We start from the raw sequence: 57671 nt of genomic DNA, 5'->3' as shown, positions 1-57671 counted from the left end.
GCCGCCATAACCGACTTCAAGGCCATACCGGGGCATGGGGTGCAGGCGCGGGCCAGCGGGGAGGACGTGCATCTTGGCTCCCTTGCCTACATGCTCCAGCTTGGTTGCCCGGTTGATACGGCTTTGACCGATGGCTGGCAGGCGCGGGGGCAGAGTATTGTGGCGCTGGCCCGCGCGGGTGCCGTGGTGGCCTATTTTGGGCTGGCTGATCAGGTGCGCCCGGAGGCCCAGCTTGCCATAGCCGCGCTGCGTAGCGAGGGCCTGCGTGTGGTCATGCTGAGTGGGGATAACGAACGCGCTGCTCAGGCCGTGGCCCGGCAGGTGGGGATAGACGAGGTCGTGGCCGGAGTGCTGCCTGATGGCAAGGCCACCCAGATCGCCCGGCTCCGTGCTGGTGGCCAGCACTGCGTGGGCATGGTGGGTGATGGCATAAACGATGCTCCGGCGCTGGCTCTGGCCGATGTCAGCTTTGCCATTGGGGCGGGGGCGGATATTGCGCTCGAAACAGCGGATGTTGTGCTTGTGCGCAGCCAGTTGACAGCCTTGGTTGATGCGGTCTCACTCTCGCGCGCAACGGTAGCTAAAATCCGGCAGAACCTGTTTTTTGCCTTCATTTACAACATACTGGGGTTGCCGCTGGCGGCTTTTGGCCTGTTGGACCCGGTGCTGGCCGGGGCCGCCATGGCCATGAGTTCCGTCAGTGTTGTCAGCAATTCCCTGCTGCTGAACCGCTGGAAGGCGCGCAGGCGCTGGTCCGCGTGACCCGCGCGCGTGGGCCTCTGTCGTGCTGCCCACGCTCTCGGGCGCGGCTGGCGAGTGGCGGAGGTCAACGGGGCTTTTTTACGTGGGTAGAGTAGGCGTGGTGCTGCCGAGCAGCAGGCTGGTGGCATGGGGTCGCCACTCGCCCGTGTTTTCGTCGCGCCCTTGCAGGTAAAGCCTGCGGGGAGTGCTGGCTCCGGTAGGCTTTGCGGCCTCGCGCAGGAAGACCTCCATATCATCGGACTGTTTGCGGTTGATCAGGCAGCAAAGAGACGTATCGGGGAAGGATCTGAGCAGATCGGCAGAACTGCTTTCTCCCGCAAAGATCATGAGCGGGGGCTGTTTTCTTTTCTGTTCAAAATGAACGCGGATCAACTCGGTTTTGCCAGCGCCCGCGGGGAACGGATAGTGCGGAGCCTCGGTCGGCTCCATAACGCCCTTATGCTCCACAAGTCGTGCGCCAAACACATGCTCGTGCCGCAGATTATAGCCATATTCAGCCGACGTGGCGAACAGGGCCACCAGATCCTCCAGTGCGGAGGAGCAGATAATGGGGTCTATGCCATGTTCTTGCAAAATCTGGAGCAGGTTGCCCATTTCAGGCGTAAGCCGCAGCATCTGGGTCATATCCGCCTGCACCGGACCAGCCTTGCCGGGGCGGGAGGAGGGGCAGACCCACTTCTGATTGGTAATGGAGGCTCCAAGGCACCATTCGTTGGCGGCGCGGCTCAGGGCGATCACATCGGTCTGGGTCTGCTCGGCTACCAGCCGGATCATCCATTGCTGTGCGGCATCGGGGCCATGCAGGGCGGCCACCGCCTGATGGCAGAACGCCATACGTGCCCTGAACGCCAGCATGGCGGGGTTGTCCTGTAATTCCTCCCGCGCAATGGGGTGGGGCATATGCCCGTAGCGGGCTGCCAGCGCGCTGTAATCTTCGACAATATCGGTCACCAGATCGGGAAAAGTAACCGGCTGGCCAGCCATGTTTGCAAAAGGTGCGGGCAGGGGGTGGGTGGACGCATGAACATGGATCAGTTTGCGGAACTTCTGCGCAGGCATAAGGAAGCAGAAATGTTCGAGCATGAACACAAACAGCGTCTGCTGCACATCGCCCACAATAGCTGTGTTGTTCCAGTCCATAACAACATAGGGGGGGGCATTGCCGTTATACGTGTCGGAATAATGGCCATGCGCATTGATCAGCGCCTGAATGGCCTCGCGTAGCGGAGGGTGCCACTTCAGTTCCTCCAGTTCAGGAGGGGGGCGGTCCATCAGGTCGGGCAGACCGGTCGCCCGCCCGATTGTGGGGGTGGCTAAAAGCGCGGTCAGACCCAAACCAAATGTACGGCGGTGCAGAACGGGGCGCATACAAAATCCAGACTGACAGAAGATGCAGTGTAAACCCTATTGAAAGGCGAGAACACGCACGGTCAAGTCATGTTATGCGAACAGGCAGCAAAAGGTGTTTCACAAATCCGCCACGTGGGGTGTGCCCCATGGCCCCGGCACCTAACCCGATGGGACCATGGGGCAGGTGCCGGTTGTGGTTCAGATGAGGGAGGGCAGCAGGCGGCCCAGTGCGCGTTTGCGGCCAATAAGCGGGAGCAGGTCGCGCAGTTCAGGCCCATGCTCTTCCCCCGTTAGGGCAACACGGAGCGGGTGGAACAGCGCTTTGCCACTACGACCGGTTTGGTCCTTGATGGCGGCGGTCCATGCCTTCCAGGTGCCTTCATCCCATGGTTCGGGCGGGAGCAGGGCTGCGGCATCCTTAAGGAACGCTTCATCTTCCTCCTGCACGGGGGGGATGATGTCTCCCTCCACCACACTCAGCCACAGCTTGGCCTCGGACAGCAGGTCGATATTGCTGCGGATGGCCAGCCAGAAGGCTTCTGTTGCACCCTTGGGCAGTTTTTCCGCTACTGCGGCAAAGGGGAGTTGGGCAAGGTGGCGGTGGTTCATGGCCAGTAGCTGGCGTGTATCAAACCGTGCGGCCGAGCGCGAAATGTGAGACAGGTCATAGCTCTGGGCAAGGGCGTCAAACGGCATCAACGCCGGATCGTCCGAGCTGCCAAGCCGGGCAAGGTAGGAGATCAGGGCTTCCCCCTCCACCCCATCCTGCCGCAGGGTGCGCAGGGAACATGCATCAAAGCGTTTGGAGAGCTTGCCCCCGTTTTCGTCCAGCAGCAGGGGCAGGTGGGCAAAGCGGAAGTGGTCGGGGCGAGCGCCCAGTGCTTCTGCAATGTCAATCTGCACGCCGGTGTTGGTCACGTGGTCTTCCCCACGGATAATGTGGCTGATCCCTGTTTCCAGATCATCCACAACCGAGGCCAGCGTATACAGAACCGTACCATCGGTGCGGACCAGCACCGGGTCGGAGACGGAGGGCAGCTTGACGTGGCAATCCCCCATCACCAGATCGCGCCAGCGCACAATGCGGCCCGAGAGCTTGAAGCGCCAGTAAGGCACCTTGCCATTGGCCTCGGCCTGTGCGCGCTGCTGTTCGGTCATGCGCAGCATGGCGCGGTCATACACCGGGGCGCGGCGCTGGCGGATCTGGGTTTCGCGCTTGGCGGCCAGTTCCTGTTCGCTTTCAAAGCAGGGGTACAGGTGGCCGGATGCCTTGAGTTTTTCAATGGCGGCGGCGTAGCGGTCCAGCCGTTCGGTCTGGCGGAAGGTCTCGTCCCATGTAATGCCCATCCATTCCAGATCCTGCTGGATGGCGCCTACCAGTTCCTCGCGCGAGCGAGCGGTATCCGTATCATCTATACGCAGTTGGAACTTACCCTTGTTGCGGCGGGCAAACAGGGCGTTGGCAAGGGCAAGGCGGGCATTGCCCACATGGAGCAGGCCGGTAGGGCTGGGCGCAAAGCGGAGTTTCATAACAGAGGCTTATGCCGTGAATGGGCTGGAAAGACCAGCACGAAGGAAACAGAAAACAGGGGAGGGGCAGCCATGCCGCGCGCGGTTTGCTGCTGCCCCTGCCTGCGGGTGGGGCTTAGTGCAGGTTATGCAGGCCGGGGTCGAACGGTTCGGTATCGTCCTCTTCCGTTTCTGCGTCATCTTCTTCAAGAATGATTTCCTCCCCATCCACCAGTCGGCGGGGGTCCAGCATGCGCCAGTCGCGTTCCATGGAGGTTGCGGGGGTTGCGGTAAAATCATCCAGTTCGTTGGCTGAGCGCCAGCCGTCTTCTTCGGCGTCGATCACCACGGCGTCTTCACCAAAGCTGGTCCATGTGTCCAGCACGTCCTTGGCGGAGGCGCCGGGCATGCGGCAGCGTTCTACGCTGTCACGCACATAGGCGCGGGCAAAGGCGTTGGCGTGGGCAAGGTCATGAAAAATGCCAACATCTTCCACAATATTGTCTTCAGCACCGCCGGACAGGTCCAGAATACGGACTTTCCAGCCTTGCTCCTGCGGGGGGGCTGTTTCGTTCATGGATTTTCCTTAGCTGTCTTTTTTGTTGCGGGCGGAGGCGAACAGGAATTCGCGCCCGATTTTAACCCGCTCAACACCGTTGTACGAAATAATATCGGCTGTTGCGTAGGTTTCGTTCCATGTTTCGGGAATGAACGAGCCTGTGCCAACAACATCTATGGGGGCATGGGCGTCGGCCATGCAGGCGCATTTGGTTACGCCAAACCCGGAGGAGGCAATAATCCGCACCTGCTCAAACCCCGCCCCATCCAGTGCCTCACGCATTTTCCAGATAGACGCGGCGGAAACGCCGGTGCCGATCAGGTAACGCAGTTCCCGGTCGGAGCGGTAGCGGCGCAGGGCCTCGGGGGCATGGCGGTTGACCACGGTATAGGATTCCTGCGGGTTCAGCCCTTCCATAAACCGTCCGCCATGTGTGTCCAGCCGCACGGCAATACGGCCTGCTTTGGCCAGTTCCTCAAACCGGTGGCACACGGCCAGCGCGTCCGTTATTTCCTGCCCAAAATAGTCCACCAGCACCACAAGGTCGGAATTGGGAAAAGTTTCGTGGAACATTTCCGCCGCGCGCACGGTGGAACCCGCGTAGCCGATAAGGGCGTGGGGCATGGTGCCCGCCCCGTGCGTTGTGCCAAAAAAGGCGGAGACAGCATCGTTGGCGGTGCCAACAAAGCCCACGGCCCCGTCCTTTTGCGCGGCCCGTCCACCAATGGAGGCGGCATAGGCCATGAGTTCCTGCATCTCATACCCAGCGCAGTGCCGGGCATCCATGGCCAGAAAACGGGCCTGTGGCAGGGAGAGCGCCATCTGGTAGGCACGCAGGGCCGCAACACAGGAACTGCCAAGCTTTTGGAGCAGAAGTGTTTCCAGATCAGCCAGATGCAGGAACGAGCCGGTAATATAAACCAGTGGCTCGCCCGCCCCCACCCATTCGCCTTCGGGGTGGAGCAGGTCGACCGAGTAGTCACTATTGCGTTCGGCCATAACGTTTTTCAGCCATTCCAGCATAATGCCGGGGGCGGAAATAACAGGGCAGCGCAGGAAAAAGGCGTAAGTGACCTCGCAATCCCCAAAGTGGCCTACTATCTGGCGGGTCCGGTTGAAGTAGGAGTCCGTGCGGCCGCGGATTTCGGCATCCGTCAGGGCGGTGGTCGCCTGAGCGGTGGAAATGCCGGGGGCTGCCACACCAGTAGGGGATTGCGTCATTGCTGAAATGCTCTTTTCTGCCAAATACACTGCACAGATGATGGGTGTGATGGAGGGTGGCGTAAAGACCACCCCCCGCTTCTGTGATCAGGCAAAGAGCGGCGCGGCCTTAGTTGCGGCCGGTCAACTCCTCCGCAATCAGGAATGCCAGTTCAAGTGACTGTTCGGCATTGAGGCGCGGATCGCAGAAGGTTTCGTACCGTGCGCCAAGGTCCTCTTCGGTCAGGCGCTGGGCACCGCCTACGCATTCGGTCACGTTCTGGCCGGTCATTTCCAGGTGAACACCGCCAGCGGGAACGCCCTCTGCCGCGCATACGGCAAAAAAGCCTTTCACTTCCTTCATGACCGCATCGAACGAGCGGGTCTTGACCTTGCTGCCGGTGGAAATGGTGTTGCCATGCATCGGGTCACTGATCCATGTGACCGGCTGCCCCGTTTCCTTGACCGCGCGCATGAGCGGGGGCAGGAACTGCTCGATCTTTTCCGCCCCCATGCGTGAGATCAGGGTAATGCGCCCGGCCTCGTTGCGTGGGTTGAGGATGCTGGTCAGGCTTTTAATGTCTTCCACGCTGGTGGTGGGGCCAACCTTGATGCCAATGGGGTTGCGCACCCCACGCAGGAACTCCACATGCGCGCCATCGGGCTGGCGGGTGCGGTCCCCGATCCAGACAAAATGGGCCGAGCAGTCATACCATTCGCCCGATGTGGAATCGACACGGGTCAGAGCCTGCTCGTAAGGCAGCAACAGGGCCTCGTGCGAGGTGTAGAACTCGGTTTCATCCACCTGTGCGGAGGAGGCTGCGTCAATCCCGCAGGCTTGCATGAAGGCAAGGGTCTCGCCAATGCGTTCGGCCATGGTGCGGTAGCGGTTGGCCAGCGGGGAACGCTCAACAAACCCAAGGTTCCAGCGGTGGACCTCATGCAGGTTGGCGTACCCCCCGCGGGAGAAGGCGCGCAGCAGGTTCTGGATTCCGGTGGACTGGAAGTAGCCCGTTTCCATCCGCGTGGGGTCGGGAATGCGCGCCTCAGACGTGAATTCCGGCCCGTTGATGATGTCGCCGCGGTAGGAGGGCAGGCTTACGCCATCCACTGTTTCCATGTCGGAGGAGCGGGGCTTGGCAAACTGCCCGGCCATGCGACCGAGCTTGATGACCGGCACCTTGGCACCAAAGGTCAGCACAACAGCCATTTGCAGCAGCACGCGGAACGTGTCGCGCACGATGTCTGCCTTGAACTCGCCAAAGCTTTCCGCACACGGGCCACCTTGCAGCACAAAGGCCTTGCCCTGTGCGGCCTGAGCCAGATGGTTGCGCAGGCGGCGTACTTCGCCCGCAAAAACCAGTGGCGGGTAGGCGCTCAGCCGGTCTTCCACGGTCTTGAGTGCGGTGGCGTCCGGATAGGTGGGAATCTGCTTGAACGGAAACGAACGCCAGCTATCCGGCATCCAGGTCTCAGACGTCGGGTTGGGCTGGGTGAGCGTGGCACTCATAACGCGTTCCTGTTCGGTTGGGCTGATTACACACAGATGGTAAGCAGAATGGTAAAAACAATCTCTCTTGGGCATGAATTTGCCAAAGGCGGGTGCCTTTATGTCCAATATGCACGGATTACGCAAATAGCGTTTGCTGGCTCAAGCCATGTTCTGGTCAATGGTGTGGCATCTGCTCCACTCTTGGCCAGAGAATTTGGTTTTTTGCACTTTTGGTGTGATAAGGGTTGCCAGTACGGAACCCGCGCGGCCATTGGTTTATGGCCCGAGTGGGGTGTTTTTTCTTTTTTCTTGCGGGGTAACGCGCAATGGCGCAGCTGCGTAGACCGTTTGTAAACGTAATGTCCGGCCTTCTCATGGGCGCAAGCCTTGTGGGGGCGGTAAGTGTTGCCCACGCGGACCCCCTGATGACCCCTGATGGTGATGTTTCCTTCTCCGAAGGGAGCGGCAACATGGATACGGGGGCTGGTGCAGGTAAATCGACCGAATCAAAAACCGTACATGGGCACCGTAGCCTGCCCCCCGGTTATCAGGATGCTCCATCCATGGAGTTCCAGCATGGTGATGACCCGGACCATCTGGCCAAGGTGCACAGGGATTCGGTTACGGGTTCGGACCTGTCGCGTTATGGTTCGGCCTACCAGAATTCCGGGCCGTTCGGCTCCGGGCAGGTGGGGGATTCCACAGGCAACGGGTGGGTTACCCCCCGCTAGGTGGCTGTTGGTTCGTCCTCTATAAGACGGATATCGGCCTGACCACTAGTCAGGTCGGTCAGCTTTGCACACACGTCGTGTTGCAGAGCCAGGGGGAGCAAAAGCTGGAACCAGGCGCCGTTTTCATCAAAAACGGGCGGTTCGGCTTCAACACCCCATTCAGGCAGGCGCGCCTGAACAATCCCCAGCAAAGAAAACGGGCAGTGGAATCCAAGCCTGACCCGCTCGATCAGTTCTTCCTTCGGGGCTTCGCGCAGGCATTCGGCGGCTGTGCCAGCATAAGCGCGGACCAGACCGCCCGCACCAAGCTTGATCCCCCCAAACCAGCGTGACACCACAATAGCGACCCGGTCCAGCTTCTGGGCCACAACCACCTGCAAGATAGGCCGACCTGCCGTGCCAGAGGGTTCTCCCGCATCGTGGCAGCGGCAATGGGGGCCAAACTGCCACGCCCAGCAATGGTGGGTCGCGTCTGGCTCGGCTGCGGCAATGCTGGCAATAAAGGCATCGGCTTCGGCAATGCTGGCAATGGGTGTGGCGCGCGCAAGGAAGCGGCTTTTTTTAATATCCCGTTCCAGCAAAAAAGGACCGACCAGCGTTTGTGTCATGCGGCCTTCTTATCCCTTCCGCTCCGGTTCGGGCAAGTCAGGTGGCGTGGGTCGGCAGTGATGGGTGATTGCCCATGCAAAACTGGGGGCTGACAGTCTTTTGTAACAGGAGTAACGCGGTAACAGGCGTTAACCTGTGATACGGTAAGCCCACAACTGGCAAGCCTTGCCATCAGAGGTCTGGATAAAGGAGGAAGCACCGACATGATGCCGGTATTCCGTAAAAAATGGAAAGTCATGTTCGGTCTGTGTGCGGTTGCACTGCCCTTGGTGGCCGGTGTTCCCGCATATGCCGATGGCGACCCGCTGAATGGTGGGGATGATGATGATTCGGACGCCCATCGTGCGTCCAGCATGCATAATCTGGCGGGCAAGTTACCTTTGCCGCGTGCACACAAGGACTTTAGCAAATACCACTTTGTCCCGCAGGGGGACAGAATAGTGGAGCAGCCCGATACAAACCGCCTGCTGTTCTGGACCAAGGACGGTCAGCCTGATGGGTATGCTCAACGCCGTGGTAGCAGCGTGATTTATTATAACGCACAGGGGCAGGCTATCCGGGTGCAAAGACTGACAGCTCAGGAAATGGCCGACTAGGCCACCTTAAAGCTTACTCAGAAAAAAGCATGGCTCTGGTTTACTAACGCCAGAGCCAGAAGGCCGGGAGCAGGCTCCCATACCTCCACTCTTGCCACGTTCAGGGGCAGAATGGAGGGCGTAGGGGTATTCAGGTGGTTGTGGCAATCAGTTCCAGTATGGAGGCAGAGGACTCCTCAATGGAACGGCGTGTCACATCAATGACCGGCCAGTTATGGCGGCGGCATAAGCGCCTTGCCCAGTGCAGTTCTTCCTGCACTTTTTCCAGATCAATATACGCGTAATCCGTTATGGCTTCCGGGCGGGACTTGCCCGGTATCATCTGGTTCAGGCGGTTGCGGCGGATTTCAATCAGGCGTTCGGGGTCTATGGTCAGGCCAATAACCGGCTTGGTCGTGGTAAACAGGGCTTCGGGTGGTTCTATGCCCATAACCAGCGGCACGTTGGCAGCCTTTATGCCCCTGTTGGCCAGATAGAAGCAGGTCGGTGTTTTGGACACGCGGGACACACCAACCAGAATAACGTCAGCCTTGTTCAGGCCGCGCGTTTCCTGCCCATCATCATGGGCCAGCACGTAATGCATGGCCTCAATGCGCTGGTAGTAGTTTTCGTCCATAATGTACTGGCCGCCGGGGTGGCGGGTTGCCTCTTCCCCTGTTTCCTCGGCCAGAAAGTGCAGGGCGTTGTCCAGTACGTCCAACAGCCTGATCTGAAGGCTCGCACAGCCTGCTTCCATATCCGCCTGAAGGATCGGGTCCGTCAGGGTGGACATGACCGGCCCACGGTTATTGGCAATATGCCGCAAAACCCGCCGGAGCTGGATCTGGGTACGGATCAGGTTCCAGTGCCGTAGCCGGACTTCCGTATTGGGGAACTGCGCTATGCAGGCCCGCGCCACGGAATCGAGCGTCTGCCCCGTCGCCTCGGATACGAGGTGGAGAGTAAGAATTTTTTGCATGATATCAGATTGAAAAATGGCCGCCCCGGTTGGGGGCGGCCATTCTTTCCTTAGGCTTTAACAGCCTTGTTATTGCGTGTGGCAAGGGCTGCCTGTGCTGCGGCCAGTCGGGCCACGGGCACACGGAAGGGGGAGCAGGAGACGTAATCCAGCCCGACTTCCTCAAAGAACGCGATGGAGAGCGGGTCGCCGCCGTGCTCGCCGCAAATGCCCAGCTTGAGGTCAGGCTTGGAGGCACGGCCTTTTTCCACACCCATGCGCACCAGTGCGCCCACGCCTTCACGGTCGATGGATACAAAGGGGTCCTGCGGCAGCAGACCTTTTTCCACATACTCAGGCAGGAACGAGCCAGCATCATCACGCGACAGGCCAAGAGCTGTCTGGGTCAGATCGTTGGTGCCGAAGGAGAAGAAGTCAGCACTCTGGGCAATCTGGTCAGCAGTCAGGGCTGCACGGGGCAGTTCGATCATGGTGCCGATCTTGTAGGACAACTGCGCACCACGTTCGCTCAGCACATCGGCAATCACGCTTTCGCAGGATTTGCGGACCAGATCCAGTTCGGCCTTGGTGCCGATCAGCGGGATCATGATTTCCGGGTCCACGGCCTTACCGGTTTCCTTTGCAATGTCCAGTGCGGCCTCAGCAATGGCACGCACCTGCATGGCGTAGATTTCGGGGTAGGTAATGCCAAGGCGGCAGCCACGGTGGCCCAGCATGGGGTTGGATTCGGAAAGGGCCGAGCGGCGTGCGCGCAGGCTTTCCACATCCTTGCCCAGTGCCTTGGCAACATCGGCCAGTTCGGCCTCACCATGCGGCAGGAACTCGTGCAGCGGCGGGTCGAGCAGGCGGATGGTCACCGGCAGGCCCGCCATAATGCGGAACAGTTCGGTAAAGTCGCTCCGTTGGAATGGCAGCAGGGCCTCAATGGCGCGGGCGCGTGTTGAGGCATCATCCGCCATGATCATCTGGCGCACATGGCCAATGCGGTCGGGGCCGAAGAACATGTGTTCGGTCCGGCACAGGCCAATACCTTCCGCGCCAAAGCGGCGTGCGGTTTCCGCATCCTCGGGGGTTTCGGCGTTGGCGCGCACGCCCAGACGGCGCACACCGTCTGCCCAGCCCATAAGGGTTGCAAAATCGCCCGAAAGGGTGGGCGGAATGGTGGGAACGCGGCCCTTGTACACTGCACCGGTGCCGCCATCGAGCGTAATCCAGTCACCCGCCTTAAGCGTATGGCCGTCCACGGTCATGGTCTGGGCCTTGTAGTCCACAGCAATGCTGCCAGCACCAGCCACGCACACGCGGCCCATGCCACGGGCCACAACGGCTGCGTGGGAGGTCATGCCGCCGCGTGTGGTCAGTACGCCACGGGCTGCGTGCATGCCGTGCACGTCTTCGGGTGAGGTTTCAATACGCACCAGAATAACGTCGTCACCCTTGGCGGCGCGGTCTTCCACATCCTCGGCGGAGAAAGCGATAATACCGGTTGCCGCGCCGGGGGATGCGGGCAGGCCGCGGGTCAGCAACTGCCGTTCGGCCTTGGGGTCCAGTACCGGGTGGAGCAACTGGTCAAGGGATGCGGGAGGAACGCGGGTCACCGCTTCTTCCTGCGTGATCAGGCCTTCCTTGGCCATATCAATGGCCACGCGCAGGGCTGCGGCTGCGGTGCGTTTGCCCGAGCGGGTCTGGAGCAGGTAAAGCTTGTTGGCCTGAACCGTAAACTCGATGTCCTGCATATCGCGGTAGTGGCGTTCAAGCAGGTCACGGACCTTGAGCAGTTCGCCATAAGCGTTGGGCAGCGCTTTTTCCATCGAGGTCTGACCCGCGACCGAGCGGCTTTCCGCCATGGGCTGCGGGGTGCGGATACCGGCAACAACGTCCTCACCCTGCGCGTTGATCAGGTATTCACCGTAAAAGATGTTTTCGCCCGTGGACGGGTCGCGGGTGAAGCACACGCCCGTTGCACAGTCGTTCCCCATGTTGCCGAACACCATGGACTGGACATTCACAGCCGTACCCCAGCTTGCGGGAATGTCATGCAGCTTGCGGTAGGTGTTGGCGCGCGGGTTCATCCATGAGCCAAACACGGCTCCAATGGCGCCCCAGAGCTGGTCCTTGGGATTTTCGGGGAAGGGGGTGCCTGTTTCGGACTGCACGATCTGCTTGTAGCTTTTCACAACGTCCTGCCATTCTTCGGCGGTCAGGGCGGTGTCATCCAGCTTGCCAGCGGCGCGCTTGGCCTGTTCGAGCAGGTCTTCAAATTCGTGGTGCGGCACACCGAGCACAACGGAGCCGTACATCTGAATGAAGCGGCGGTAGCTGTCCCATGCAAAACGGGCATCGCCGGAGGAGCGGACAAGGCCTTCAACCGTCGTGTCGTTCAGACCGAGGTTGAGCACTGTGTCCATCATGCCGGGCATGGAAACGCGCGCGCCAGAACGGACGGAGACCAGAAGCGGGTTTTCGGCGTCGCCAAAGCGCAGGCCCATGGCCTTTTCCACCAGACCCATTGCGGCTTCAAGCTGGGCTTCCAGCTCGGCCGGGTACTTCCGTCCGTTATCGTAAAAGGCGGTGCAGACTTCAGTGGTAATGGTAAATCCGGGGGGCACGGGCAGGCCAATATTGGCCATTTCCGCCAGATTGGCGCCCTTGCCGCCGAGGAGATTGCGCATCCCGGCGTTGCCTTCGCTTTGGCCAGCACCGAAACTGTAGATCCACTTGGTCATTTTGCCGTTCACTTCATTCTTTTGTGCCAGACGAGCTGAAGTTCCGACCGAGGGGATGGGAACAGGGGATACCGGAACAGCAGCCGGACTGGGCACGGAATTTTTATTTTTGGTTTGGACGACGAACTCCACCCCTTCGTTGCTCGCCAGCATGGCGCAGATTTGGCCGTCGGGCAATCTCTCTTTTACAGGTAAATGGTAAAAAACTGCGGGTGTGGCGCTTCTATCCGTTTGTTGTGCAAAAGGCGTTCCATTCTGCTTCATCCATGGTCTGGATGTTCAGTTCGGCGGCTTTTTTGGCCTTGGACCCGGCTTTTTCCCCCAGCACGACCAGATCGGTCTTTTTGGACACGGAGTCGGATACCTTGCCCCCCATGCGTTCAGCTGTGGCCTTGGCCTCTGGCCGTGTCATGGTCAGTAGCGTGCCGGTAAAGACAATGGTCTTGCCCGCAAGCAGGCCACCACTGGGGGCCGTCTCTTCCGTAATGTGCAACTCGGCGCTCAGTTCGGCCAGCGTGCTCTGGTTGTGGGGTTCGGCCACAAAGGCCACCACGTCCGTTGCAATGGCGTTGCCAATGCCGGTAATGGAGCCAAGCTCCAGCCGGGCATCGGAGCCAATGATGGTGGCGGCCTCCATCTGGCGTAGCCAGTTGGCGTATGTGCCATAATGCCGGGCCAGCAGGCGGGCGTTGCTCCCCCCGATCCGGCGGATACCCAGCGCGTAAATAAAGCGCGAGAGTGAGATCGTGCGCCGTTCCTCTATGGCCTGAAGCAGATTGCGCACGGACTGTTCGCCCCAGCCATCGCGCTGTTCCAGTGCTGGCGCATGGGTTTTAAGCCGAAAAATATCCGTTGGGGTGCGGATCAGCCCGGCCTCATAAAACTCGCGGATACTGCGGTCCCCAAGTCCATCAATGTCAAACGCAAGGCGGGAGACAAAATGGATCAGCCGCTCCACGGCCTGGGCGGGACAGGTCAGCCCGCCAGTGCAGCGGCGCACGACCTCGCCTTCGGGGCGGACAGCCAGCGCTCCACATACCGGACAATGGTCGGGAAAATGGAATAGCGGTTTGCGCTCGGTCGTATCCGTGCCCGATGGCGCAACGCCAAGGACTTGCGGAATAACATCCCCCGCACGCTGGACGAACACCAGATCTCCCTCGCGCACGTCCTTGCGGTTGATCTCATCCTCATTATGCAAGGTGGCGCGGGTCACAAGTACGCCGCCAACATTAACGGGTTCCAGATGGGCAACAGGGGTTAGCGCTCCTGTGCGGCCTACCTGAATTTCTATGGCGTTCAGGCGTGTAATGGCCTGCTCGGCAGGGAACTTCCACGCTGTGGCCCAGCGTGGGGCACGGCCAGCAAAGCCCAGACGCTCTTGCAAACTCAGGTCGTCTATTTTGTAGACAACACCGTCAATATCATAAGCGAGTTCGGCGCGTGCGCGGCTGATCTCATCAAAAAAGGCTTCGGCCTGAGCCACCCCCTCAATCTGGCGCGAGAGCGGGTTGACCACAAACCCCCATGCCCTGAGCTGCTCCAGATAGTCCCCGTGGCTGCGGGTTGCCTTGTCCGAGCAATACCCCTGCGCATAGGCAAAAAGCGAGAGCGGGCGTTGGGCCGTAATGCTCGGGTCCAACTGCCGCAAGGAGCCAGCCGCCGCGTTGCGCGGGTTGGCGAACAGGCGTTTGCCGGCCTCCTCCTGTGCAGTGTTGAGCGCGATAAAATCAGCTTTGGAGAGGAAGACCTCGCCCCGGATTTCAATCAGGTCCGGGTACGGAGCGGGCAATGCCATAGGTAGGCCGCGCAGGGTGCGCAGGTTGGCGGTTACGTCCTCGCCTTCGGTGCCATCGCCTCGGGTGGTTCCGCGTGTAAATAAGCCATGTTCATAGGTCAGGCTGATGGAAAGACCATCAATCTTGGGTTCGCCGGTCAGGCGTAGGGTGGAGGCTTCGGTCTGTTCCAGCCCTAGAAAGCGGGACGCACGGGTTATGAAGTTTTCAAAGTCCTCGCGGTCAAACACATTGTCGAGCGAGAGCATGGGAACAAGGTGGATATGCTTGCCAAAAGCGCTATCGGGGGTGGCCCCTACCGTATTGGCGGCACTGTTCTCGGGTTCTGCGTCAGGGTAGTGCGCAACAAGCTCATTGTAGCGCCTGCGTAGGTCGTCGTAGTCTGCATCACTTATTTCTGGTGCGTCATGCCCATGGTAAGCGGTGTTGTGGTGGGCAATCCGGGTGGCCAGTTCAGCCAGCTCCGCGCGGGCCTGCTGGAGGTCCATCTCCGCGACCGGGGTGGGCTTGGTTGTCATTTTCTGGGTTCCAGCAGACTGGCGGCGGCGGCGCGGGCCGCGTCGGTAATGGTGTCTCCTGCCAGCATACGTGCGATTTCTTCCCTACGTTCTGTTTCGGCCAGAGCTATGGCGTGGGTTGCTGTTTGCCCGTTGCGGGTCTGTTTGCCAATACGCAGGTGGGCATCCGCACTGGCAGCGACCTGTGGGCTGTGGGTGACGGCCAGCACCTGCACGGTCATGGCCAGTCGGTGCAGGCGCTCACCAATGGCGGCAGCAGTTGCCCCGCCAACCCCTGCATCAATTTCGTCAAAAATGAGCGTGCCAATGCCAGATTGCCCGGCCAGCACCAGCTTGAGTGCCAGCATCAGGCGTGACAGTTCCCCACCGGAGGCCACCTTGGCAATGGGGCCGGGGGGCTGGCCGGGGTTGGCTGCAATAAGGAATGTGACCTGCTCCATGCCGTAGCGGCTCCACTGCTCTGGAGGTAGGGGCTGCAACTCTGCCAGAAAGCGGGCTTTTTCCAGCTTGATCGGCTTAAGTTCGGCAGTTACGGCCTGCTCCATTTTTTTGGCGGCATGGGTGCGGGCATCGGTTAGTTCCCGTGCCGCAGTCATGTAGGCAAGGCGGGCTTCTTCTGTTGCCTGTCGCAGGCTCTCCAGTTCGGTAGCGCCATTGTCCAGCGCATGCAGGCGGGCTGTGAGTTGGGCGAGCAGGGCGGCCAGTTCATCCACCAGAACATTGTGTTTGCGGGCAACGGTGCGCAGTGCAAACAGCCGTTCCTCGGTTTCCTCCAGTTCACGCGGGTTGGCTTCCGTATCCGCCATAAGGCGGGAGAGCAGGCTTTCGGCCTCGGCCAGTGCGTTTTCCGCATTTTCCAGCGCACTCAGGGCTTCAGTTGTGCGGTTGGTCAGTGCGTCGGTTTCTGGTGTTGCGTTGTCCGAGGCAGAGGACGGAACCAGACGTAAAAGAGCACGGCTGGCCGCGCGCAGGGCTGCTGCTGGTCCGGTGGAGCGGCGGTCGCGCGGGGTGAGTTCGGACAGGGCGGCAGCAACGGCCTCGCCCCGGCGTTCGGCTTGCTGGAGCGCATGGCGCTGCTGTGCCAGTTGGCTTTCCTCCCCCGGTTGGGGGGCGAGTGTGGATAGTTCGTCCACCGTATGACGCAGCCATTCTTCCTCACGCGCGGCGTCTTCGAGTGCCTGTTGGGCGGCGGCAAGGTTCTGGCGCAGTTCCTGCCAATGGGCAAAGGTCTGTGCTATTTTTTTGAGAAGGGTCGGTTTAATGCCATAGGCATCGAGCAGGCCACGATGGGTGGAGGCATCTGCCAGCCCCATCTGCTCATGCTGGCCCTGAATTTCAATTAAGGCGGAGGCGATCTTGCGCAGCAGGGTCAGCCCCACAGGCTGATCGTTGATCCATGCGCGTGAACGCCCCTCGCGCGAGATAACGCGGCGCAGAACCAGCGGTTCGCCCTTGTCGGCGGGAATGCCCTGTTCTTCAAGCTGTGTGTAAACCGTATGACTGGCCGGTGTTTCAAAACACGCGGTTACGCGGGCCTCTTCCGCACCGGAGCGGACCAGACCCGCATTGGCGCGTTCGCCCATGGCCAGACCCAGACTGTCCAGCAGAATGGATTTACCGGCCCCGGTCTCCCCCGTTAAGGCGGTAAAGCCGGGGTGGAGGGCAAGGTCAAGTGCTTCGATCAGCACAACGTCTCTGATGGAAAGATGTGTCAGCATGGCGACATCCGGCTTTTAGGTTCACACCTTAAATGACTGGAGTCTGCGGAACAGACCAAAGAATTGCGCCTGTTCCCGCTTGAGCCTGAACAGGCATATCCTAGCTCCGGGCGGGAAGGCCTGTTCTGTATGTTCCTGTTGTGTTCTTAATTCAAGAGGGAAAGTGAGAAAGCTGCATTACTTTTTGGCGACAGGGGCAGGGGGGGCGGCAGGCTGGGTTTTGGCAGGAATCGCCGGTGCACTCTGCGCCGGGGTGGCCTGTGGGGCTGAGGCGTTCGGCTGCATGGCTGCGGGTGCTGCCATACGCTCATCCCGCGTATCGGACGCCTGAGATTTAACAATGTCCTGCTTTGCGGGTGTCGTAACAGCCACACCGGGAAGCGGAAGCTTGTCATCCAGCAGGTGGTAGTTTTTCAGCTTGTTGTAGGCGTAGTGGTACCACTGGCTACTGGGGTAGTTGTAACCCAGAACAATGGCGGATTTGCGGGCCTGATCGGTCAGCCCCAGATCAAGGTACACTTCCACCATGCGTTCGAGTGCTTCTGGCACATGGTTGGTGGTCTGGAAGTCCTGCACAACGCGCTGGTAGCGGTTGATCGCGCCTTCATAATTGCGTTCGCGCTGGTAATAGCGGCCAACCAGCATTTCCTTACCTGCCAGATGGTCACGGCACAGGTCGATTTTAAGCTGGGCGTCGCGGGCATATTTGCTCTGGGGGAAGCGGGTTACCACTTCTTCCAGCGCATCCATGGCTTCCGCCGTACCCTGCTGGTCACGCTGCACATCCGCAATCTGCTCATAAAAGCAGAGCGAGCGCAGGTAATAGGCATAGGCGGAATCGGTGCTGGTGGGGTGCAGGCTGATAAAACGGTTCAACTGCTGCACGGCTTCGGGGTATTTTCCTTTAAGGTAGTAGGAATACCCTTCCATCAACTGCGAATTGGGAATGTAGCCCGAATAGGGATAATTCTGCTGGAGCGTTTCAAACTCGGCGGCAGCCAGTTCGTAACGGCGGGTGCGCAGGGCATCAATGCCGTTGTTATAGAGCGTCTCCGGGGGCGCAATCTTGGGAGCAATCGGGGCTTTTTTGCTACCAGTCAGCAGACTGCACCCAGTCAGCCCGGTCAGCACAAAAGCTGAGAGCACGAACGGCAGACAACGACGGACTGACTGTGTTTTTATAGAAATATCAAACATACCGGCTCTTCAGATCGAGACAAAATCTTATAGCATGTCAGCGGGTCAAGAAAAGCACAGAAACGCCGATTATTGAAAGCTCCGTGCAAAAAGCTGGTCAGGCCGCAGCGGACGTGGATTGCAGGTTTGTCATGTCCTGCCAGGCCGTGCTTTGGGCAAACAGAGCATTGAGCGCCAGGTTGTTCAGCGTATGGCCAGAACGATGGCCCCTAAAGCTGGCGTTCAGCACGCAACCGGCCAGATAAAGGTCGCCTACCGCATCCATGATCTTGTGGCGGATGAACTCGTCCGGACAGCGCAGACCCGCAGGGTTAAGCACAACGTCATTATCCACAACAATGGCGTTGTCCAAAGATCCACCAAGTGCCAGCCCGGCCTGATGCAGGGCTTCAATTTCCTGCCGCATGGCAAAGGTGCGGTTGCGCGCAAGCTCGTTACGGAAGGATGTGGGGGTCAGGTCCAGTGCGTAATTCTGCACGCCAATGGCGCGGGCGGAAAAGTCGATGCTCATGGACAGATGCGGGGTTGAGCTATTGTGGGGGAGCAGTTCCACCCATGCATTCTGGTGTTCAACCCGAATGGGCTCCACAACCTGCACCATACGGCGGGGCAGGTCCTGCGCCTTGCGCCCGGCGCAGTCGAGCAGAAAAACAAAATCCGTGGCCGAACCATCAAACACCGGCGTTTCTGGCCCATCGACCAGAACAAGCGCGTTATCAATGGCGCAGCCACAAAAAGCGGCCATCAGATGCTCAACCGTGGCGACCCGGTTTTCGGGGCGTGTTTTTTCACCCAGCACGGTGCTCAGGTGCGTTTCTACCACATAGTCATACCGAGCGGGCAAGGGGGCTGCATTGGGCAGGTCCGTGCGCTGGAAAACAATGCCATGTCCTGCCGGTGCGGGGGCAATGGTCATGTTGATGGAGCGGCCCGTATGCAGGCCAATGCCCACTGCGGAAATAGCGTGGTGCAGGGTATGTTGGGCGGGTGCGGCTTTAGGGCGTATCTGTCGCATGGTGATCGGGAGGGTCTCCACAGATTTGGAATATGGGGTCAACTCCCCAGACAGATTATCCATGATCCCGACCGCCCCATGTTCGTGTGGAAAATTACGTCACACTAACGCTAGGGCCTGTTTGGAGCAGATGCGAGTCAATGATTATTGCTATCTGTTTCATCCCCCACCCTGCGGCTGGCGGCCATAGGGTGGGGTGTGCCGTAATCAGGTTTAGCGGCGCAGAAAGGTTGGAATTTCCAACCCGTTATCCCCTTCGCCGTGGCGCGTGCTGCCCTGTTCGGCCTGACTGATGGTGGGCTGGGACTGCGCTACGGGTTCCTGCCGTGTTTCGGGCGTGGTGGCACGGCGGAATGCGCCGGTCACACGGCCAAACAGGCTGCGTGCATTAGGGTCCTGCGCAGGGTAGGCCGAAGGACGCGGCGGCTCGCTGAACAGGTTGGCGTGCTTGGATGCAGCCGGTGCGGGAGCGGGGGCCGGTGCAGGCTGGCGTGGCTGTGCCGCAGCGGCTGCAACCTGACCGGGTACGGTGTGCGCGGGCGGGGCTGCATGGCCGGGTGGGGGCGCATAAGCCTGCGGCTGCGGTGCGGCTGCGGGCTGTTGCGCTACGGGGGGCTGCATCTGCTGTGCGGCTGGTGCGGCAGAAGGCTGCGCGCTTGGGGCCGCGTAAGGCTGTTCTGGCTGTGCTTCGGTTTCCACCGCTGCCAGATGGGGGCGCTCGGCTCCGCCGGAGGGGACGTCAATGCCGGTTGCTACGACGGACACACGCAAGCGCCCGCTCATTTTTTCTTCAATGACCGTGCCAAAGATCATGTTCGCATCTTCGGGCACTTCGCGGCAGATGCGGTTGAAGGCTTCTTCCGCTTCGAAGAAAGTCATGTCCTCGCCGCCGGTTACATTGACCAGCAGACCCTTGGCGGTGGCCATGCAGGTGTCTTCCAGCAGCGGGTTGGAAATGGCGGCTTCCGCTGCCTCAACCGCGCGGTTGTCGCCCTCGGCCTCGCCCGTACCCATCATGGCCTTGCCCATTTCGGCCATAACACTGCGGATGTCGGCAAAATCGAGGTTGACGTAGCCGCGTTCCATCATCAGGTCGGTTACGCCGCGCACGCCCATGTTCAAAACTTCGTCAGCCAGCTTGTAGGCTTCACGCAAGGTGGTGCGTTCGTTGGCAATGCGGAAAAGATTCTGGTTGGGAATCACGATCAGCGTATCAACATACTGCTGAAGTTCCTGAATCCCTTCATCCGCCACGCGCGCCCGGCGCTTGCCCTCATAGGCAAAGGGCTTGCTGACCACGCCAATGGTCAGAATGTTCCGCTCGCGCGCCATGCGGGCAATAACAGGTGCCGCCCCTGTGCCCGTGCCGCCACCCATGCCGGTGGTGATGAAAACCATGTGCGCGCCGTCCAGATACCGCGCAATTTCGTCCGCGGCTTCTTCTGCCGCGGCGCGGCCGACCTCGGGTTTGGCGCCTGCACCCAGACCGTGGGTCAGGTGCGGGCCAAGCTGAATGCGGCTGTCGGCCAGACTTTTGGCCAGACTCTGCGCATCGGTGTTGGCAACAACAAACTCCACGCCTTCAAGGTTGGAGGCAATCATGTTGTCAACCGCGTTCGTCCCCCCGCCGCCAACGCCTATAACGGTGATCTTGGGCGAAAAATCAGCATGAGTCTGGGGTGGAACGGTTAGGTTGAGTGTCATGTGTCTCTCCCGGACTGCGGCGGGTTAACGGGGGCGGGGCGGATAAGATTGCGAATAGTTTACCAACCTTTTGAGGGGCAAATCAAACCCTCTCACGAATAAAAGCAACCAGTTTTTGAAAAAAGCCACTTGGCGCTGCTTCACGGAATTCCACATCGCTGAACGGACGCTCCGCACTGGCCGCCCAGAACAGCAGTCCCGCTGCCGTGGCAAAGCCTGCCGCAGCGGCTGTATCTTCTGGCAGACCTGCAATATTTTTGGGGCGGCCAAGTCGGACCGAGCGCGTAAAGCCGGGGCCGGAATGGCGGCCAACACTGACCGGCACCCCCAGAATACGCTCGGCCAGCGGGCGGATTCCATCCAGTAGGGAGCCGCCACCAGTGAGCACAATGCGACCACTGGCCGCCATGCCAAGGCCCGCGCCATCCAGTTTTTCGCGCACCAGTTCCAGCGTTTCCTCCATACGGGGGCGGATGATGCGGCCAAGCTGGGCGCGGGATATCTGCTCAAAATGCGGCACATCATTGCCCAGCAGTTCCACGGTCAGGATTTCGTCCTCCACATCGGAGGCCAGATCGGCGCTGCCGTACACGGTTTTCAAGCGCTCGGCGTTGTCGAGCGATGTGCCAAGGCCACGGGCAATGTCGCGCGTAACATGCAGCCCCCCCACGCCAATCTGGGCCGTGTGCAGGATCTGCCCTTCACCAAACACCGCGAGCGACGTGGTGCCCCCGCCCATGTCCACAACCGTTGTGCCAAGGTCGCGCTCATCCCTGTCCAGCACGGACAGGCCGGAGGCGAGGGGGGAGGAGACAAGGGCTTCCATGCGTAGTTCCGCACGGCTGAGAACGGTCTCAAGGTTCAGCAGGGCAGTGGTGGCGGCGTCAATGATGTGCAGGCGGGCTTTGAGCGTTTCGCACAGATGCCCCCTTGGGTCAGACACGCCCTCGGTATCATCCACCGTAAAGTCTATGGGCAGGGTGTGAATGACCTCGCGCCCCTGCACGGTGGCCTGTACGCGGCCCTCTGTGACCACACGGCGGATATCCGCCTCTGTTACCACGCGCCCGCCAATGGGCCAGCGGACATTGAACAGGCGGCTGGCCGGATGCCCGCAGGACAGGTTGACTACTACCTTGTCTATGGTGCGTTCGGCCATGTTCTCGGCCTGCGCCACGGTTGCGCGTATGGCGGCCTCGGCCTCCTGCAACTCGGTAATGGCGCCGTTGCGGACACCAGCGGAGCGGCGCCAGCCATAGCCTGCCACGCGTAGCATGCCGTTGGCCTCGCCCTTGCCGATCAGGCAGGTAATTTTGGTCGAACCAATATCCAGCACGGCGCTGTAGCCGTTGCGCCATGTGTGCGGGCGCTTGTTGCGCTCACTGGGCGGGAGAGGGAGTGACCCGTCCCCCCCGCTCATGCGCAGTGTGGAACTGGCCGGGCTATTGGTCCGTTTTTTGTGCAGGCGGTCCGCCAGACTAAGCTCGGGGGAAGCTGGGGAGTGCGCGGTGTCATTCATCTCGGCTTTCCTCCGGTGGGGGGCTGGGGTTGTTTCTGGTCCGGTGTGGGGGGAGGCTCAGGGGGGCGCTCCCTTATGGTCAGCCGGTCTGGCAGGCGCATGTCAATCAGCACCACCGGGCGCTCAAGGAGCTGTGTTGCGGCGTTGATCCGGGCCAGCCGATGAATGGCCGGGGCTTCCTCCCCTTCAGGCAGGAGCACGGTGGCGCCATCCTTCAGGCTCAGGTTCCAGCGGCGGTCGCTCACACGCACGGCAGCGGTAACGTGGGATTTTACGTCCGGTTCCTGCGCCAGTACATCAATCAGGGTTGCGGCGTTTTCGTTCGCGCCATCGCCCACAACAAGGGGCAGTTTGGCAAAGGCTGTGGCGTCCTTGTCGTTCGCGCCCTGATCGGGCACTTTTTGCCCCTGCCGGTCGATCAGAATAAAATGGCCCTGATGCTGCCACACTGCATAGGGGGGGCGTTCGGTAATATGGACGTCAATCTCGCCCGACAGGTGGCGTTCAACGCTCACATGGTCAATGAACGGCAGGGCAGTCAGGTTCTCCCGCGCGCGGGAGACGTTGAAGTTCAGGACCGGGTCGCCCACGGCAATGTTCAGGGCCGCGCGAATGGCGTCCTCACTGGTCAGATTGGCCCCTTCAATCCGGATATTGGTCACGCGCAGGGCGGATGTGCCCAGTATCTTGTCCCGCAAAGGGGCGATCTGCTTTTGCAGGGCAGGCAGTGGCACCGCCAGATAAACCGCAACTCCCGAGCCTGCCAGCAGCACAAGCCCTATGGCGGGCCGCAGCAGGCGTTTTTGGCGCTTAAGGAATAATCCCGTGCGGGAGGGGCGGCTGGCGGGGCGCTTCATTGGCGGCAGGTGGCCTGCTCAACCAGCCAGTGGCACAGTTCGGGGTAGCTTATGCCGCAATAGGCAGCCTGCTCGGGCAGGAGCGATGTTGCGGTCATGCCCGGCTGGGTGTTGACCTCCAGCAGGATCAGGCGCGGAGCAGTAGGGTCTGTATCATCCAGCCGGAAATCCGAGCGTGATGCCCCCGAGCACCCAAGTGCGCCATGGGCGGCCACGGCCACGTCCAGCGCCTGTTGCGCCACATCCGGGGCAATACGGGCTGGCAGTTCGTGGCGTGAGCCACCGGCGTTGTATTTGGCGTCGTAGTCGTAAAAATCGTGCGTAGTGCCGGTGGGGGTAATGTCCGTTACCGTCAGGGCGCGCTCGCCCATTACACCTACGGTAATTTCACGGCCGGGAATAAATTCCTCCACCAGCGCCTGTGGGCCAAAGGTCCATTCGCGCACAATGCGCGCACGGACATTGGTGCCGGGCCGTACGATGGACACCCCAACCGATGACCCCTCGCTAACGGGTTTGACCACATAGGGCGTGGGCAGGGGGTCACCGGCCTCAAGCTCGGCAATATCAATCACCCGGCCTTCGGCCACCGGCAGATCGGCGGATATAAAAGCAGCACGGGCGGCGGCCTTGTTCATGGCGGTGGCGGAGGCCCGCACGCCCGAATGGGTGTAGGTAAGGCCCATCCAGTCCAGAATGCCCTGAATACAGCCATCCTCGCCAAAGCGGCCATGGAGTGCGTTGAACACCACATCGGGCTTTTGCGCGCCCAGTTGGGCTACCAGCGCGCCAAGGTCCGCCCCCGCGTCCAGCGTGCTGACCGTATGGCCCAGACTGCGCAGGGCCTCAGCCACTCCCTGCCCGGAGGACAGGCTGACCGTACGCTCGGAGGACATGCCGCCCATAAGCACGGTTATCCGTTTGGGAGTGCTCATGCGGGGGTTCCTTGTGTGCGGCCCAGACGTTTGATCTCCCAGTGCAGGTGGACACCGGAATGCTGGGCAACGCGGTGGCGTACGTCGTCCCCCAGTGCTTCCAGATCATGGGCGGTGGCGTGACCGAGGTTGATCAGGAAGTTACAGTGTTTTTCGCTCACCTGCGCATCGCCCCGGCGCAGGCCACGGCAGCCCGCCTGATCGATCAGTTCCCACGCCTTGCGGGTGGAAACCTCGGGCTCGGGGTTGCAGAAGGTGGAGCCCCCCGTGCGTGCGCGCACAGGCTGGGACTGCTCGCGCGCTGTGCGGATGTCGGCAATGCGCGCGGCAATTTCCGCCGGGCTGGCCGGGCTGGCTCGCAGGCGCGCACGCACGACCATGGCCCCTTCGGGCAGGCCGGAACGGCGGTAGCCAAAACGCAGGGCGGCGTTGCCAAGGCGCAGCATGTTGCCATCACGCGTTACAATGTCCGCCCAGTCCAGCACACTGGCAATGTCGGCCCCATAAGCGCCCGCGTTCATGCGCACAGCGCCTCCAATGGAGCCGGGAATGCCAGCTAAAAACTCCAACCCGGCAAGCCCCGCCTGTGCGGCGTTTTCGGCCACGGTTGCGTCCAGGCAGGCGCTGCCAACAACCACGCCATCGGTTTCTACCGCAATATCGGCAAAGCCACGGGCCATGCGCACGACAATGCCGTCCAGCCCGCCATCACGGATGATCACGTTGGAGCATGCTCCCAGCGCGATAACCGGGAGTTCGGGCGAGAGTTGGGCCAGCATACCCGCCAGATCATCCGCATCTTTGGGCTGGAACAGCCATTCCGCCGGGCCACCCACGCGGAACCACGTGCGCGCACCCAACGGCGCCTGCGCGGTAACGCGCCCGCGCGTGCCAGCAAAGGCATGGCGCACCATATCGTCCAGCGTGGTTGCAGGGGTGGGGCTCATGCCGCGCTTCCACCTTTCTGTTCAGCCTGTAAGGCGGCAAGCTGGGCGGGCAGGGTCTGCGCCCAGTTGGTAATGGTGCCAGCCCCCAGACACACAACATAGTCGCCCGGTTTGGCAATGGCGTTGATCATTTCCGCCAGATGGTCAGGGCTGGAGAGCGGGACCACCGAGCGGTGCCCGCGTTCGCGCAGGCCCTCAATCAGTTTGTCGCGGCTGGCGTCGGGCAGGGGGTCTTCGCCCGCGGCATACACGTCGGAGACAATCACGGTGTCCGCATCGTTCATGCAGGTGCAAAAATCGGCAAACAGTGTTCTCAGGCGCGAGTAACGGTGCGGCTGCATGACCGCAATAACCCGGCTGGCCCCGGCCTGCCTTGCTGCTTTGAGCACGGCGGCAATTTCCACCGGGTGGTGCCCGTAATCATCAATCACGGTAATACCGCCAGCCTCCCCCGTGCGGGTAAAGCGGCGTTTGACCCCACGGAAGCTGGCAAGACCGGAGCGGATCACATCGTCACTAATGTCCATCTCGGTCGCCACGGCAATGGCGGCAAGGGAGTTCTGCACATTATGCGCGCCCAGCATGGGCAGGCGGAACGGCCCTGCCTTGCGCGTGCGGCGGCTCACACGGTCCGTTAGCGTGACCTCAAACGTAGCGCCCAGCTTGTCAGTTATCACCTTTTCGGCCCGCACATCCGCCTGCGGCGAAAAACCGTAGGTGACAATCCGGTGGTCGGACAGGCGCGGGATCATCTGCTGCACGGCGGGGTGGTCTATGCACAGCACCGCAAAGCCATAGAACGGCACGTTGGAGACAAACTGGTCATAGGCAGCCTCCATGGCCTCGGCCGAACCCCAGTGGTCCAGATGCTCAGGGTCCATGTTGGTCACGACCGAAATGACGGAAGGCAGGCGCAGGAAAGACCCATCGCTCTCATCTGCTTCCACCACCATCCAGTCGCCCTTACCCATGCGGGTATTGGTGCCGTAGGCCTCGATAATGCCGCCGTTGATAACGGTGGGGTCCAGCTTGGCCGCTTCCAGCACGGCGGCCACAAGGCTTGTGGTCGTGGTTTTGCCGTGTGTGCCGCCAATGGCGACCGACCAGCGCAGGCGCATGAGTTCGGCCAGCATTTCCGCCCGGCGCACAACGGGGATCAGCTTGGCGCGCGCGGCCACAACCTCGGGGTTGTCACGCTTGACAGCGGTGGAAATCACCACAACCTGCGCATTGCCCAGATTGGCGGCATCATGCCCGATCGTCACCGGAATGCCCGCGGCCCGCAGGCGTTTGACATTGGCGTTTTCCGCTATGTCCGACCCCTGCACGGAATAGCCCAGCAGGCACAGCACCTCCGCAATGCCGGACATGCCAATGCCGCCAATGCCGACAAAATGGATGGTTCCGATGGAAAGGGGCAGGGCTCTCATGTGCGTGTCTCCGTCTCGTGTGAGGGCGGATGGGCGGGTGAAGGAGAAAGTTGGAGGCATTCTTCTACTATATCAGCCAGACGGAGGGCGGCGTCCGGGCGGGCCAGTGTTGCCGCGGCAGCAGCAGCGCGGGCCAGATCGTCCGGGGCGGTGAAAAGGTCTTGCAGGCGTGCTGCAAGCGTTTGCGCGGTAAAGTCGGGCTGGCGGATCATCCAGCCTGCTCCCACGTCGGTTATGGCGCGGGCGTTTTCGGTCTGCTCATCAGAGGCGGCAATGGGCAAAGGGACCAGCACGGAAGGGCGGCCAGCCGTGGTAATTTCCGCAACAGAGGAGCCACCCGCACGACCAATAACCAGATGGGCCGCGCGCAACAGGTCGGGCACATCGTTAAGGAACGGCTCCACACGGGCTTTGACCCCGATGTTGGCATAGGCCTGACGCACGGTGTCCACATCATCCGCGCGGGCCTGCTGGGTTATGGTCATGCGCGCGCGCAGTTCGGCGGGCAGGCGGGCAATGGCTGCGGGCACCACCTGCGAAAAAATACGCGCCCCCAGCGAGCCACCCCAGACCAGCAGGTTGATGTGTTCTTGCGGAGCAGGCCACGGTTCCCCCGCCAGTGCGGCAATGGCGGGGCGCACGGGCATGCCGGTCAGCACGGTTCTGGCCCCCATGGGCAGCTTGGCAACGGTGGGGAAGGATGTGGCGATCACATCTGCAAAGCGGGAGAGCACGGCATTGGCCTTGCCCAGCACGGCGTTACCTTCGTGAATAATCAGGGCGGGGTGCCTGCGGCCCAGCAGGCGTGCGCCCAGCAGGGGCGGAATGGACGGGTAACCCCCAAAGCCAATCACCGCATCGGGCTGGATGGTGTGCAGGATGCTCCGCGCCTTCCATGCGCTGGCCAGTAGTGTGGCGCCAGCGCGCAGGGCGCGTATGGGACCACGCCCGGCCACACCCGCGCCACGCAGCACAAACTGCGGAGCATTGGCGAACACACCACTCGAACGCTTGCCCGCGCGGGCATCGGTCATCAGCACAATCTGGTGGCCACGTGCGACCAGTGCATCGGCCAGTGCTTCGGCGGGAAAGAAATGACCGCCTGTGCCCCCGGCCGCGATCACAATAGTACGGGACTTCATGCTGACCGCCATTGTCTGAGAGTGGTGATAAAGCCGTTGCCGGGGCGCAGGCCCCCCGGCTGCTGCCGTGTCAGGGCCACCACCATGCCAATAGCCAGAGCAACAGACATGGCCGAAGACCCCCCGTAGGAAATGAATGGCAGCGTCATGCCCTTGGTGGGGATAAGATGCAAGGTCGAAGCCATGTTAACAAACGCCTGAAGCCCAAAACCAGTGAGCAGGCCGGTGGTGGCAATAACCACAAACGGATCATCTTCTCGGATCAGGCGCAGCAGGGTCCGCACCACAATGGCGGCAAAGACGCAGATAATCAGCAGGCAGATGATCAGCCCGTATTCCTCCCCCGCCACGGCAAACACAAAGTCCGCATGGGCATCGGGCAGGAGGTCCTTCACCCGGCCCTCGCCGGGACCACGGCCCATCAATCCGCCATTGCCAAAGGCGCGCAGGGCCGTATCAATCTGGTAATGGTCCCCCACATTGGGGTGCATGAACCGCTCCACGCGGGAGCGCACATGCGGAAAAATAAAGAACGCGGCAATGCCCGCGGCCACCATGCAGGCAAAGCCAAAACCGACAAAGATCAGGTTCAGCCCGTCCACAAATAACTGGACCAGAAAAACGGCGGTAATGACTGTAAGCATGCCAATATCGGGCTGGGACTTGAGTAGTAGCAGAATAAGCCCATACAGCCCGAAGGCTATGAGCATGCCCGGAAAATAGCGCGAAATCCGGCGCTCGGTCAGCAGCCAGCCCGTAACCACGGCAAAGCAGGGTTTAAGGAATTCCGATGGCTGGAGGGACATGAGCGGCAGCGCAATCCAGCGCCGTGCCCCTTTAATTTCGATCCCATGCACCAGCGTGAGCATGGTGGCCCCCAGCATGATTGCCCCCCCCACAAGCGAGAGGCGGAGCACCGTACGGCGCGAGAGCATGGAAACTCCGGTAACAATGCCCCCCGCAACGCTGAGGAACATGACCTGCTTGAAAATGAACATGTTGCGCGATGCGCCAATACGCACAGCAACCGCAGGGCTGGCCGCGAGCATGAGAATGTAGCCAAAGCCGATCAGGATAAAGGTGCAGACCAGCGTTGTCCGGTCCACATTCCGCCACCAGCGGCCAAAAGGCGAATCATCAGTGCGGGAATAACCGGCCATGCGTGTCCTATTGCCCCGTTGTGCTCGTCTGTTGCGCACGTACCGCGTGGGCCAATGCCTGAAAATGCTGCCCGCGTGCCTCAAACCCGGCGTACTGGTCAAAACTCGCACAGGCGGGTGAGAGCAGAATAACGGGTGTTTGGGTCTGTAGCGCAAGACTGTACGCTTGGGGGACCGCTTTTTCCAGTGTGTCCACCACGGTATGGGGCACGTTATGGCGGGCAAGGGTTGCGGCAAGTTCGGCGGCGTCCCGCCCGATTAAAAAGGCATGTTCAATCCGGCCAAAGTAGGGGGCAAGGCTTTCTATCCCGCCTTCCTTGGCCATGCCGCCTGCAATCCACACCAGCCGGTCGTAGCAGCCCAGTGCGCGGGACGTGGCGTCTGCATTGGTGGCTTTGCTGTCATCCACAAAGGCAATGCCGTTGCAGGTTTCCACCAGTTTCTGCCGGTGTGGCAGACCGGCAAAGGAGGCTACAGCCCGTGCCGCCACAGTGTCCGCCACGCCAAGGTGGCGGGCCATGGCCAGTGCGGCTGCCGCGTTCTGGGCATTATGCGCACCGGGCAGGGCTGGCCCCAGTGTGGCCAGCATGGTGCCATTGTGCCAGATCGCGCCGCCCTTGCCGTAATAGCTCGCAGCAGGGTTGGCACCCGAGACGGTGACACAGGGTGTTACGGCTTTGGCTAGTTCTGCCGCAATGGTGGTGCAGTCTGTGTCATCAATGCCAATAACGGCCACATCCTGCGCTGTTTGCCCCCAGAAGATCCGCTGCTTGGCCTGCGCGTATCCCGTCATGCCCGCGTGGCGGTCGAGGTGGTCGGGCGTAAGGTTGAGCAGGCAGGCGGCATCAAACCGCAAGGTGTCCAGGCGTTCGAGCATGTAGGATGACATTTCCAGCACATACACGCCGTTATCGGGGAGCAGGGGCAGGGCAAGGGCTGCTGGGCCAAGGTTGCCGCCTGCGGCTACCGGCAGACCCGCCTGCTCCAGAATATGGGCTAGCAGGGTGGTGGTGGTGGATTTGCCGTTGGTGCCGGTAATGCCCGCAAAGCGCGCCTTGCTGCCCGCAGCCCGGACCGCACAATAAAGCAGTTCCGCATCGGACAGAATGGGCACACCCGCGCTAATGGCCAGTGCGGCAACTGGGTGAACACGGGGCAGGTGGTGCGGAATGCCGGGGGAGAGCACAAGGGCGTCAAACCCCGCCAGATTGTCCAGCGGGGCACAGGTTACGCGGGCGGCTTGGCCGGGGGGCATGTGGCTTAGGGCTTCGGTCAGGCCGAGGCGGCCTGCCTCTCCATCATCCCATGCCTGAACGTGCGCGCCACAGGCGGCCAGAGCCTGCACGGCGCGCAGACCGTTGCGGCCCAAGCCCAGAACGGCAAAACGTTTCACGGTAAACAAGGTGGGGGGGAATGTGCTCATCGTAGTTTCAGCGTGGCCAGACCACACATGCCCAGCACGATGGAGACAATCCAGAACCGGATGACAATTTTTGGCTCGGCCCAGCCTTTCTTTTCAAAGTGGTGGTGAATGGGGGCCATAAGGAACACACGTCGGCCCGTGCGCTTGTACCAGAACACCTGAATAATGACCGAGAGCGTTTCCACCACAAACAGCCCGCCCACAATGCACAGGACCAGTTCGTGCTTGATGGCAACAGCCAGCGAGCCAAGTGCTCCACCAAGGGAGAGGGAACCCGTATCCCCCATGAACACGGCGGCCGGGGGGGCGTTAAACCACAAAAAGCCAAGCCCCGCCCCCACAAGGGCTGCGCAGAACACCGCCAGTTCCCCCGTGCCGGGCACGGCATGCACTTGCAGATAATCGGCAAAAACATGGTTGCCCACAACGTAGGACAGAATGGCAAACACAAGGGCTGCCACCACCACCGGACCAATGGCCAGCCCGTCCAGCCCGTCCGTAAAGTTGACCGCATTGCCAAAGCCCGTAATCACGATCATGGCGAACACGGGGTACAGCAGGCCAAGGGGGAGCAACAGTTCCTTGGCAAAGGGGAAGGCCAGATGGTTGGCCAGTTCAGGCGGCATTAAATACTGCAACCACCCCCCACATATGAGCGATATGGCAAATTCCGACCCCAGCCGGGCGCGTTTGGAAAGCCCGTCCGTATTGCGCCGTGCGAGCTTGCGGTAGTCATCGGCAAAGCCAATAACGCCAAAGCCCAGCGTGGTCAGCAGTACCGCCCATACAAACCCGTTTTCCAGATTACCCCACAGCAGCGTTGCAACCGTGAGCGAAATCAGGATCAGCATGCCCCCCATTGTGGGGGTTCCGGCTTTTTCAATAATATGCCGCTCCGGCCCCACCGCGCGAATGGGCTGGCCGTAGCGCTGGATGCGGCGCAGCATGGTAATGAGCGGCCTGCCCAGCAGCAGGCTTATGCCCAGTGCGGTCATGCACGCACACCCCGCCCGGAAGGAAATATAGCGCAGCAGGTTGAGCAGCGTGATGTGCCCGTCATGCACAGCGTGGGAGACCAGCAGATACAACATTCAGGAAGGCTCCACGGCATTAAGGGTTTGTAGGGCTGTCATCACATCACGCATGCGGCTGCCCAGACTGCCCTTGACCAGCACGGCATCTCCCCCGCGCAGGGCCGCGCAGGCCAGAGGAGCAAGGGAGGCGGCGTTATCCGCCCATGCGCCCTGTCTGGCGGGAGGCAGGGCGTCAAAAAGGGTTTTCATGTAAGGTCCGCAGCAAAAAACAAGGTCGGCCGAGGCGGCTGCCGGTTGGGCAAGGGCCGCATGTTCAACCGTGGAGAATTCCCCCAGTTCGCGCATATCGCCCAGAATGGCAATGCGGCGGGTGGCGGGCAGGTGGTGCAGAACGTCCAGTGCCGCGCGGATGGAGGCGGAGGACGCATTATAACTTTCGTCGAGCAAGGTTATGGTCCCGCCCGCAATGTGGCTGAGTGCGCCACGCCCTTTGCCGGGGGCAAAGTCTTCCAGTGCCGCGGCGGCTCTGGGCAGGTCGGCCCCAAGGGCTGCGCAGGCGGCAAGGGCAGCCAGTGCATTGCGGGCCAGATGCATGCCCGGTGCAGGCACATGGACGTGCAGCGTTGCCCCCGCAATATGGGCCGTAAAATGTGTGCCATCGGCCCCGCTGCGCATGTTGGTCATATGCGCGGTGCTGGCCGGGTTTGCGCCGGTCGTCCACAAGGTGGCGTGGGCCTGTTGTGCTGCGAGGGCAAAAAAAGCCGCGCCATGGGCATCATCAGGGACCACTGCCACGCCATGTGCTGGCAGGGTGGAGATGATGGAGGCTTTTTCCGCAGCAATGGCGTCCAGACTACCCATATGGCCCAGATGGGCTGAGCCTATGGTGGTAATGACCGCCACATCAGGGCGGACCATGCGCGCAAGGGGCAGGATTTCGCCGGGGTGGTTCATGCCAATTTCGCTAATGCAAAAGGCGGCATGACGCGGCAGGCGGGCAAGGGTAAGGGGCACCCCCCAATGGTTGTTGTAGGAGGCCTCGGCCGCATGGGTGGCCCCATTGGCTCCAAGGCACAGGCGGAGCATTTCCTTGGTTGTGGTTTTGCCAACGCTGCCGGTTACGGCCACAACCTTGCCGGTAAACCGTGCCCGTGCGGCCCGTGCAAGCTGTTGCAGGCCCACCATTGTGTCCGCCACCACCAGAACGCGCGGGTCGGATAGCCCGCCAGCCGCATGGACCATGGCGCAGGCTGCCCCTTTGTCCAGTGCTGCCTGCACATGGGTGTGGCCATCGCTCGTATCACCCTTGAGGGCAATAAACAGGTCACCGGGCTGGAGTGTGCGCGTGTCGATGGAAATACCGCTTACCCCGGCATGGGGCGCAGGGCTTTCTGGCGTGTGTTTATCAAATACAGCCTTACCGGGTGTTGTGTGGGCAGCCGTATGCTCTGCGCCAGAGAGGAAGTGGCCAGATGTTGCCTCCGCCAGTTCCGTGCGGGTCCATAAGGTGCTCATGCCTGACCTGCCACGGCGCGAATAACCGCTGCATCATCAAACGGCAGCACGGTTGTGCCTATAATCTGCCCCTGTTCATGGCCTTTGCCTGCCACCACCAGCACATCCTTTGCTCCAAGCATGGACAGGGCCTCTGTTATGGCCTGCCTGCGGTCCCCGATTTCCAGCGCGTCGGGCGCACCCGCGCGGACCTCTGCACGGATTTGCGCGGGGTCTTCCGAGCGGGGGTTATCATCCGTGATTATGGCAATATCAGCGCCATTGGCCGCTGCCTGCGCCATTAAGGGGCGTTTGCCTTTATCCCTGTCGCCGCCAGCACCAAAAACAACCACCAATCGCCCGCTGGCGTGCGGGCGCAGGGAGGACAGCAGCCGGGTCAGCGCATCCGGCGTATGGGCGTAGTCCACATACGCACTGGCCCCATTGGGCAGCACCACGGCCCGTTCCATGCGCCCGCGCACGCCGATCAGGGCGGGCAGCAGGCCCAGCGCGGCAGGTAATGCGGCCTCATCCTGCACGGCAAGGGCCAAGGCCAGCAACGCGTTATCGGCCTGAAAGCGACCGGGCAGGGGGAGCATGACGGTTCTGGTCTGCCCGTTGCAGCTTAGGCTGAGTTCCTGCCCGGCGGGTAAGGCGCGGCAGGCCAGCAGGCGCAATGTGGTGCCGTTGGTGCCTGTTAGCCGTAGGTGCAGGTTACGCGTGCGGGCAATGGCATGCAAGGCGTTCAGGGTTGTTGCGTCCATGTCCGCGTTGGCGGCGGCAATGGCTCCTTTTGGCAAAAGTGTATCAAACAGCCGTAGTTTGGCTGTGCGATAGGCCTCCATGGTGCCGTGGTAGTCCAGATGGTCGCGGGTGAGGTTGGTAAACCCGGCTCCCTGTAAGTGCAGTCCATCCAGCCGCCCCTGCTCCAGCCCGTGGGAGGATGCCTCGAGTGCTGCGTAATGCACGCCCGCGCGCTCAAGGGCTGCCAGACCATTGGCCAATGCAACCGGGTCTGGCGTTGTGAGGGGGGGGAAAGTAACCCCCGTGCCGTCGGCCCCGGTCAACCCCAGCGTGCCAATGCCTGCGGCCCTATGGCCCTGCAAGGCCCATATCTGGCGCATGAAATCGGTTGTGCTGGTCTTGCCGTTTGTGCCGGTCACCGCAACCAGATGAGCCGGTTGCGGGCCAGCCAGCAGGGCGGCCCAAAGGGCCAGCACGTGGCGCGGGTCCGGGCATGTTACAAGGGGGCACTCGGGCACATCTTGCGGCCATGGGGTGCCGGTGGGGGCCAGAATGGCCGCAGCCCCCTGTTGCACGGCTGCTGCAATATAGGCCCGGCCATCAACCCGCGAGCCGGGGAGGGCTGCAAACACAACACCCGGCCCCACCTGCCTGCTATCGGCTGTAATGGCGGTTACATGCGGGTCGGTGCCGATATGGGCATTCAGCTTTAGTGTGTGCAGCAAGGAGGAAAGGGGGGTGCTCATTCGTCCATATTCTCCCCTGCTGTTTTTTTGCGAATAGCCAGTGTATGCGGTCCCGGCTCCAGTGCCTGCCTTGCCGCCTGCTTGGTGGCGCGGTGTTCGGCTTCGAGCTTGCGGGGGTCTCCGGGGTCGTTCCCCGGCCCCAATGGCCGAACCCCACGTGGCACGGCCGGATGCATGGGAATGGCAAGCTGCGCGTCAATCTGGGCGGCATGTTCCACATCAGGAAAAACCTGCAACATGGGACCAATGCGCGAGATCACGCGGGAGACCGTGGGCGCTGCGTTCCACCCTGCCGTGGTCCAGCCGTGGGTCTGGGGTGTGGGCTGGGGGCTGTCGAGCATGATGTACACGGCGTAGCGCGGCGCATTCATGGGGAAAATGCTGGTAAAGGCGGAAATATTGACGTGTTTGAGGTAGCCGCCATGCGGGCCGATTTTTTCCGCCGTCCCGGTTTTGCCTCCCACAAAATACCCTGCCGATTCTGCCGTGCGCCCGGTGCCCTGTGTGACGTCCAGCCGCAAAAGCCTGCGCAGCAGGGCCGAATTGCTTTCGGAAAGAACACGCACACCTTGGGGAGTAATCGGGGCTTCGGGCATGGGTGCTCCCGTTCCCATGCCTGTTGGTGGGGGGGGGAGTGTCTGGCTCAGGGCTGCGTTTTGCACCCCTTGCTGGAACTGCTCTGCGGGGGAGGTATCTGGTTCTGGCGGGTCCGGGTCTTCCTGGTCCAGCAGGGTTGGCGTGACCAGAATGCCGCCGTTAACCGTGGCCGCCGTGCCGCGTACAATGGCGAGTGGCGGTTCGGCCACGCCATGGCCAAAGCCAACCGTCATGGTTGTGGCAAGGCCCCACTGGCGGGGTACAAGCGGACGGGCGGCCTCGGGCAGTTCCACCGGCACGGGGGCAAAAAAGCCCATGCTCCGCAGCCAGTCCGCCTGCCGCTTGCCGCCCACATCAAGCGCAATATGGGCCGCGGCGGGGTTGGAGGAATAGGCCATGACCTCTGGCAGGGACAGCCACGGTGCAAAGTGGTCATTCTTCATGTCCCGTATGGTAAAGCGGCCGATTTTGAGCGGAACGGAGGAAAAACTGTCCCATATATGGATGGTTCCCGTTTCCAGCCCCATGGCGGTGGTTTGCAGCTTGAAGGTTGAACCCGGTTCGTACAGCCCCGTAACCGAGCGGTTGAACCGTTCGTCGTTCGTTGCGTGGGAAAACTCGTTGGCGTCAAAGTCGGGCAGGCTGACCATGGCAATAATTTCGCCGGTGCGCACGTCCATAACAATGCCGCAGGCCCCAATGGCCTGAAATGTGTCCTTGGCGGCGGCCAGTTCGTCCCGCACAGCGGACTGTACCCTAATGTCGAGCGAAAGGCGTAGGGGCTTGCGGTCCACCAGCAGACGTTTGTTAAAAAAACGCTCCACACCGGCAATGCCGTTATCGTCAATATCCACCGCCCCCATAATCTGGGCGGCCATGCGGCCCAGCGGGTAGTGGCGCTGCTCGCCCGGTTCAAAATAAATACCGGGAATGCCAAGGTTGTTAATGGCCAGTTCCTGCTGGGGGGTAATGTTGCGCGCGACGTACACAAACTGCTTGTGGCGGGCCAGCCGCTCGGCGGTTTCTGGCTCGTTCAGGTCATGCAGGACGGATTTGAGCTTCTGCGCAACATCCGCCGGGTCGATCAGTTCCTGCGGGTTGGCGTAAACCTGCGCCACAGGTAGCGACAGGGCGAGTGTCTGCCCGTTGCGGTCCACAATAGAGGCGCGGTGGACCTGCGGCAGGGCGTAGTCCCCCGCCAGACTACCTTTGGGGTCTATTTTGGGAATTTTTGGTACTTGCGGCGCAATCTGGCGCTGCTCGGGCACCATGGGGTGCAGGACCGTGGCAATTGTCAGCTTGATCGCAACGCAGGTAAATAATGCGCAAAACCCGGCGGATACCCACAAAAGCCGCACATGCATCTGTTCCCTGTGCGCACGGGCGCGCAGGTCGTCCCCCGTTACACCGATTGTGCGTGTTGTTTCGGAATCATGGCGTGGCGGGACGACCATATCGTATCAGGAGGACTTTCAGCCAAAACGATCAGTTGGTTACAGGAACGGGCGCGGGCAGGGCATCGGTGCCGCGACTCAGCAGGGACCCGTTCGTATAACCGGAAGTCGCGCGGGCTTCCATATAACCCTCGGTCATTGGGGTTCTGTGCTGGCGAACGGGGTGCCAGCTTGCCGCGGCCACCGGCAGGGGGTGGCGCACAGGGGTTATGTCATCACTGTTCTGGGCCAGACGGCGCGGGGCCATGGCTTCTGCCCGGCTGGCTGCGGCAAGGGTTGCGTGCCGGGTGGTGGCGGTGTCCGCATCATCCGTGCTGGCGGTCGTGGCAAGGCTCTGGCGCACAGCGGGGCGGGAGGCATCGGCCACCTGCACGGGCTGGCGGTGGGTTGCAATGGCTGCGTGCGTAACGGGTGTATCACGCAGGGCAACCGGGGGCTGTAGAGTTGCGGGCGCGACCAGAACACGCGCCGCCGGTGCCGGGCTTTCCATCGCCACAACAGTTGGGTGGGGGCGCACGGTCCGTACGGGCATCGGGCGGGCAACCGCAGGCGTGGCATCTGCCAGAGCAACAGCGCGTTCACGCTCGGGCTGCGGAGGGGGCAGGTGCTGTACGGTATTGGTGGCAACCGCCACGGGGGGCAGTGCGGCGGGTACGGCTTTGCCAGCCTGCGCCACCTGTGCCGGTGCGCTGGACTGGGCCACGGGCACAGGCTCCCTGACCACATCTGGCAGGTGCTGCACCAGATCGGCCATGCGCACGAACTGTGACGGGTCCATGGACTGGAGGTAAGCCGCGTGCTTGACAACAAGAGCCGCCAGCCGTTCGGGCTGGTTTTCCAGCGCCCATTCCGTGCGCAGCATGGCGGTCTGGCCGCGCACGTGCTCGGTTTCGGTCACAATGGCGGAAATCTGCTGGTCCAGCAGGGTTGTCTGGTGCTTCTTTGTATAAAGGAAGAACCCCGATGCAATCGCCAGAACAGCGCAGCAGCATGTGAATGGGCGGGGGATCATGCACTCAATCCTTTAGTCAAGGAAGCGGACGGAGAAGGGCGTTTCATCATGGCGCGCAGGCGGGCACTGCGCGCGCGTGGGTTGGCCCGGCATTCGGTATCGGTCGGACGGATGGCCTTGCTGGTCAGGCCCACAAAAGCAGCCGGTGCGGCAGGTGCGAGTGAGGCACGCGGGTCATGGCGGGAAAAGCTGACATCCTTACCCAGAGCGCGCTGTATGGCGCGCTTGACCAACCGGTCCTCCAGCGAGTGGAAGGACACAACAACAAGCCGCCCACCATCGTTGAGCAAGGTTACGGCCTGTTCCAGCCCGCGTTCGATCTCACCCAGTTCATCATTCACGGCAATGCGCAGGCCCTGAAAGCTGCGGGTGGCGGAATCAATACCCGAGCGGTCCTGTGGCACCACGGCGCGAATGGCCTCTGCCAGTTGCAGTGTGGTGTGGAACGGGGTTTCCGCCCGTGCGGCAACAAGGGTGCGGGCCAGACGGCGGGCGTGCCGTTCCTCGCCATAAAAATGGAAAATATCGGCCAGTTCCGCCTCGGGCGCGGTGTTGATGATATCCGCAGCACTGCGGCCCTGCCGCGCCATGCGCATATCCAGCGGCCCGTCAAAACGGAAAGAGAAGCCACGCTCGGCCTCATCAATCTGGAAGGAGGACACGCCAAGGTCCATGACAATACCGTCAAAACGGGGAGCGTTGGCCTGTGTGGCCAGTTCGGCCATGTGGCCAAAGCTGCCCGCCAGCATGTGCAGGCGTGAGCGGCCTTCCGTTTTTTCCTGTTCCGCGCACAGGGCCTGCCCACGGGCAATGGCGTCGGGGTCGCGGTCTATGGCCCACACGTTGCACGGTGCGGTGTTCAGGATTGCGCAGCTATAGCTGCCGCCCCCAAAGGTGCAGTCCAGAATGGCCTCGCCACTTGCGGGGGCCAGATAATGCAGCACCTCGGCCAGCATAACGGGCACATGCCCGCTGGTGGGGGGTGTTAGGGCGGAGGGAAGTGGGAGCGCGTTCATGGCCTAGTCTTCCCTCTGGCTGTTCTGCGGGGCCGCGGGAATGGTGACACGGCGGGACTTCTGGCGGGCCTCGGCCCGGCGCAGGCGCGCGGCTTCTGGCTCCCAGATCTGAAAAATACGGCCAACACCCATAAATGCGGCCGTTGCGCCATCCTGTAGGCCTGCATGGTCACGCAGGAAGTCGGGCAACATCAGTCGGCCTTCGCGGTCGGGGTCCATGGGGTAGGCATCGGCGTAAATGGCGGCGGCAAGGTCGTCATGCTCGTCGGAAAACATGTCCAGACGGTCCAGTGGCTCGGTCAGGCGGGCAAAGGCCACAGCTGGCCATGCCTCGATGCAGGGCAGCGTATGGGAGGGGCGGAGAATCACCAGCGCGTCGCCTTCCTTTTGCTGTGACTTAAGAACGGAGCGGAACCCAGCAGGAATCGAGACGCGTCCTTTTGCGTCGAATCGATTTTCATGCGTGCCGAGGAAAACACTCACGAAGTTCAGAAGTCCTTTTGAGCCAATGGTTTCTGTTCCGTGGGGAGCGGGGAACATGGGACCGCAACCATTTTTATGGTCTGCCGTGGGATAGCATGGGATAGCATGGGACGCAAATTAAAAGAGAAGAAAAAACAGCAGAAAACCGCCGTTTATAAAGTATTCATACTTCGCTCGAGAGTCGCTGCTATGTATTGATCGAACAGAATCGAACAAGGGAAAGACATTATCTGTTCTTGTTATGTTCTTTTGCAGTAAAAAGGGCATGCAAACGCCCCCACGCGGGATGGGAATAAAGGGGGAATGGGGGAAAATGCCAGACGGTCTGTAAGCCGGGTTCTGTCTAGCCCAAAAGGGCCTGGACGATCATTCCTCTGGGACATGTCTTGCAACATGCCTCACGCGACCAACCCGAACGACGGGGCGGGAGAACCCCCGAAACCCGAAAGTTTCTGCCGTTCCTATTCGGTCTTGCTCCCGGTGGGGTTTGCCGTGCCTCCCCTGTTACCAGCGGAGCGGTGCGCTCTTACCGCACCGTTTCACCCTTACCTTCAGCCCGTCCCATGGTTTCCCATGGCAGGAACCCGGAAGGCGGTCTGTTTTCTGTGGCACTTTCCCTGAGGTCGCCCTCGCCGGCCGTTAACCGGCACCGTTCTTCCCGTGGAGCCCGGACTTTCCTCCATCATGCACAAAAGCGCATAACAGCGACCGTCCGACCGTCTGGCCCGCGCACCCTGCGTTGGCGGCAGGCACAGGTCAAGGGCTTTGTGGTGGAAAAGCGCTCTTGGCAGGAGCAGATAAGAATGCACATCATACGCACATGTCAGATTTTTTGGTTCCCACCTCCGTTTCCACCCCACTTCGGCCTAATCTGCCATCGCGGTTGCTGCTAAGGGGTATTCGCTGGCAGGAGCAGCGCAAAAAGCGCCACGCCAGCCGTCATACGGCCCGGACTGATGAGCACACGGGGGCTGATGAGGTCCGGCCCGCAAGGCAGGCTCCCCCCCATGCGCCTACGCAGCCTGACCCGCAGCAGCATTTTTTGCGCGTGCTGCGTAAGGCCATGGACACTCCATCCTTTCCGCAGCGCCTGTCTTCCCTGCCGTTGCGCAAGGTCGTTACTGTGGAAGTGCCGAGGGCTACGGGGCCGTTAGCCGCGCGACTGTACATTCCGCATGGGCGCGTGCGTGGGGCCGTGCTGTACCTGCATGGGGGTGGCTTTGTGCATTGCGGCCTGAACTCCCACCACGGCATATGCTGCCGCCTTGCGCGGGCAGCGGGGGCTGCGGTGCTCCTGCCCGATTACGCTTTGGCACCCGAAAACCCTTTTCCCGCCGCCGTGGAGGATGCCCACGCGGCATTGGGCTGGCTGGCTGGTGCATCCGTCCGTTACTGGGGTGGGCAGGTGGCGGTTGCGGGGGATAGTGCGGGGGGGAATCTGGCGGCCGTGCTGGCGCAGGATGGGCGGGCGGGCCACTGCCCCAACCCGGCTTTGCAACTGCTGTATTATCCATCACTTTATGGCCGCAATAACCTGCCATCGCAGACCACGTACGAGGAGGGGTATTTTCTCTCCCGCCGGTCCATGGAGTGGTATGCCGCCCAGTATATCCAGCGTGAGGAGGACTGGACGCACCCCCGCTTTGTGCCCGGGCATACGGTTGATCTGGGTGGACTGGCTCCGGCGGTTATTGTTACGGCGGAATGTGACCCCATGCGGGATGAGGGGCAGGCCTATGCATCAGCCCTTAAGGACGCTGGAGTGCCAGTGCTGTACCACTGCTACCCCGGCACCTTGCATGCGTTCCTCAACTTTTATGCACTCATGCCCCACGGCAAGTCGGCATTGCGCCTTGGCGGGCGTGCCCTGCGCAGGGCTTTTGCCACCCGCGCGTAAACAGAGCGCGCGGCGGGTGGCGTGGTGTGGTCAGGGAATGGGGTGGAACAGGCCGGGCGAGCCCTGATCGGAGAGGACAATCCGGTTCATGCGGTCTACCTTGAGGGTGAACAGTTTGTTCAGTTCTCCCTTGGGGGCGGGGCAGGAGCCAGTGCTTTTTTCCATCACGTCAATGCGTGATGCGGTGGGCTGGTCGTTACCGTTCACCACAAACAGCAGGCATTCGGGCTTGTCGTGCGTCATGCCGTTCTGTGTCACCTTCAGGCGCAGGTGCTGGATCAGGGCCGTATCCTCGTACCAGCTCTGGGCCGAAAACGTGTACCGGTCCACCATGCGTTCCAGTATGCCACTTTTTGCCAATACGATCATAAGCAGCGTAAGCGGCAGCACCATGGCCAGCCTGCGCAGCACATGCTGGCGCAGGGTCCGCTGGGCAAACGGGCCGCGCTTTGGCCCCGTGGCGGAGGGCTTGGGGGCAGGGGTTTTGTTGGTATCTGTCATGTCAGCATATCTTCGTGCCACAGGGCGCCGTCACGGGCCAGCAGGGACCGGGTGGAGGCAGGGCCCCAGCTCCCGGCGGGGTAGGGTTCAAGCGGGGTCATGGCATGCCGCCATGAATTAAGGATGGGTTCGATCCACTGCCACGAGGCTTCAACCTCATCGCGGCGGATGAACAGGGCGGGGTCGCCGCGGACCGCGTCCAGCAAAAGCCGTTCGTATGAGTCCTGATACGTGACCGAAAACGCGTTTTCGTACGACATGCCAAGGGTCGCATTGCGCACGCGAAAACCCCCGGCTCCCGGATCACGCACCGCCATGACAAACGAGAGTTCCTCATGCGGGGCAATCCGGATGACCAGCCGCCCCGGGGAGGGCATGTTGGTAAAGATCGGCCAGACCTGCGGGCGGAACTGAATAACAATTTCGGTGGTTTTGGTGGCCAGCCGCTTGCCGGTGCGCAGGTAGAACGGAGTGTGCCCCCAGCGCGCGGTGCGGATTTTGGTGCGGATGGCCACAAAGGTTTCCGTGTTGCTGGCCCGGCCCGTGCCAAGGTCCTCGTTATAGCCGGGCACGTCCTTGCGCTTCATCTCGCCTGCCACGTACTGCCCGCGAATAACGTTGCGGCGTACCATGTCCGGCGTCATGGGGCGCAGGGCGTTCAGCACTTTCAGCTTTTCGTTGCGCAGGTCATCGGAGCCGAGGGAGGCCGGGGCATCCATGGCTACCATGCACAGGACCTGCAACAGGTGGTTCTGCACCATGTCACGCAGAGCACCCGATTCATCGTAGTAGGACCCTCGGCTGCCAACGCCCACGGTTTCGGCCGCCGTGATCTGCACATGGGCTATGGCCTCGGACGACCACAGTTTTTCCAGTGCCGGGTTGGCAAAGCGCAGGGCCAGAATGTTCTGCACCCCTTCTTTTCCCAGATAATGGTCAATACGGTAGATGGACTCTTCGGGGAAAAACTTCCCCACGCCGTGGTTGATGGCGCGTGCGGTTTCCAGATTGATGCCAATGGGTTTTTCCAGCACCACGCGGGAGTGCTGGTTAATCAGGTCATGGTGGGCCAGTGCCTCGCAGAGCGGGGAGTATAGTGCGGGAGCCGTGGCAAGGTAAAACACACGGGGGCGGTCGTTGGCGGCCAGCAGGGTGCGCAGTATCTGCCAGTCCCCGCCGGGTTTGAGCGCATCAAGCGTGATGTAGGTCAGCAGGCCCAGAAAATGGTGCAGGGTCTGCTCGTCCTGCGCGGTCTCGGGCGCGAATTCACGCAGGGCGGCCTCGATCTGTTCACGGAACTGCTCCGTATTCAGCTCAGTGCGGGCAACGCAGATAATCTGGGCGTCATCGCTGAATTCCTGCGCATGGAAGCGGCGCAAAAAAGCAGGGAGCAGCTTGCGGCGCGACAGGTCGCCCGTTGCGCCAAAAATAACAAAATCAAAAGGTCCCGTGTGATTGACAAGAGCCATGGAAAAAACATTCCCGCAGGGGTGGTTGGCAGGGCCGCCGTCAATAAAGGCGTTTGCAGGCGCAGGCACGCCACAACGCACAAAGGCTGCTCCGCTTATGGAAGGCTCAGGACGTGTTTGCAAGGGCTAGAATGGTGTGTGATCATTGACCACATGCACGCGGCACGATAAGCCCGCGCCTTTGGCTAGCAGCAGGATACGGGTTTTGTTCGCCCGGATTCATGGGCCTGAGATACGATGCGCAACTAAAGGGAGCCGAACATGGATGGCGAACAAGAAGACGCAGCAGTAGGCGGCATTGCCGCAGACCGTCTGAGAAGCATTATCGAACGGGTTGAACGGCTCGAGGAAGAGCGCAAGGCGCTAGCTGGCGATATCAAGGACATTTTTACCGAGGCCAAATCGGCCGGGTTTGATGTTAAGGTCATCCGCCAGATTATTCGCCTGCGCAAACAGGAGCCTTCGGAAGTGGAAGAGCAGGAAACCCTGCTGGACATCTACCGCCGTGCTCTGGGCATGTAAGATCATCCGCGCAGGCGCAACACAAGGTCGGGACGGCTTTTGATGATGACATTGTCTTTTCCCGAATGGGTACCGCTATGGGGCCAGTTGCTGGTTTTGGCGGTTGGCATTGTGTTCGGGCTTGCGTTTATGATGATGCCTTTTGCTGTTTTTGGCGTCAAAAGCAGGCTGGCTGAACTCTCCCTCCAGTTGGAGGAACTTCAGGCGGAAATGCGCTCGCGCGCCATGCAGGGCAGTGCGGCCCCCGCCGGGTACGCACAGAGTGCAGCGGAAGCCCCGCTCCCCTTTGCCCGCCGTGCAGCGAGCGAGGACAGGCCCGTGGTGGAGGAGGTACGCCCCCCCGTGGTGGAAAAACCATCCACCCCACGGAGCATGCCCGTTTTTGCCGAACTGCGGGCCCCAAGGGTGTCGGATGCATACGAGGCAAGGCAGGAAGCCCCCCCCGCTCCACATATGGATGCCGACCCCTACAAGCCCCCCCCGGCCAAACGCATGCCCTGGCATGAGGAAGAGGACGAACAGCCCGTAACCGGGGCTGAAATCCTGCGCCGCCAAAGAGCGCCAGACGCTAATCAGGAGGCCTACAGGCCCGATTTTTCACGCGATGGGGGTGGACAACCCCGCTCACCCGTATCCGATGCGCGGTATGATGATCATACTGGCCGTTCGGAGCCGGTGTTGCATTTTCCCTCCCGCAACAAGCCATAACGTTAGGTGTTGCGGGGGTAGCCCATGGGTGCCTGAGCCTGCTGGCTCAGAGCATCACAAGGTCATCACGATGGATGATCTCGTCGCGGCCCTGCCAGCCCAGAATGCTGGCTGTCTCGCTGGAATGGTGCCCGGCTATGCGGCGTGCGTCATCCGCATCGTAGGATGCAAGGCCGTGGGCGAGTATGCGCCCGCTGGAATCCACCACCTCCACCAGATCACCCTGCGTAAAGCTGCCCTGCACATGCAGAACGCCTGCGGGCAGTAACGAGCCGCCCTTGCGCAGGGCTTCTACGGCCCCGGCATCCACCGTGATTTCACCCGTGGGGTTCAGGCTGCCAGCAATCCATTGCTTGCGGCCCGTATGCCCATTGCTCTGGGGCAAAAACCACGAGCAGCGTGCCCCATCCATAAGGGCTTGCAGCGGGTGCATGGTTTTGCCAATGGCAATGGCCATGGCACAGCCCGAGCGTGTGGCAATATTGGCCGCCAGCAGCTTGGTGCGCATGCCGCCCGAGGAATAACCCGGTGGGGGTTCACCCCCCATGGCTTCAACCTCGGGTGTCAGGCTCTCAATTATCGGCAGGTGTTGTGCGTTGGGGTTGGTGCGTGGGTCGGCGGTGTATAACCCGTCAATATCGGACAGCAGCACAAGCTGGTCCGCGTCGGTCATCTGCGCAACGCGGGCGGCAAGGCGGTCGTTATCCCCAAAGCGGATCTCGGCCGTGGCAATGGTGTCGTTCTCGTTAATAACCGGAACACACCCCAGTTCCAGCAGGGTGTTCAGGGTGGCGCGGGCGTTCAGGTAGCGCTTGCGGTCTTCCGTATCCTCGGGGGTGAGCAGCAGTTGGGCCGCAGTCAGCCCGTGGGCGGACAGGGCATGGCTCCATGCCTGTGCAAGGCTGATCTGGCCCACAGCGGCCGCAGCCTGCTTTTCTGCCAGCCGTAGGGGGCCACCTGTCAGGCCCAGCGTGTGCCGTGCAAGTGCAATGGCCCCGGAGGAGACAACGCTGACCGCCACACCCTGTTTGCGCAAAACGGCTATATCCGCCGCAACGCTTGCCAGCCACTCCTGCCGTGGGGCGGCTTTTTGCGGGTCCACAACCAGAGCGCTGCCGATTTTGATAACCAGCCTTTTTGCACGCAGGAGAGAAGGGTGGGGACTGTCTGTGGTCATGGGCTCATCCGTTGGGGGGATGCTCCCCCCTCCAGCTATGGCATTGCGGAATGATGGATCAGGATTTGGCCTGCGCGTCCTTGCGGGCGGCTGTTACCGTGTCCTGCAAAAGGCGTAGCAGTTCGGGCACGCCCTGTCTTGTTACAGCCGAGATCAGGAGTACAGGAGCGCCGCTGGCTTTCTGTAGGGCCGCACGGCGGGCCGATGCCTCACGCGGGGTCATGGCATCGGTTTTGTTCAGGGCAATAATTTCCGGCTTTTCGGCCAGACCGCCACCATAGGCTGCCAGTTCGTGGCGGATGGTGCGCCATGTATCCACCACGCTGCCTGCCGCGCCATCAATCAGGTGCAGCAGCACGGCGCAACGTTCCACATGGCCCAAAAAGCGGTCGCCCAGCCCCGTCCCCTCATGCGCGCCTTCAATCAGCCCCGGAATGTCTGCCACCACAAACTCTTCAGTCATGGACAGGCGTACAACCCCCAACTGGGGATGCAGGGTGGTAAAGGGGTAGTCGGCAATTTTGGGGCGGGCGGCAGAGACAACGGACAAAAAGGTGGATTTGCCAGCATTGGGCAGGCCCACAAGTCCCACATCCGCAATTAGTTTAAGGCGCAACCATACCCAGCGTTCCTCGCCCGGCCAGCCTTTGTCCGAGCGGCGGGGGGCGCGGTTGGTGCTGCTTTTGTAATTGGCGTTGCCGTAGCCGCCATCGCCACCACGGCACAGGGTTACGCGCTTGCCTGCCTCGTCCAGATCGGCCAGCAGGGTCTCGCGGTCATCATCCATGATCTGGGTGCCAATAGGCACCTTGATGACAACGGCGGGGGAGGCGGCCCCCGTACGGTCGGAGCCTGCGCCATTGCCGCCCTTGCGGGCGCGAAAATGCTGCGTGTAACGAAAATCGATCAGCGTGTTCAGGTTGGGAACAGCCTCGAAAATAATGTCGCCCCCACGCCCGCCATTGCCGCCATCGGGGCCGCCGAATTCGATGTATTTTTCCCGACGGAAGGCTGTCACACCATCTCCACCGTCGCCTGAGCGAACGTAGATTTTAGCCTGGTCTAGAAACTTCATGACATACCTTCCGCCCCGGAACACGAAAAAGGGCCGAACCTTCCGGCCCGGCCCTGTTTTGCGTTCCAGCTACGCTAAAACATAGACTGGAAAAAACCAGCCTGCTTATTCGGCTGCGAGGGGCAGCGCGTCAACAGAAACGTGGACGCGGCCTTCCGCACGGCGTTCAAAACGCACATTGCCCGGGATCAGGGCAAACAGCGTGTGGTCGCGGCCAACGCCAACGCCAACGCCAGCCTTTACCTTTGTGCCACGCTGGCGAATGATGATGTTGCCAGCAATAACCTGCTCGCCACCAAACTTTTTTACACCAAGGCGGCGTCCGGCGCTATCGCGCCCGTTACGGGATGAACCGCCAGCTTTTTTTTGTGCCATGACCTAAGTCCTCCGTGGTCTGACCAACCTGTTATTCCCCTTGGGGGGAAAATCAGGCGGCGTTAATTTCCTGAATGCGCAGAACGGTAACCGGCTGACGGTGGCCGTTTTTGCGGCGGCTGTTCTGCCGACGGCGCTTCTTGAAGATAATGACCTTCTTGAGGCGGTCCTGAGCGATAACGGTAGCCGTTACCTTTGCGCCAGCTACTGTGGGAGCGCCAATGGTTGTGCCGCTCTCGCCACCAACGGCCAGAACGTCATCAAAGGTGATGGTGGAGCCGGCTTCGACTTCCAGCTTTTCAACCTTCAGCACCATGTTGGGCTCAACCCGGTACTGTTTGCCGCCAGTGCGGATAACTGCGAACATAAACTGTCTCTCTTTCCGATCTCTTGACCCTCGCGGCACCTTGGGCACAGGCGAAAGATCAGCTCGCTTTTTGTTCTTTGGCCGCAACTTTGCACGGCATGCTTCCATCTGCGTGGATCAGCGGAGCTTTTACTGGCAGACTCGCAGCCGCGTCAACAAAGAACTTGCACTCTGGCACAATTTTGGCGGCACCCGGCCGTTTGTATCAGGTGGTGTGCCCTTATTGCCGCTTGTTGTGGAAGAAGAGTCTGGATGAAAACTGCCTGACCTCCCGCCATGCCTGTAGCCCGATCCCATAGGCCGAGAGGTCCGTATATTTAGCGTCAATCAGTGTGACGGGGCCAACACCTGCGAGCGTATGCATTCCCTCTGTATAGGGGGCATAGCTGGCGGGTCTGCCAATGGGTGCGCCTGCGTGGGTAACAACCCTGTCTGGCGTGAGTGTGTCAAAGGTCAGGGGGCGGATGGCGCCACCATATGTCTGTGTGCAGTCCTGCACCGGGAGCACGACTTTGCCGTCCAGCACGCAGGGGGTGCCGCCGGGGCGGGTGCTGGCGCTATCCAACCGGACGGGGTTGGCATGGTGGCGCTGCCATGGGCCAGACAGGCTGGGCGCATAGGCCAGATGTAACTCCCCCACGGGGGCGGCGCGGCATCGGGCGGGCACGTAGAACAGCCACCACAACCCGTCATGGAAAAAAGGTGTGGCGTCTATGGCAATGTCATCACCCAGATCAATAACGCTTGCTTCCTCCCACTGGTCGGGGAAGTGCTTGCAGCGATAGAGCGTGAGCCTGCCAGAGCGAAAAGCCTCTGGCAGCATCCATGTCTGGCCTTCGGCCTCAAAAACATAAGGGTAGGAGAGGTGCCACGGTGTCTGGAGCACCTTGCGCTGTTCCAGCAGGCGTAGGGCCTCATCATAGATAAAAACGTCTATGGAGCCTATGCGTACGCGGTAGTCGTAATCCTCGACAAAAACATGGAGCCTGCCATCCCGCCACAGGCCGAACGGGTCGGCCCGAAAGCAGAAGCGGCGCATGGGCGGGGTCCACACAACCGGCAGTCCTTCAAGCGTGCCTTGCGTCAGAATATGCTGGAGCGGGCTGCTTACAATGCCCACACGCCAGATGTCTTTGCGCAGTCCCATGGTGAATGTCCCTGATCTTGTGGCAAAGGGGTAAAGCCGTTGCGCCTGCTTGTTTATCGGGTTCTGAAATCAGACCTGAAAAGCCATATCCCCACAAAGCGCGAGAGCAGAACAGCCGCACTGGACAGCACGGTGGCAATGCACGCGCCGTAAAGCCCCATTTGGCTGGTGAATACATAGAGAAGTGGAAAATACAGCAGCGTAATAATGGTTCTGTTGATGGTTAAAAAGCGCACACGGTTCATAACCGTCAACAAAGGGTCCAGTGGCACCAGAAGCAGGTTACAGGCTGTGGCAACCAGCATCATGGAAATATACAGCGATGAATTGGAAACGGTCTCATGGAACATAAAGGAGAATATTTTCCCTCCTGAAAAAAAGGAGAGAATAATCAGGAGTGAGGACAGAAACAGGAGGGAAGAAAACATGATAAATGTCAGTTTTTTCAAGCCTCTCCAGTTGTTCTGATCCCGCATTTTAATCAGCTCGGGGTACAGAACCGGGGTCAGGAGCTGTGCCGGTGTGGCCATGCCATCCGCAATCTGGCGGGAGACCCTGAAAATGGCGGCATCGGCTGGTCCCAGATGCCCCCCGATGATCAGGGTTGCAACCTGACCGGAGATAGACCCCAGTGTCTGGTTCAAGGTGACATTGCGGGTAAAGGCCCACATTCCCGGCAGGTGCCACTTACGGGTCTGGAAGGCATGAACATAGATTTTGATAATGTTCATTTTCATGGAAGACAGGGCAAAGCAGACAGATGCCGTGTAGTCGATAACCCGTGTTAAGCCCCAGATAAGCAGGAAGTAACCCAAAGTATAGTGGAGTTTGTAGCCAACAAAGGTTGCGGATGTCTGAAAAGCTGAGGCAAGGAAATCCATAATAGGGGCCGCGTGGAATTTTCCAGACAGACGTAATATGCCGTTTGACCATCCGGTGTACATGAACGGACTACAAAAAGCATAGAGTAGGGCTAGCATTATAATATGTTGTGACCAGCCCGCGATGGCGCCATAGATCAGGGCCAGCGCTATTCCCAGAGTTAAGGCAATGGTGGCGGACAGCGTATCCAGCCGGATTGAAAAACCAATAATCTTCCTGAGCAGCGGCATGTCCTTGCTAGCGAAGGCCTCGCTTCCAAAGTGGATCAGCGTCTGCCAAGACTGCATGCGGGACACCATGGAGGAAGCGGAGGCAAGCGAATGAATAAGTATAAGGAGCCCAAAGTCCGCCAGCCCCAGCGTTCGCACTGCAAGAGAAATGTATATGAAGCTGCATAAGGCGTTGCCAATGCGCCCTGCGGTAAGAAAACCCACATTGCGGAAGATGCTGCTAAAGATTGATTTGTCGCTGGCCATCAGGGTGTCGACCACAAACCTGCAAATTTGTCCATGACTGAACCTCTGATGTTGGGGACGTGCGTTGAGGTCTGATTCATACAGGGCGTAAAAGAGCTACCGCGTGGTGCATACGCGCACGGTGGCGCAAAGCGTGCTCAGGAGGCGGTCAGATACTGCATGATGGCTTTAGCCCCGCGCTGCGATGCGCCAAGGAGTGAAGTGCCAAATGCCTCCTGAAAGAACTTTTCCTGAGCCGGGCGGTATAAGGCGTGGCGCTTTGCCGCATTGGCTATGGTGGGCATAAGGTCGTGAATATTGTCCACGACATCCCCCAAGGTCCAGTACACAAAATGCGGATCATTCTTCCACGGAATTTTGCGGGGGTTTAAAAACACACAGGGGCGGGGAATGGCGAGAAACTCGTAAATCTGGCTGCTGACATCCCCAATATAGAGTGCTGCTTGGGATGTATATGTCATGTCCAGCATGGCGGGCGAGCCGGTATCCACCAGAATGCCCGGCCCTTGCTGGCGTTTGAGCGCGCGCTCTTTGAACCCAAAGCCTTTGTGAAACATTTTGATGTGGGGTGCGACGACCAGATTATACCCATCGGGCTTGTTTATCTGCGCCCGAAAGCCCTGAATAAGCGGCATCATCCATTTTGAGGCGGAGGTAAGCGCGCGCTGGCAATGGGGGTTGTAGAGCGCAAAGAGGTGGCCATTTTCAAAATGAATGGTGTTGTCGTGACGCATGGCGGCAAAAACGTCGAACTTTGGATAGCCGATAATTCTTCCGCTATTGTGCGCCAGTAATCCCCGACTTTCAAAAAAAGCTTCTTCTTTGGCGCCAGAGAGCAGTACCAGATCAAACTCGGGCACAAGATACTGGTCTTTGACGTAGCGCCCCGCAGCCCCATGCATAAGCAGAATGAGCTTTGGTTTGGTCAGCCCCATTTTTTTTAAAATACCGGCTGAGTACTCTGTCGCAATAACCGCATCATACCTGTTCAGTTCCTCAATATTTTCCTTCAGAACAAGCGTTCTCTCCTGGTCATGGCGTCTGGCATGCTTGAGCGCTTTTGTTTTCCATGATTTGGGGAAGGGTTTTTGGGGGAGGTCGGGCAGGTTCAGGGAATGCCTGATCCGGCGGAGGTGTAATGGTGTTTCGGGGAAGCTATAATATTCAACAACCTGCGTGTTGGGGATTGAGGCCAGAGCACTTGCCACGGTTGCCGTATGGTAACACTGGTATGGTTCGGCAATGTATATAAAGGCAATTTTCACGGCTATTCTTTCTGGCTCAATCCAAAAGGCGTTATAATTCTGTTTTCCAATAAAGGGTGGGCTTTATGGCATAAGGTGCATGCTTTGGGGGAGAAGGTTTTGTTTTAATGGTTTTTCGCCACAATCTGCTCAACACGGGCCAGAATGTTTTGACCGATCTGGTCAAACTGCTGGGCACCAAAGCGGGCCAGCACGCTGGCGCGCGCGCGTTGGCCCATGGCCGCCAGATGTTCGGGCTGTTTGAGCAGGTCCTCCAGCGCATCCGCTAGCGCCGTGATGTTTTGAGGAGGCACGATGCGCCCGGTCTGGGGGGTAATGGAAGACGGTATTTCCCCTGCATCAGAGGCAACAACGGGCAGGGCTGCCAGCATGGCCTCATGTGCTGCAAGGCAGAAGCCTTCCCAGAGCGAGGGCTGGGTGTAGAGGTGCAGTTGGGTCAGGAAAATCGAAGGGTCCTTGATGTGCCCAAGGATCTGTATGGGTAGCCCGTCGCGCGCAATCAGGTCTTCTAGGTGGGGGCGCTCTTCTCCCTCCCCACCGATCAGTACCTCAAAGGGGGGGAGGCCGGGCCGGGTCTGGAGCAGGGCAATGGCCGCGCACAGCGTATCGTACCCCTTGACCGGGTGCAGTCGGCCCAGCGTGCCAATGCGCACGGGCGTGCCGGGCTGCCATGGTGCTGCCGTGGGCATGTGCGGGTCCGCCCGAAAAATAGGCCATTCCACAAGATGGTCCGGGGTAACGCCAAGGGTGAGGCGTGTCTGTTCCGCCACGCAGGAGGAATCTGCCACCCACAGGGCGCTTCTGTTTTTGAAGTGTCGGAGCAGGGCGGCGTTAAAAGGCTTGAGCCGTGCGGAATGCTGCCAGCTTACTACAGGAATATGCTGCCATTTACCCACCATCTGGCCCAGAAGCGTGGCCCTGCTAAGGGATGTCCACAGCACATCGGGTTTGTAGGATCGCATTTGCCGGTTCAGCCAGCGCAGGGCGGCAAGGTGGTCCTTGCGTGTGCCGGGGCGGATATGGAGCGTCAGACCCGCATCCTGCAAAGGCTCAATGGCCAGACCGTTGCGCCGTGTGAGGGCAAAAACCTCAACATGGTGTCCGGCGTCACGCATGACTTTTGTAATTGCCGGAACGGGCAGCGCCGCACCACCGCTTTCCACGGAGTTTATAATATATGCGATTTTCATCGGCGCGAGTTTTGCACGGATCTGACCAATAGGCGAGGGAGAAGCATGCTTGGCATGCCTGAAGAGAAACGAGAGCTTAGGTCATTTTTTGTAAAAAACGGACAATGGCATCCGCAGCACCAGGGGATGTTGGTCCTTTGTCCTGATGCTCAAAGGTCTCTGCAACATAGGCGCGTTGTTTGTCCGCAAACTCGTCCTGACGGGTAAAGGCGGCGGAAAGCGCTTTGCCCAACTCGCTTGGACTATCAATGACCTGCCCCAGCGTCCAGAACCGGTAGTCCTTATTGTTCTGCCAGTGTGCGTGATGTGCATTGAGGAAAATGCACGGCCGGGGCCGGATCAGGAATTCCGCAACCTGACTGCTGACATCCCCCAGATAAAGGTCGGCCGCCATGGTGTAGGTCATGTCTATGCTGCTGGTGCTGCCTGTATCGATCAGGATATTTGGATACTTGGCAAAGCGTTTGACCAGTGCTTCGGCCTGCTTTTTGTGGCCGTTGAACAGGCGGTAGTGTGGGGCGCAGATCAGATTGTAATGATCCTGATTGGCAAAATAGTTCAGGATTGACTCACCAAACTGGTGCCACGATGTCAGCCCGCGTGAAAAATGCGGGTTGTACAGTACAATCGGCTTGTCGTTATCAAACAGACGGGGCTGCTGCTTGTGCAGGCGCTCCACAATATCAAACTTGGCGTAGGTCCCCATATAGTATTCGCCGGGGGTGATCAGTCCGCGCTCAAGTAGCCTCTCCTCCACTTTTTTGCCAGAGAGGAGCACAAAGTCGAATTGCTTGATATCATCCGCAAATCCGATGGCCCGGTCCCCCGCACCGTGGCGGGTCCAGATATAAAGCGGCTCTGTAACCCCCATGCGTTTGAGGTAAAGCGAGGTCCGCTCAGGCACGACAACCGCCCGAAACTGCTTGAAGTAGCGGCGGCTGAAAAACAGGGAGGCCAGTCTTTCAATCGGACCGGGGCCATTCCGTTCGATTAACTTGCCAAGCCATGCGGGAATAGGGAGCAGGTCGTAGATGACCTTTGCCGTCGGGTAGACCCGGCCAAGGGAGCGGGCATAGTCCAGATGGCTCTGAGTTGGGCAGGCAACATGCACTTCCACATTGGGGTGGCGTGCCGCCATTTCAAAAGCAATCGGGAGGGAGTGGAGCGTCTGGTGCGGCTGTGCGATCAGGAGGAAAACCACTTTTAGCGGCTTCAGGGCGCTATGCGGCGGCATCTGCTGTGCCGACACGTCTTTAAGGCCACTTCCCATGCCTGGAAGATGTTCCTGATGATCTGTCATATCAAAAAAAAATGGCTGCACAGGCACATAGGTCAAGCTACGGCTCTTTCCTCTGAGGAGGCGGGCACCACAATCCTGTCGCCAGGCACGCACCTCATTCTATTCAGCGTTTAGCAAAGACATCAATATTGCCCGCTGCACTTGCACCAGATAACGCACACCGTCAAGACGCAAACATGTCTGGTAAGGGTCTGAACAAGCACACAAACCCTCACTTAATATGGATGTTTGACACATATCTTGACTGCTTCGTCAGTCTACCCAAGGGGCGCGTGATCAATGCTTGTGGAGGGGGTAAGGTGCTGCGTTCGGGGGAGGTTTTGCCATGATCTGGGGGGTGTCGGATGCCCCATAATGCTTTTGCAGATCAGCGCTTGCGTATTTGTGTCGGCACACCTATAACGCATCCCCACGGAGAGGTGCCAGAGCGGTCGAATGGGGCGGTCTCGAAAACCGTTGAACTAGCAATAGTTCCGAGGGTTCGAATCCCTCTCTCTCCGCCAAATATCGCAGAAAACAGCCCTAAAATGGCTGTGCAAATTTAGTCCTGAAAAAAATACCTCTTATTTATTGTGCAAATCCGTGCAAATGACCGTTCAGGGATAATTTGCACAAAGGGTTTGGCGATGGCGAAGGCTGTCTGGAAAAAGGTGGCGCCGGGCATCTATCTGCGCGGCGAGATGCAGTATCAAGTCAAGATCGCACGGAAGGGTCGCAATGTCGTCGAGACATTCGATAGTCTGGCCGAGGCCCAGCGTTTCCGGCTGAAGACGATTACCGAAATCGACGGCGGTGTGTATGTCGATCCCCTTAGAGAGAAAGAGACGACACTTCTCGATCTGCTTCGGCGTTACGAAGAAGAGGTCACTCCGACGAAAAAGGGCGCCCGCCAGGAAACCAGTGTGTTGCGGATGTGGCGCGAACAGGAATGGTCGTCCCTGCCGATTGCATCGATCTCGCCCAGTCACATTATCGAATGGCGAAATGGCCGGGTCGCTGAGGGCAAGGCTCCGACGACAGTCTCGAACGCCATGAACACTCTGTCCGCCGTGTTCTCATACGCGATCAACGAATGGCAATATAAAGTCACGAACCCCATCTCAGGTCTGAAGCGGCCGAAGATGCGCCCGGCGCGACGGGTTATCATGCCGGCATCTGATTATACGAAACTCATCGAAGCCTGCCGTATTTGTGGCCCGAAATGGCTCCCTTATATTACGTCAATCGCGATCGAGACGGCGATGCGTCAGTCGGAGATCAGACGGATAAATTGGGATCATGTCTTCGAGACGCATATCCATCTGCCTGAGACGAAGAACGGGGAATCTCGCGATGTCCCGCTGACCGAGGAAGCCGCAGCAGTCATTAAACAGATCAGGCTGAACCTGCCGCGCCGGAATGATCGCTGGATGTTCGGCGATCCTGATCAACCAATGTGCGCGGGCGGTATCACCCTCCATGCCGTGACACGGGAATTCGCCGACGCCGTCGCCTGGGCTATGAAGCAACCGGACGGGTTAAGCCAGAAATACACGTTCCACGACTTACGCCATGTCGCAATTACGGAACTCAAGAAGGATCATGTTGACGCGATGGATTTGGCCAAGACGACGGGGCATAAGACGGTCAATCTGCTGCATAAAGTCTATTACAATCCTGACCCGGAAGAACGGGCAAACGACATCCGGGCGCGACGGGCGGCGAGGAAGAACAAGCAGGCAGAGATGAAGCCGCCAGGCTGATTACCGTTGAAGCGTCTCCATGGGGATGTTATATTTCAATATAACATCTATCCAACCAGGAGCGATCAATGCACACCACCAATCTCCGCAAGGTCGGCGGATCGGTCATGATGGCCGTCCCTCCCGCCGTCCTTGAGACCTTGCATCTGTCCGCAGGGGCTAAGGTCTCAATCAGCGTGGCCGAGGGACGCCTTGTCGTCGAACCGAAAGCCCGGCCGAAATACACGATGGCCGAACTGCTGGCCGCGTCGGACTATTCCGGGCCGCACACCCAGGAAGATCGCGAATGGGTCGATGCCCCGGCGGTCGGGGGTGAGATTCTGTGAAGCGTGGCGACATATACAAGGTCAGTCTCGATCCGACAGAGGGCCGGGAGCAGCAGGGATACCGGCCAGTCCTGATCGTATCGCCCGACGATTTCAATAGGGCCACGCGCCTGCCCGTCATCCTGCCCATCACGAATGGCGGGGACTTCGCGCGGCGTCTGGGGTTCGCTGTGGCACTGACAGGAAGCGGAACGGAGACAACAGGAATTATCCGGTGCGATCAGCCCCGCGTTCTGGACATCAACGCCAGGAATGGACGGCTGGTTGAGACCTTACCGGATGAAATCATGGACGAGGTTCTGGCGAAGGTGGTGACGATCTTCGAGTGAGATGACGTGGACGCGATCCCGGCGGCAGCCGGGATGCCGTCAGCCCCCCAAGGCTCCCCCGTCAGTCTTTCGGAACCCTGACCTGCTCACCGGACTGAAGGCCGATGGTTCCATTCCGGGCTTGCATTAAGCCGCCCTTATGGTGCTTCCTGCTTCATTGGGTCGCCTGATGCGATGTCCCTCCACAGGCTTCAACGGGCAGTCCGCCCGCCGTAGGATATTTTTCGCGGCTTTGATGTCCGCCATCTCTAAAAGATAACATCAATCTATGGCTGATGACAACGATTATAGGCGTGGAAATACTGTGTTTTTGCATCTTTTTGCATCAAACAGCAAAGAACACCTGACTGAAACGCCGGAACGGCCCTATCTCCGACCTGAACGCCGGAGCTTGCGGGCCTGAAGAACGGGTCAAAAAGGGTGGTTTACGGGTTGCGGTCAAGCACTCACCGTTTTGATCATATCATGACGCAATCAGAAAAAGATTTTTTGCAAGTTTCTGCATGCAGTTTTATGAAGAATGGATTCCCCCGAATGAGAATTACCGACCTTCTTAGGTGGTGAATTATTGTTTCGTGTAAAGTAATTGTCGTATGTATATAATCAGAAATTATCTTTATGAAGTGACGCTCGCTGCTCAGTCAGTTTGTTCATAACTGATGGTAACGACATCAGGTCGGATGCTTTACTGAAATACCAGCCCTGGAGCGAGTCGCATCGCATATCGATGAGCATCTTCGCCTGCTCAGCCGTTTCAACACCCTCAGCGGTGACTATTTTTCCTAATCCATGAGCAATATCAATGACGCCTTTTACAATAACCCTGTCTTCGGATGAAGTTATAATGCGTGAGACAAAACGGCGGTCAATTTTCAATCGATCTATTGGAATTTCCTGGAGATGCGTTAGAGATGCGTAGCCGGTTCCAAAATCATCCAGTGCTATTTCTACACCTGCTGCATGAAGTTTTCTTAACCCACGATCTACTCGTTTCTGTTCGCGTCCCAAGAACATACCTTCAGTAACCTCGACGCAGAAATGCTCCGGTCCAATTCCTGTCTGTTTACAGAGGCTGAAGAATTGTTCCAGAAACGCGTCAGACCGAAAATCTGCGTTTGTGAGATTAATCCCCACCCGACGAAATGAGAGACCCATTTCGAGCATCGTTTTAATATCGCTAAATACCCGATTCAGCATATATATCCCGATGAGCGCGGACATCGCAGGATCAGTGAGACCCGCCTGAAAATCGCCCGGCATTATAACGCCGCGTTCAGGATGATGCCACCTTATGAGCGCCTCAAAAGAAACAGGATAAGTTTTATCGCGGAAGATAATTGGCTGATAGGAGAAATGGAAATCCTCGCGCCTTAGTCCCGTTTCAATTTCAAGCAATGCGAGAGTTCTTTTCTCAGACTGCAAAAGAAGTTCTGGATAAAACTCTTCAACTCTATCCCGTCCCAATTCTTTTGCGCGATAGAGAGCGAGATCAGCGGCTCGGACTAAACTTGTCGTATCTCGTCCATCAGCGGGAAAAGTCGCATAACCGATGCTTGACGAAGCATGCCAGTTTACCGATGCGATCTTGATCGGCTCGCGTAGCATCTGAAGTATTGTCTCAAAAAAAGCGCGGGCCAAACCTTCTTCTGTCTCGTCAAAAACAACTCCAAACTCATCGCCTCCAAGTCGCGCAACAAAAATATGATCATCGACCATCGATCGTAAGCGCATCCCAACCGTTCTTAGGAGACGGTCGCCATCCTCATGACCGAAAGAATCATTAACCTCCTTAAAAGAATCAATATCCATCAACGCCAGGAAGAAAGATCTCCCTGTTTCCGCTCTCTTTGCAATTATTTTTTCTAGGTATGACTGAAAATACCGTCTATTCGGCAGGTCGGTTAATACGTCGAGATTAGCAACAATCTCAAGGTGCTCGCGGCTTTCCCGCAACTGGGCCTCAACACATTTTCTTTCCGTGATATCGAAACGAATTGCAGTATAACTGTCAACTTTTCCAGACGCGGCAACGTGTGGAACAATAGTCGTATCAACCCAGTATATCTCGCCATTTTTCTTTTTATTGCAAATCTCTCCATGCCAATTACGACCATTCGCGATCTGATGATACATTGAGCGGAAGAATTCAGCGTCATGAACGCCAGATCGTAAAATTCGGTGATTTGCTCCTATCAATTCGTTGCGGCTATAACCGCTGATTTCACAGAATTTTTCATTAACAAAAGTAATTGTTCCTCGAACATCAGTGACAGCAACAATAGCAGCGCAATCTAGAGCATAACGGATAAATTTGTCTGCTCTCTCTGGAGATAAATTATACGGTAATCCCCCCATTTTTAGTCGGGCATTGAATGAGACTTCAGGCAGCTGTTTTTAGTTTCTGGGCGGGGGTTAGCCCGCTGTTCCCCATGTTGGGTCTGTCATGGTTATATGTCCAGAGCCATTGTGTTGCGACCTCCTGCACGTCCT

Annotated in this window: 49 protein-coding genes, 1 tRNA gene and 1 other RNA gene (1 of these 51 running past the window's edge); 10 read left to right on the top strand and 41 right to left on the bottom strand. The window is 59.7% G+C overall.

Going from position 1 to position 57671, the window contains the following annotated elements:
- A protein-coding gene (locus GOB86_RS07755) for a heavy metal translocating P-type ATPase (protein WP_165991784.1) crosses the window boundary here: on the top strand, positions 1-762 show its final stretch. Its footprint begins 1623 nt before the window's first position; only the last 762 of its 2385 coding nucleotides appear in the window; its start codon lies beyond the left edge, outside the window; it ends in the stop codon at positions 760-762.
- A gap of 78 nt (positions 763-840) precedes the next feature.
- Here GOB86_RS07755 and GOB86_RS07750 read toward each other — a convergent pair whose 3' ends face one another.
- From GOB86_RS07750 to GOB86_RS07730, 5 genes are all read right to left on the bottom strand, one after another.
- The gene (locus GOB86_RS07750) at positions 841-2130 is read right to left on the bottom strand and encodes a haloacid dehalogenase-like hydrolase (RefSeq protein WP_165991783.1); all 1290 of its coding nucleotides are present in this window, start codon (positions 2128-2130) and stop codon (positions 841-843) included.
- A 180-nt stretch (positions 2131-2310) separates the two neighbouring features.
- Complete coding sequence (gene gltX / locus GOB86_RS07745; RefSeq protein WP_165991782.1) at positions 2311-3642, bottom strand: glutamate--tRNA ligase; 1332 nt, start codon at positions 3640-3642, stop codon at positions 2311-2313.
- Positions 3643-3757: 115 nt separating this feature from the next.
- Positions 3758-4198: a hypothetical protein gene (locus GOB86_RS07740; protein ID WP_165991781.1), complete on the bottom strand. Its 441-nt coding sequence runs from the start codon at positions 4196-4198 to the stop codon at positions 3758-3760.
- A 9-nt stretch (positions 4199-4207) separates the two neighbouring features.
- Positions 4208-5401: a nicotinate phosphoribosyltransferase gene (locus tag GOB86_RS07735; protein WP_165991780.1), complete on the bottom strand. Its 1194-nt coding sequence runs from the start codon at positions 5399-5401 to the stop codon at positions 4208-4210.
- A gap of 109 nt (positions 5402-5510) precedes the next feature.
- Positions 5511-6890, bottom strand: a complete 1380-nt coding sequence (locus GOB86_RS07730; RefSeq protein ID WP_165991779.1) for a class II 3-deoxy-7-phosphoheptulonate synthase — start codon at positions 6888-6890, stop codon at positions 5511-5513.
- A 308-nt stretch (positions 6891-7198) separates the two neighbouring features.
- Here GOB86_RS07730 and GOB86_RS07725 point away from each other — a divergent pair, with 308 nt between their 5' ends.
- Positions 7199-7603: a hypothetical protein gene (locus GOB86_RS07725; RefSeq protein ID WP_165991778.1), complete on the top strand. Its 405-nt coding sequence runs from the start codon at positions 7199-7201 to the stop codon at positions 7601-7603.
- On the opposite strand, the gene GOB86_RS07720 is transcribed toward GOB86_RS07725, so the two are convergent.
- The gene (locus GOB86_RS07720) at positions 7600-8211 is read right to left on the bottom strand and encodes an IMPACT family protein (protein ID WP_165991777.1); all 612 of its coding nucleotides are present in this window, start codon (positions 8209-8211) and stop codon (positions 7600-7602) included. The genes GOB86_RS07725 and GOB86_RS07720 overlap by 4 nt on opposite strands.
- Before the next feature lie 204 nt (positions 8212-8415).
- Between GOB86_RS07720 and GOB86_RS07715 the strand changes: the two genes are divergently transcribed.
- Positions 8416-8808, top strand: coding sequence for a hypothetical protein (locus tag GOB86_RS07715; RefSeq protein ID WP_165991776.1), 393 nt, complete (start codon positions 8416-8418; stop codon positions 8806-8808).
- Between the two features lie 130 nt (positions 8809-8938).
- Here the strand turns inward: GOB86_RS07715 and GOB86_RS07710 are convergent, their stop codons facing one another.
- The 23 genes from GOB86_RS07710 to rnpB all read right to left on the bottom strand — a co-directional run bounded on the left by GOB86_RS07710 (position 8939) and on the right by rnpB (position 39157).
- Positions 8939-9766, bottom strand: coding sequence for a pyruvate, water dikinase regulatory protein (locus GOB86_RS07710; protein ID WP_165991775.1), 828 nt, complete (start codon positions 9764-9766; stop codon positions 8939-8941).
- A 50-nt stretch (positions 9767-9816) separates the two neighbouring features.
- Positions 9817-12492, bottom strand: a complete 2676-nt coding sequence (gene ppdK / locus GOB86_RS07705; protein ID WP_165991800.1) for a pyruvate, phosphate dikinase — start codon at positions 12490-12492, stop codon at positions 9817-9819.
- A 223-nt stretch (positions 12493-12715) separates the two neighbouring features.
- Positions 12716-14776 (bottom strand): NAD-dependent DNA ligase LigA, encoded by a 2061-nt coding sequence (ligA, locus tag GOB86_RS07700; RefSeq protein WP_194301129.1) that lies wholly within the window; start codon positions 14774-14776, stop codon positions 12716-12718.
- 26 nt (positions 14777-14802) lie between these two features.
- On the bottom strand, positions 14803-16524 hold the full coding sequence (gene recN / locus GOB86_RS07695) for a DNA repair protein RecN (protein ID WP_165991773.1): 1722 nt from the start codon (positions 16522-16524) through the stop codon (positions 14803-14805).
- A 177-nt stretch (positions 16525-16701) separates the two neighbouring features.
- Positions 16702-17721 (bottom strand): outer membrane protein assembly factor BamD, encoded by a 1020-nt coding sequence (locus GOB86_RS07690; protein ID WP_165991772.1) that lies wholly within the window; start codon positions 17719-17721, stop codon positions 16702-16704.
- 97 nt (positions 17722-17818) lie between these two features.
- Positions 17819-18799, bottom strand: coding sequence for a UDP-3-O-acyl-N-acetylglucosamine deacetylase (gene lpxC, locus GOB86_RS07685; RefSeq protein WP_165991771.1), 981 nt, complete (start codon positions 18797-18799; stop codon positions 17819-17821).
- A 150-nt stretch (positions 18800-18949) separates the two neighbouring features.
- Entirely contained in the window at positions 18950-20440 is a 1491-nt protein-coding gene (ftsZ, locus tag GOB86_RS07680) for a cell division protein FtsZ (RefSeq protein WP_165991770.1), read from the bottom strand.
- An 82-nt stretch (positions 20441-20522) separates the two neighbouring features.
- Positions 20523-21959, bottom strand: coding sequence for a cell division protein FtsA (gene ftsA, locus GOB86_RS07675; protein ID WP_165991769.1), 1437 nt, complete (start codon positions 21957-21959; stop codon positions 20523-20525).
- On the bottom strand, positions 21956-22816 hold the full coding sequence (locus GOB86_RS07670; RefSeq protein WP_165991768.1) for a cell division protein FtsQ/DivIB: 861 nt from the start codon (positions 22814-22816) through the stop codon (positions 21956-21958). The genes ftsA and GOB86_RS07670 overlap by 4 nt, the downstream gene beginning before the upstream one ends.
- On the bottom strand, positions 22813-23751 hold the full coding sequence (locus tag GOB86_RS07665; protein WP_165991767.1) for a D-alanine--D-alanine ligase: 939 nt from the start codon (positions 23749-23751) through the stop codon (positions 22813-22815). The genes GOB86_RS07670 and GOB86_RS07665 overlap by 4 nt, the downstream gene beginning before the upstream one ends.
- A complete protein-coding gene (gene murB / locus GOB86_RS07660) occupies positions 23748-24698 on the bottom strand; it encodes a UDP-N-acetylmuramate dehydrogenase (protein ID WP_165991766.1) in 951 nt (316 codons plus the stop codon). Before murB ends, GOB86_RS07665 begins: the two co-directional genes overlap by 4 nt.
- Positions 24695-26128 carry a UDP-N-acetylmuramate--L-alanine ligase gene (murC, locus tag GOB86_RS07655; RefSeq protein WP_165991765.1) on the bottom strand — a complete coding sequence of 478 codons (1434 nt, stop codon included), beginning with the start codon at positions 26126-26128 and terminating at the stop codon, positions 24695-24697. Before murC ends, murB begins: the two co-directional genes overlap by 4 nt.
- Positions 26125-27270 (bottom strand): undecaprenyldiphospho-muramoylpentapeptide beta-N-acetylglucosaminyltransferase, encoded by a 1146-nt coding sequence (gene murG, locus GOB86_RS07650; RefSeq protein WP_165991764.1) that lies wholly within the window; start codon positions 27268-27270, stop codon positions 26125-26127. Before murG ends, murC begins: the two co-directional genes overlap by 4 nt.
- Complete coding sequence (locus GOB86_RS07645; RefSeq protein ID WP_165991763.1) at positions 27267-28430, bottom strand: FtsW/RodA/SpoVE family cell cycle protein; 1164 nt, start codon at positions 28428-28430, stop codon at positions 27267-27269. The genes murG and GOB86_RS07645 overlap by 4 nt, the downstream gene beginning before the upstream one ends.
- Positions 28431-28437: 7 nt before the next feature.
- Positions 28438-29853 (bottom strand): UDP-N-acetylmuramoyl-L-alanine--D-glutamate ligase, encoded by a 1416-nt coding sequence (gene murD / locus GOB86_RS07640; RefSeq protein WP_165991762.1) that lies wholly within the window; start codon positions 29851-29853, stop codon positions 28438-28440.
- Positions 29850-30944 carry a phospho-N-acetylmuramoyl-pentapeptide-transferase gene (mraY, locus tag GOB86_RS07635; RefSeq protein WP_165991761.1) on the bottom strand — a complete coding sequence of 365 codons (1095 nt, stop codon included), beginning with the start codon at positions 30942-30944 and terminating at the stop codon, positions 29850-29852. Before mraY ends, murD begins: the two co-directional genes overlap by 4 nt.
- Entirely contained in the window at positions 30945-32402 is a 1458-nt protein-coding gene (locus GOB86_RS07630) for a UDP-N-acetylmuramoyl-tripeptide--D-alanyl-D-alanine ligase (protein ID WP_165991760.1), read from the bottom strand.
- Complete coding sequence (locus GOB86_RS07625; protein WP_165991759.1) at positions 32399-33871, bottom strand: UDP-N-acetylmuramoyl-L-alanyl-D-glutamate--2,6-diaminopimelate ligase; 1473 nt, start codon at positions 33869-33871, stop codon at positions 32399-32401. The genes GOB86_RS07630 and GOB86_RS07625 overlap by 4 nt, the downstream gene beginning before the upstream one ends.
- Complete coding sequence (locus tag GOB86_RS07620; RefSeq protein ID WP_165991758.1) at positions 33868-35922, bottom strand: peptidoglycan D,D-transpeptidase FtsI family protein; 2055 nt, start codon at positions 35920-35922, stop codon at positions 33868-33870. The genes GOB86_RS07625 and GOB86_RS07620 overlap by 4 nt, the downstream gene beginning before the upstream one ends.
- Positions 35923-35953: 31 nt before the next feature.
- A complete protein-coding gene (gene ftsL, locus GOB86_RS07615) occupies positions 35954-36934 on the bottom strand; it encodes a cell division protein FtsL (protein WP_165991757.1) in 981 nt (326 codons plus the stop codon).
- Positions 36931-37950, bottom strand: a complete 1020-nt coding sequence (gene rsmH / locus GOB86_RS07610) for a 16S rRNA (cytosine(1402)-N(4))-methyltransferase RsmH (protein WP_165991756.1) — start codon at positions 37948-37950, stop codon at positions 36931-36933. Before rsmH ends, ftsL begins: the two co-directional genes overlap by 4 nt.
- Positions 37951-37953: 3 nt before the next feature.
- Positions 37954-38433, bottom strand: coding sequence for a division/cell wall cluster transcriptional repressor MraZ (mraZ, locus tag GOB86_RS07605; RefSeq protein ID WP_165991755.1), 480 nt, complete (start codon positions 38431-38433; stop codon positions 37954-37956).
- Between the two features lie 312 nt (positions 38434-38745).
- Positions 38746-39157: RNase P RNA component class A (gene rnpB / locus GOB86_RS07600), an RNA gene on the bottom strand.
- 96 nt (positions 39158-39253) lie between these two features.
- Between rnpB and GOB86_RS07595 the strand changes: the two genes are divergently transcribed.
- Positions 39254-40330, top strand: a complete 1077-nt coding sequence (locus tag GOB86_RS07595; protein ID WP_165991754.1) for an alpha/beta hydrolase — start codon at positions 39254-39256, stop codon at positions 40328-40330.
- Between the two features lie 30 nt (positions 40331-40360).
- Here the strand turns inward: GOB86_RS07595 and GOB86_RS07590 are convergent, their stop codons facing one another.
- Positions 40361-40831 carry a hypothetical protein gene (locus tag GOB86_RS07590; RefSeq protein ID WP_165991753.1) on the bottom strand — a complete coding sequence of 157 codons (471 nt, stop codon included), beginning with the start codon at positions 40829-40831 and terminating at the stop codon, positions 40361-40363.
- On the bottom strand, positions 40828-42300 hold the full coding sequence (gene zwf / locus GOB86_RS07585; RefSeq protein WP_165991752.1) for a glucose-6-phosphate dehydrogenase: 1473 nt from the start codon (positions 42298-42300) through the stop codon (positions 40828-40830). Before zwf ends, GOB86_RS07590 begins: the two co-directional genes overlap by 4 nt.
- A gap of 261 nt (positions 42301-42561) precedes the next feature.
- On the opposite strand from zwf, the gene GOB86_RS07580 reads away from it, so the two are divergent.
- Both GOB86_RS07580 and GOB86_RS07575 read left to right on the top strand, forming a co-directional pair.
- Complete coding sequence (locus tag GOB86_RS07580; protein WP_059024266.1) at positions 42562-42822, top strand: DUF2312 domain-containing protein; 261 nt, start codon at positions 42562-42564, stop codon at positions 42820-42822.
- A gap of 42 nt (positions 42823-42864) precedes the next feature.
- Entirely contained in the window at positions 42865-43530 is a 666-nt protein-coding gene (locus GOB86_RS07575) for a hypothetical protein (protein WP_165991751.1), read from the top strand.
- Between the two features lie 46 nt (positions 43531-43576).
- Here the strand turns inward: GOB86_RS07575 and proB are convergent, their stop codons facing one another.
- The 9 genes from proB to GOB86_RS07530 form a co-directional block, all read right to left on the bottom strand.
- Positions 43577-44707, bottom strand: a complete 1131-nt coding sequence (gene proB, locus GOB86_RS07570; RefSeq protein ID WP_165991750.1) for a glutamate 5-kinase — start codon at positions 44705-44707, stop codon at positions 43577-43579.
- Positions 44708-44765: 58 nt separating this feature from the next.
- Positions 44766-45782, bottom strand: a complete 1017-nt coding sequence (gene obgE, locus GOB86_RS07565) for a GTPase ObgE (RefSeq protein ID WP_165991749.1) — start codon at positions 45780-45782, stop codon at positions 44766-44768.
- A 105-nt stretch (positions 45783-45887) separates the two neighbouring features.
- The gene (rpmA, locus tag GOB86_RS07560; protein ID WP_165991748.1) at positions 45888-46157 is read right to left on the bottom strand and encodes a 50S ribosomal protein L27; all 270 of its coding nucleotides are present in this window, start codon (positions 46155-46157) and stop codon (positions 45888-45890) included.
- Positions 46158-46209: 52 nt separating this feature from the next.
- Entirely contained in the window at positions 46210-46524 is a 315-nt protein-coding gene (gene rplU / locus GOB86_RS07555; protein ID WP_025826492.1) for a 50S ribosomal protein L21, read from the bottom strand.
- A 220-nt stretch (positions 46525-46744) separates the two neighbouring features.
- Positions 46745-47671 carry a glucosamine inositolphosphorylceramide transferase family protein gene (locus tag GOB86_RS07550; protein WP_165991747.1) on the bottom strand — a complete coding sequence of 309 codons (927 nt, stop codon included), beginning with the start codon at positions 47669-47671 and terminating at the stop codon, positions 46745-46747.
- Between the two features lie 53 nt (positions 47672-47724).
- On the bottom strand, positions 47725-48840 hold the full coding sequence (locus tag GOB86_RS07545) for a lipopolysaccharide biosynthesis protein (RefSeq protein ID WP_242012548.1): 1116 nt from the start codon (positions 48838-48840) through the stop codon (positions 47725-47727).
- Positions 48841-49166: 326 nt separating this feature from the next.
- Entirely contained in the window at positions 49167-50294 is a 1128-nt protein-coding gene (locus tag GOB86_RS07540) for a hypothetical protein (protein WP_165991746.1), read from the bottom strand.
- Positions 50295-50398: 104 nt separating this feature from the next.
- Positions 50399-51484: a glycosyltransferase gene (locus GOB86_RS07535; protein ID WP_165991745.1), complete on the bottom strand. Its 1086-nt coding sequence runs from the start codon at positions 51482-51484 to the stop codon at positions 50399-50401.
- 76 nt (positions 51485-51560) lie between these two features.
- Positions 51561-52718 carry a CDP-glycerol glycerophosphotransferase family protein gene (locus GOB86_RS07530; RefSeq protein WP_165991798.1) on the bottom strand — a complete coding sequence of 386 codons (1158 nt, stop codon included), beginning with the start codon at positions 52716-52718 and terminating at the stop codon, positions 51561-51563.
- 479 nt (positions 52719-53197) lie between these two features.
- On the opposite strand from GOB86_RS07530, the gene GOB86_RS07525 reads away from it, so the two are divergent.
- The 4 genes from GOB86_RS07525 (at position 53198) to GOB86_RS07510 (ending at position 55181) form a co-directional block, all read left to right on the top strand.
- Positions 53198-53287: transfer RNA gene (locus GOB86_RS07525), tRNA-Ser, on the top strand.
- Positions 53288-53410: 123 nt separating this feature from the next.
- Entirely contained in the window at positions 53411-54526 is a 1116-nt protein-coding gene (locus GOB86_RS07520; protein ID WP_165991744.1) for a tyrosine-type recombinase/integrase, read from the top strand.
- 68 nt (positions 54527-54594) lie between these two features.
- Positions 54595-54852, top strand: coding sequence for an AbrB/MazE/SpoVT family DNA-binding domain-containing protein (locus GOB86_RS07515; RefSeq protein ID WP_165991743.1), 258 nt, complete (start codon positions 54595-54597; stop codon positions 54850-54852).
- Complete coding sequence (locus GOB86_RS07510; RefSeq protein ID WP_165991742.1) at positions 54849-55181, top strand: type II toxin-antitoxin system PemK/MazF family toxin; 333 nt, start codon at positions 54849-54851, stop codon at positions 55179-55181. The genes GOB86_RS07515 and GOB86_RS07510 overlap by 4 nt, the downstream gene beginning before the upstream one ends.
- 603 nt (positions 55182-55784) lie before the next feature.
- Here GOB86_RS07510 and GOB86_RS07505 read toward each other — a convergent pair.
- Positions 55785-57536 (bottom strand): putative bifunctional diguanylate cyclase/phosphodiesterase, encoded by a 1752-nt coding sequence (locus GOB86_RS07505; RefSeq protein WP_165991741.1) that lies wholly within the window; start codon positions 57534-57536, stop codon positions 55785-55787.
- Between the last annotated feature and the right edge of the window lie 135 nt (positions 57537-57671).

Source organism: Acetobacter lambici (genome assembly GCF_011516885.1).
GTDB classification, from domain to species: Bacteria; Pseudomonadota; Alphaproteobacteria; order Acetobacterales; family Acetobacteraceae; genus Acetobacter; species Acetobacter lambici.
Note: the sequence above shows the minus strand (reverse complement) of the source record. Positions and strands in the feature narration are given on the sequence as shown.

Bases quoted from the DNA above. Each gene is read 5' to 3' on its own strand.
- GOB86_RS07750 (WP_165991783.1), bottom strand. From the start codon at position 2,130: ATGCGCCCCGTTCTGCACCGCCGTACATTTGGTTTGGGTCTGACCGCG.
- gltX (WP_165991782.1), bottom strand. From the start codon at position 3,642: ATGAAACTCCGCTTTGCGCCCAGCCCTACCGGCCTGCTCCATGTGGGC.
- GOB86_RS07740 (WP_165991781.1), bottom strand. From the start codon at position 4,198: ATGAACGAAACAGCCCCCCCGCAGGAGCAAGGCTGGAAAGTCCGTATT.
- GOB86_RS07735 (WP_165991780.1), bottom strand. From the start codon at position 5,401: ATGACGCAATCCCCTACTGGTGTGGCAGCCCCCGGCATTTCCACCGCT.
- GOB86_RS07730 (WP_165991779.1), bottom strand. From the start codon at position 6,890: ATGAGTGCCACGCTCACCCAGCCCAACCCGACGTCTGAGACCTGGATG.
- GOB86_RS07725 (WP_165991778.1), top strand. From the start codon at position 7,199: ATGGCGCAGCTGCGTAGACCGTTTGTAAACGTAATGTCCGGCCTTCTC.
- GOB86_RS07720 (WP_165991777.1), bottom strand. From the start codon at position 8,211: ATGACACAAACGCTGGTCGGTCCTTTTTTGCTGGAACGGGATATTAAA.
- GOB86_RS07715 (WP_165991776.1), top strand. From the start codon at position 8,416: ATGATGCCGGTATTCCGTAAAAAATGGAAAGTCATGTTCGGTCTGTGT.
- GOB86_RS07710 (WP_165991775.1), bottom strand. From the start codon at position 9,766: ATGCAAAAAATTCTTACTCTCCACCTCGTATCCGAGGCGACGGGGCAG.
- ppdK (WP_165991800.1), bottom strand. From the start codon at position 12,492: ATGACCAAGTGGATCTACAGTTTCGGTGCTGGCCAAAGCGAAGGCAAC.
- ligA (WP_194301129.1), bottom strand. From the start codon at position 14,776: ATGGACCTCCAGCAGGCCCGCGCGGAGCTGGCTGAACTGGCCACCCGG.
- recN (WP_165991773.1), bottom strand. From the start codon at position 16,524: ATGCTGACACATCTTTCCATCAGAGACGTTGTGCTGATCGAAGCACTT.
- GOB86_RS07690 (WP_165991772.1), bottom strand. From the start codon at position 17,721: ATGTTTGATATTTCTATAAAAACACAGTCAGTCCGTCGTTGTCTGCCG.
- lpxC (WP_165991771.1), bottom strand. From the start codon at position 18,799: ATGGATAATCTGTCTGGGGAGTTGACCCCATATTCCAAATCTGTGGAG.
- ftsZ (WP_165991770.1), bottom strand. From the start codon at position 20,440: ATGACACTCAACCTAACCGTTCCACCCCAGACTCATGCTGATTTTTCG.
- ftsA (WP_165991769.1), bottom strand. From the start codon at position 21,959: ATGAATGACACCGCGCACTCCCCAGCTTCCCCCGAGCTTAGTCTGGCG.
- GOB86_RS07670 (WP_165991768.1), bottom strand. From the start codon at position 22,816: ATGAAGCGCCCCGCCAGCCGCCCCTCCCGCACGGGATTATTCCTTAAG.
- GOB86_RS07665 (WP_165991767.1), bottom strand. From the start codon at position 23,751: ATGAGCACTCCCAAACGGATAACCGTGCTTATGGGCGGCATGTCCTCC.
- murB (WP_165991766.1), bottom strand. From the start codon at position 24,698: ATGAGCCCCACCCCTGCAACCACGCTGGACGATATGGTGCGCCATGCC.
- murC (WP_165991765.1), bottom strand. From the start codon at position 26,128: ATGAGAGCCCTGCCCCTTTCCATCGGAACCATCCATTTTGTCGGCATT.
- murG (WP_165991764.1), bottom strand. From the start codon at position 27,270: ATGAAGTCCCGTACTATTGTGATCGCGGCCGGGGGCACAGGCGGTCAT.
- GOB86_RS07645 (WP_165991763.1), bottom strand. From the start codon at position 28,430: ATGGCCGGTTATTCCCGCACTGATGATTCGCCTTTTGGCCGCTGGTGG.
- murD (WP_165991762.1), bottom strand. From the start codon at position 29,853: ATGAGCACATTCCCCCCCACCTTGTTTACCGTGAAACGTTTTGCCGTT.
- mraY (WP_165991761.1), bottom strand. From the start codon at position 30,944: ATGTTGTATCTGCTGGTCTCCCACGCTGTGCATGACGGGCACATCACG.
- GOB86_RS07630 (WP_165991760.1), bottom strand. From the start codon at position 32,402: ATGAGCACCTTATGGACCCGCACGGAACTGGCGGAGGCAACATCTGGC.
- GOB86_RS07625 (WP_165991759.1), bottom strand. From the start codon at position 33,871: ATGAGCACCCCCCTTTCCTCCTTGCTGCACACACTAAAGCTGAATGCC.
- GOB86_RS07620 (WP_165991758.1), bottom strand. From the start codon at position 35,922: ATGGTCGTCCCGCCACGCCATGATTCCGAAACAACACGCACAATCGGT.
- ftsL (WP_165991757.1), bottom strand. From the start codon at position 36,934: ATGATCCCCCGCCCATTCACATGCTGCTGCGCTGTTCTGGCGATTGCA.
- rsmH (WP_165991756.1), bottom strand. From the start codon at position 37,950: ATGAACGCGCTCCCACTTCCCTCCGCCCTAACACCCCCCACCAGCGGG.
- GOB86_RS07595 (WP_165991754.1), top strand. From the start codon at position 39,254: ATGTCAGATTTTTTGGTTCCCACCTCCGTTTCCACCCCACTTCGGCCT.
- GOB86_RS07590 (WP_165991753.1), bottom strand. From the start codon at position 40,831: ATGACAGATACCAACAAAACCCCTGCCCCCAAGCCCTCCGCCACGGGG.
- zwf (WP_165991752.1), bottom strand. From the start codon at position 42,300: ATGGCTCTTGTCAATCACACGGGACCTTTTGATTTTGTTATTTTTGGC.
- GOB86_RS07580 (WP_059024266.1), top strand. From the start codon at position 42,562: ATGGATGGCGAACAAGAAGACGCAGCAGTAGGCGGCATTGCCGCAGAC.
- GOB86_RS07575 (WP_165991751.1), top strand. From the start codon at position 42,865: ATGATGACATTGTCTTTTCCCGAATGGGTACCGCTATGGGGCCAGTTG.
- proB (WP_165991750.1), bottom strand. From the start codon at position 44,707: ATGACCACAGACAGTCCCCACCCTTCTCTCCTGCGTGCAAAAAGGCTG.
- obgE (WP_165991749.1), bottom strand. From the start codon at position 45,782: ATGAAGTTTCTAGACCAGGCTAAAATCTACGTTCGCTCAGGCGACGGT.
- rpmA (WP_165991748.1), bottom strand. From the start codon at position 46,157: ATGGCACAAAAAAAAGCTGGCGGTTCATCCCGTAACGGGCGCGATAGC.
- rplU (WP_025826492.1), bottom strand. From the start codon at position 46,524: ATGTTCGCAGTTATCCGCACTGGCGGCAAACAGTACCGGGTTGAGCCC.
- GOB86_RS07550 (WP_165991747.1), bottom strand. From the start codon at position 47,671: ATGGGACTGCGCAAAGACATCTGGCGTGTGGGCATTGTAAGCAGCCCG.
- GOB86_RS07545 (WP_242012548.1), bottom strand. From the start codon at position 48,840: ATGCAGTCTTGGCAGACGCTGATCCACTTTGGAAGCGAGGCCTTCGCT.
- GOB86_RS07535 (WP_165991745.1), bottom strand. From the start codon at position 51,484: ATGAAAATCGCATATATTATAAACTCCGTGGAAAGCGGTGGTGCGGCG.
- GOB86_RS07530 (WP_165991798.1), bottom strand. From the start codon at position 52,718: ATGCCGCCGCATAGCGCCCTGAAGCCGCTAAAAGTGGTTTTCCTCCTG.
- GOB86_RS07520 (WP_165991744.1), top strand. From the start codon at position 53,411: ATGGCGAAGGCTGTCTGGAAAAAGGTGGCGCCGGGCATCTATCTGCGC.
- GOB86_RS07515 (WP_165991743.1), top strand. From the start codon at position 54,595: ATGCACACCACCAATCTCCGCAAGGTCGGCGGATCGGTCATGATGGCC.
- GOB86_RS07505 (WP_165991741.1), bottom strand. From the start codon at position 57,536: ATGGGGGGATTACCGTATAATTTATCTCCAGAGAGAGCAGACAAATTT.